The organism is Muriicola sp. Z0-33 (assembly GCF_026126425.1).
GTDB lineage: Bacteria > Bacteroidota > Bacteroidia > Flavobacteriales > Flavobacteriaceae > JAFMPW01.
On sequence record NZ_JAFMPW010000008.1, the window covers coordinates 1 to 57,671 of the forward strand.

Below are 57,671 nucleotides of genomic sequence, written 5' to 3' on the forward strand. Positions count from 1 at the left end.
AGGCATTTGTCTTGCTTTTAAAGGTTATTAAAAATATTAAATCTATATCTTAGATTTAACCCTTTAAAAGTTCACTTTTTGCTGACACTATACAATTTTTAGCCACTAATTCTCTAAGCCCTTTGAAGGAAGAACTTTTGCTAGCAACGTCAATAACCAATACTTCGTAAACGCTATTAACAAATCCTTCTGTCAACAAATGTCTTATGGTCTTTTCTCCCTTTTCTATTGTCCTACATCCAAGAATAATTTTATGGTATCCTAACTCGCTTAGTTTTTTTACCGTTTCTAAACCTATTCCAGAATTGGCCCCTGTAACCAATACAGTTTGTTCATTTTTATTCATTTATTAAATTTAGTTTAGTTTCTTATCTCCAATTTTTGCAATTGACGAATTCGGATACAGTTCGTTGATGTCAAAATCATCAAATTTGAAATCTTGTACGGTTAGTTTATGAATATGTTTTTTATCTTTCCTACTGGGTTTATTAAGAAATATGAACTGTTCATGGGGTATTAGAATTCCATCTATATTCTTATAATCATCAAATTTCACTGAACCATAAAACGCTTTATACCCAGGTATTTTTAGATAATTATCTCTTAAAGAGTAAACAGCATACTCCAATAATTGTGTTTCCTTATTGATCCACAAAACATATTGATCATGTTCCATATGCGGTTCTACTTCTTTCCAAGTGACAAAAACTAAATCATAATGCGTACTGTTAAACTCTTTTACACCGGCATAAGAAATAATTGGTGCTCCTTTTAAGCGATCAAGCATTTCAAAAAAGTATTGATAAGCCGAAAGACCAAATGCAATTCGTTCATTATATTTGACAAACTCAATCTCTCCTAGTATTTCCTTCTCATAATATTGCCAACTTTGCAAACCTGCAAGGGTATTTTTCCTTTTTCCATCCAAAAATTCTACCTGACTATCAAATGTATTTATAGCATATTTCAATTTTAATTTTGATTTCGCTTCAGGCCAAGGCTTGCCCATCTTTCCCATTAGACCTTTCCATGTGTCATCAGCGGTAAGCGAATAGGCTTTGTGGTTTGCCAGTTTTGAAAATCCATGCTTTTTCCAGGTGTTTTCTAATATGCTTTTTCCCTTGCTTTCATTCAATTGTGTAATTCCATTCTGCTTAATCATCAGAGTCCTCATGTCCGCCATACAACTTTGTAATATTATTGGTGCCAGAACTAAGAGTGTTATTTTTTTTAAGGTGTTCATTTTTTATTTTTTAACATATTTGACATTTTTTTAGGTGGCAATACTTAAGGTATAAACATTTTCATTTTATGACATTTATAGCATCAGCATACCTTTCAACAATTTCATCTTTTGTCTGTGGAGTTATGATTTCGTCAGTTTCTGCGAGATGTTTTATTGCTGCCAATTGGGTTTTAAAAAGTGTTGTGAACTTTCCTTTTGCAACCCAATCCATAAAGAATATTTTCATTTTAAAAGCCGCCTTTTGTTCAAGTATTGTGCCTCCAGAACTGTGGGCGCGAAGTGTATATGATGAGTTTCCTGCTTTTAAAGGGGCGACATTCATATTATAAATTTCCCATTTTACATGGTTCTTTTTAGGGTCATATTCAATTACTTCAACATCTATAACCTTATCCTTATGATTGACCGTTCTTCTTTGAGAACCTACCATGCCATCCACCTTTTTTAAATAATACGTCTTTTTTGCTTCCAAACTAAACTTAGAATTCTCATCAAAGTTCTTGCCAACAATTGCCCAAACTTTGTTGATTGGAGCATCAATGTATACCTCTGCTTTAACTCGTTTCATTGACATTTCTTTTTTTTTAAAATTACTTTCACGTACCATTTCTATAGTTTTTATTTGGGTAAATCCTGTGAAAAATAATACTGTCACAGACATTACAACTAAAATTTGTTTTTTCGTTATTTTCATATTAATTAATTCTTATTGTGTGTACTAGTCTATTCAGTTAATAATCAAATTTTTTTTACCTTCTAATATAGTCTATAGTAAGATTCATATTTTCTTTCATTACATCGGAACTATTATTCAATCTAGAAACAATAAATCCACCGTACAACTGTGACTGTATTAAATTTGCAACTGTATTAGCTTCAATGTCATCTCTAATTTCTTTCTTAAGTTGTCCTTCTATTATACAGGCCTCGTAAACAGCAAGAATTTGAACTAGTTGACTTAAAGCCGCATTTCGTATATTTTCATTGGTACCAGCGCACTCAACAGACAATTTTTGTATCAGACACTCAGATTTAAATTCTTTATTTTCAGCTATAGTACACATAATATCAAAGAACAACGTAAATCTTTCGATAGGACTTATGATATTTTTATCCTTAAGAACACTACTGTACATCTTAACCGAATTTTTGCCATAATACTCCAATACCTCCTCTGCAAACTTTTCTTTACTTTTGAAATGGTAGTAAAATGAACTTCTAGGATAATCAGATTCCATCAATATATCTTCAGTACTTGTATTGTAATAGCCATTATTTTTAAAAAGATATTCACCGGCTTTTATGACATCTTCCTTCATGTGTTTTTTCATACTACTGTACTAATCAGTACAAATATATATATATTATTTAAAACCACAAAGCATTCTTTTTGTAAGAACGTAGTATTCCTACCAAATACCCCTTTTGGATGATTGCATTCTAATACATACGAGTTAGTGGTTTCGATATTGAACCATTGATTTTATTGTTTGTCTTTAAACTCAATATAAAACACATTGAAGTATTTCAGCCATTCAAATTTGTTTTAGATATCTTTTTGGATCATCAGAAAATATTTGTACTCTTAACAATATGAAAGGATATTTTACCATCAAGAATCATAAATTTTTACATCTAATATTGGAAACACAAAATACATGAATTTCAAAAATTTAAATGGATTAGTACCGCTAGATTTGATTTCTGAAATTTTCGCTCTAATGGAAAAATTTAATTTTCCCAAAAATCATATACTACATCATCAAGGAACCATATGTAATCATATTTATCTTATTGAAAAGGGGTTAGCCCGAACCTTTTTCCATAAAGAGGATAAGGAAATTACAGTACATTTCGCATCAGAGGGTGAGCTTATAACTGCTATTGATAGTGTTATAAGTCTAAAAAAGAGTAAATACAATGTACAGCTCTTAGAGGACAGTGAAATATATGTTATTTCATATTCACAACTTCAATCGCTGCTGGTCGAACATCCTAAATATGAAAAATATATGAGGTTGATTTTAGAACAACTTTATGCTGAGGGCGCTAATCGAATTGAAGAATTTTTATTTTATTCTGCTAAGGAACGATATAATAACTTTTTGAACAGAAAACCATCTATTGTAAACAGAATAAATTTAGGGCATTTAGCATCTTATCTAGCAATGACACAGGAAACGATGAGTAGAATTCGAAGGCAAATTTAATTAATTTCATTTTTTGACATATGTCAAAGAATAATGAGTTTCACACAATTATTTTTGTATGGAACATATTATCTATGCTTTATGAATTCAAAAATAATTAAATTATTTCTTAGAATTTCGGTTGCATCTGCCTTTTTATCCGCTGTTGCTGACCGATTCGGGTATTGGCCAACAGAGCTTTCGGGATGGGGAAATTGGCAAAGCTTTTTGGTCTCAACAAAAGACATGAATCCATGGTTCCCAGAAACCATAATACCTTTTATTGCAACTATTGCGACTGGAGCTGAAATTGTTTTTGCCATATGCATTCTTATAGGGCTAAAAACAGAACTCTTTGCAAAGTTAAGTGGAATTCTTCTCCTCTTATTTGCCATATCCATTACCTTATCATCAAATATTAAAGGTGCTTTCGATTATTCGGTGTTTACAGCTTCTGCCGCTGCCTTTGCATTAAGTATGTTGGGAGAGAAGTATTTGGAATTAGATTTAGTTCTTTTTAAGGGGAAATAAAAGCATTATTCAAAACCAGGGTAGTCAATTCGAAAAAGTATTATATGAATAGCACTAAGATTCTAATAATAAATGGTCATCCTGACGAGAAGAGTTATAATTATGGAATATCTGAGGCATATAAAAAAGGGGCCCAGAAATCAGGTGCAGAGGTTCAGGAAATTCGAATAAGAGAATTGGAGTTTAATCTGAATTTACAATTTGGTTATCGAAAAAAGACGCCACTTGAGCCTGATTTAATTGAAGCACAACATTTAATAAAATGGGCTAACCACTTAGTTTGGGTTTATCCTGTATGGTGGGCATCGATTCCTGCTCTAATGAAGGGATTTATAGATAGGGTCTTTCAACCTGGATTTGCTTTTAAAAAGAGAGAAAACTCGGTATGGTGGGATAAATATTTAACCGGAAAAACAGCGCATTTAATATGCACATTAGATCAACCTTCATGGTATTATAAGTGGATTAATCGAAGTCCAAGTCATACTGCTATGAAAAGACTGACATTGCAATTTGTTGGTATAAAAAAAGTGAAGATTACCGCGATTGGACCTTTAAGGTTGTCCAAAGAAAATTATAGAAAAAAATGGATTGAAAAAATTGAGCAACTTGGCTTCAAAAACAAATAATCTGACTACTGTATTTTATACTTCAATGTTAAGCTACATAGGGGTTGTTCAAGCTAGTATAAATTGGGAGCTTAAGTTATTTTTTTAATTAATTAAATTTAGTAGCAACCCTATGTTAGAGGCATCAAATTAAAATCTGAAATAATGATTTTACCAATACTATTAAGCTTAATTCTACTAGGGCTTGGCATAATTCATTTCTATTGGGCAATCGGTGGCAAAATTGCTTTTTCGAATTCTTTGCCTACAAAAGAAAATGGAAAAAAAGTATTGAATCCAAAAAAGATTGATATTGCTATCGTAGGATTTGGGTTAACAATATTTGGAATTTTTTACATTATTAAATCTGGTTTAATTGATTGCAATTTACCTGAACTTCTAATAAAGTATGCTGGTTGGATAATTCCATCGATATTTCTTTTACGCACGATTGGGGAATTTAAATATGTAGGGGTTTTTAAAAGGATAAAAAAAACAGAATTTGGAATGAAAGATACAAAACTCTATACGCCTTTATGTTTGCTCATTGGAGTATTGGGTATTATAATCCAATTAATGAAATAGTGAACCGGAATCAACGTGGAAATATCAATACTGACCAGTGAATCTATTTTGCAAAATTTGTACATACTTTTTTTAAAATATAATTAATGAAGTATTTAATACTTCAAGGAATTTGAAGAATATTAAATGTATTTAATGAGATATAAAAGTCCTTATCATAACAGTAACAATTCTAAAAACATAAAACAATGATTCAAGACATTTCAAAAAAAGTTATAGCTACTTGGGTAACAGGTTTTCATAAAGAAGATGCTAATCAGCTCACCAACTTATTTTCTGAAGATGCTACTTTTGTGGACCCGCGTTTTCCTCAATTAAAAGGTAAAGGAACTATAAATGATTATTACCATCACTTATTGTCTGAGACCACAAATTGGGGAGCAACTATATTTGAAGGCCCATATTTGTATGGCAAAGACTGTTTTGCTATACGTTCTCTTTTGAAATTTACATGGCGGGAGAATAATGTCACCATAGATTGGCCTTTTGTTGCTTTTTTTAAAGTTCGTTTAACTGATGGTAAAGTGATTCGATACGATGAATATTGGGATACGGAAGATACATTAAGAAGATTAGGTATTAAGACATGGGGACCATTACCCGCCTATGTTAAGACAAAATAACTCTAAATTTAAACAATAAGCGATTGGAATTCAAATTATAGCGCTGTTATAAAAGCTCTAAAATCTAATAATAGAAAAACCATTTCAAAGTATTTGAAAAACATAAAAGAAAAAAGCACTAAAAAAAAGGAGGCTACTACTTCGAGAATTCAATTAGGATGATTCCTATTTTATTCTAAAATTGGTGAACTCTCTCAAAAGGTAAGAATTTATTGGAAACAAAGAAGTTAACACCTTTATAGATGCCAAAGATTACTTAAAAAGTGGTCCTATAAAAGTTATATAGAAAATTGTTTTTGGTCTTTGGATAGCTGAGTTAAAAACTTCACATACTCGAATAGGTATGTGAGGATCAGTAAATAGAGAAACAATAGAAAAGTTAGTAAAGGGAATTCTTACAAACTTTAAAGAGATCGAAATATCCCTTAAAACAGAAATTTTCCAAGAAATCGCTCAGATATCAAGTTTTTTGAATAATAAGGAATGTTAAATGGTGGATATTTCAAAAGCAGAGAAGTGAAGAAATTTCAATTTGTTAAAGTAAAATAAATAAAGGTCCAAAAAATATAAATTGCGATAATACACTGCTTTTCATAGTTAAGAAATTTACCTATAAAAGCTTAAGTCAGAAAACATATGAATGATAAGGAATACTTCTTTAATCTCTACGAATTAGCCAGACAATTAAACAAGGAATTTTCTAAGCCATCAGCCTTATACAAAGCTCTTGAGAAAATAGTAGAAATACTTAATCTTGAAACTGGTTGGATATGGTTAGCTGAGAAAGATTTGAAATCTGTTTATCTCGCAGCTTCTTTCAATTTACCACCTGCACTTAGAGATCATCCTGAAAGATTATCAGGATGGTGTTATTGTATTGGCAGATACTTTTCGGACAACATTGACGAAGCAACAAATATAAGTGAAATTACCTGTTCACGTTTAAAGGATGTTTCATCTGGCACACGAGACTTGAAGTTTCATGCAACCATTCCCATTACCATAAATGATCAGAAAATTGGCTTAATAAATCTTCTTAGCAAGAAGAAGCAACAACTAGATGATAAACAGCTATCTGTTTTGAATGTAATCAGTGAACTTATCGGAACAGTCATTCAACGAACACACCTTCAAGATGCTTATGCAAAAATCAAAAGGAATCCTGACAATGATCTAAATGATATCATAAAGCGTGTGGTTGTTCCTCGGATTGAAGAATTAATCAACTTACTTGATGAATCTGAAACCAATACCGATGAGAACAATTACATAAAGTCGGCAAACACTACTAAGGATGCACTTAGAAAGACAAAAGAATTAAAAAAACAGATTGCACTTATCATAGACGAAACGTCCAAGGAGGCTAACATTAACGTTGATGAAAAAGAATTTCGATATCCCTCCTCCCCTCTAACTCATAGAGAGATGGAAATTTTAGCTATTATTAAGAAAGGGCATACCAACAAACAGATTGGAGAACAACTTTTTATTTCCCAAAGCACCGTTAAATTTCATATCACTTCAATAATGTCAAAACTCTATGCTAAAACGAGAACCCAAGCAGTCGATATAGCTTTAAAAAAAGGCCTTCTCAACTCTTGAAAGTCATATAAATAATAACTAAATCTTGTTTGTCATAAGTGTTGAACATGAAAAGTCCAATAAGGTAAGATTAAATTGAACTTTTTATGAGTCTTAAGAAAAGTATAAGCTAAATATGAAAATACAAGGCTTTTTATTTTTTGATAATTGTCAAAATATATTGATTTCAAAATAGTTAGTTTCACATTAACAAAATTAAAATCATCAATTGGCATAAGCGATACTCTATGAAAAAATCCAACATAAATTTTACAATTTTAATATTTACGATATTTCATTTTACTGTCCATGCCCAAAAAAAATTCACCGAAGTTAAAATGCCTTCGGTAAATATTATTTCAGCAGTTGATGTAGAAGAAAAAATAGATGGCCAACCAGCGCGTGTTTCTACGGTAGAATTGATTCTTCAACCTAAAGAAGAGTCACAACCACATCGTCACCCTGGACCGGTTTATGGCTATGTTTTAGAAGGAATATATAAATTCAAGATAGAAGGCCATCCTGAAAGAACACTTAGACCGGGTGATACTTTTTATGAACCTTTGATGGCATTACATGAAGTAGGCACTAACCCAAGTAATAATTCTATCACTAGGGTATTGGCCGTTGTTGTACATCCAAGAAATGCAAAAAGACTTGTAATTCCCGAAAGCCCCGTTGAATAAAATCCTATTTATCACATTTTAATAAAAAGAAATTAATGAATCAGTGATTTTTATAAGACTTCTAGATTTTTAATAACTGTTAATTTCAAAATTTTATAAATAATTGAAAGAATAACTTAAATAAAATGAAAAAACTGTTATACATTTTAATGATTACTTTGATGACTTATATGCAGGTTTCTAGTCAAGAAACACCACTAAACCCATTAAATAATTCAGCGGACAACAGTCTTATCAAGTCGGAGAACTCTAAAATGACCTGGTTTATGATTAAAGACTCTATTAAAATGCCAATAGGGAACATAGAAACCATAATTAACAAAGACAAAGCCAAGATTTATATTGTAACCATAGTAAACATGGAACAGTCGTCTATAAAATGGATTGACAGCACTGTTGTACAAACCAAAAACTTTAAACCCATCTATCATTCTTCAAACAATCAACAAAGAGATATGGTATTAAAGTTTGGAGAAAAAATATCAGGCTATTACCTTGACAAACAAACTGGTGTTAAAACCCAGATCTCAGAAGAGGTTCATAAGCCTTTTTTTGACAGTAATTTCTACCCACAACTGATAAGATTACTGCCTTTAAAGAATGGCTATTCAAACACAATTTCGATTTTTGACTATAACCCCAAAACCAAAACCGGAGTAATAACCGCAACGGTCAAAAACACGGAAGAGACAACCATCAATTTCAATGGTAAGAAAACGGAAGTTTTTAAAGTTCACGCGTCAGATGATATTTCAAACAATTCAACACAAAGCACATATTACATAGATGTATCAACAAGAAAAATACTCAAACAAGAAATTGACTTTGGCGGTAGAAAAATGCTAATGGAATTAGTGAACTAATTCAAAAAGATTCTCTTTAATTGAGTATATGATGAATTATAATCACAAATCTGCTTTAGAATGGTCTAAACCTGATTGTTTTCAATTAGTTTCAAAGATTTCCTGATTTGTAAATTTCAATTCTAGAATAAAAAACATAATGAAAGGAATCCTTTTTGCATTAGGAAGTCGAGGAGATATTGAGCCTCTTTTTTCTTTGGGCGAATCTTTAAAAAAGAAGAATTGGGAAATCATCTATGCTTTTCCTGAACAATTTAGGCAGATGATTGAGATGGAAGATTCAAAATTTTATGGATTTACAAAAGAATTCATTGAAGTATTGTTAGCTAGCGAACATTCAAAAATTATCACCAGCAGAAAAGGCACAGGAATAGCAAGAATTAAAACTTTAATTTCTTTAGCCTCTAAATCAATAAAGATTAATAAAGAAGTTACTATTCAGCAAAAAGAAATAATCGAAAAGGAAAGACCTGATTATGTCTTCTTCAATCAAAAATGTGTCTATCCGATTGCTTGGGGACTACAAAATCAAAATAGAAGTATTTTTGTCCATCCCTTTCCTTGCTTTCTTCACCCCGTGGATAATCATTCAGTTATTGGATTTTCAGGAGGTGGCAACTACGGTAAATTTGTGAATCGAATAAGTTATCTAATTCAAAATTCGATTTTGTCATTAGCAGTTTATTTTACTGTCAGGAAGACTATAAACAAAGATAGCAGCATCAAAATCAATCCATTTAAGATCAGGAACTTTTTGCTAAATGAAGTTATTTCAATTTACACTGTTTCACCTACGCTATTCAAACAGCCAAAATACTGGGGAAGCAATGCCAATGTAATTGGATTTGTGGAAAGGGATAAATCTAAGAATTGGAAGCCAACCAAAAGACTATTGCAATTCTTAATCTCCAATGAACAGAATAGAATATTTTTCACAACATTTGGAAGTATTTCAAATTCTGATCCTGAAACAAAAACAAAAGCTATCCTTAAAGTTTTAAAAAAGCATAGGGTACCCACCATAATAAATACTTCATGGGGAGGGTTGATAAAAATAGAAGACTGCCCTGAACATATATTATTTGTTAATGATATTCCTTACGAATGGATTCTACCCAAAATTTATGGAGTAATACATCACGGTGGCGCAGGTACAACACATTCTGCTATTAAATATGGTTGTGCAAGTTTGATAATCCCGCATTTTATCGATCAATTTTTTTGGAGCAGAACTATAGTCAACAACGAACTGGGCCCAAAAGGAATTTCAATTAAACAACTTAATGAACAAAATTTTGAAAAGTCTCTTTTAGATCTTTTGAACAATGCTGTTTACAAAACGAATGCTGAAAAATATTCATCAAATATTCAAAATGAATTTAGTGTCAGCAAATTAATAGATAAAATAAAGAATACTAACGAAAATAAAGGCTGAAATTTTAATATGGGTCAAACACCCACTCTGATTTTAACCAAAACGCTGTAATCAATTCTAGAAATGGAAAGAATATTCGAAAGACAAAAACAAAAATATTCTAATCTTTAAAAGGAAGGATGGAAGCGTCACGAGCATAAATATTGGGCCCAATCTTCCGAATCACGATATAGCTCATTTTATGTTGTTGAAAAAGCCTTCAATTTGAAAAATGGGTTCTATCGAAAGAATAAATCTGGAATGACCACAGAAGAATTATCTAATAAGGAAATAATCAAAAAATTGAATTCAGAAACTTAGCTATTAGAAATTTTGATAAGAAATCTGCAATCCCTTGGTTCTGAGGCTGAAAAACTGAGTAATACATTGAATTAATCAATTGGGAAACATAACATATTGACGGAATCCAAGTTCCGATTATGGACTTATCAGATTTTGAAAAAATAAAAGCCGATTTTGACTAACTGTATGCAAAATAGAATTTGACACCTGAAAACGATAAGTTAAAACTAATATTTTATTAAAAACTGCATACAATAGAGATAAACCATTGTAATTCAGTGTCACAACAAAATAAAAAGTATCATAAACGACTAACTTCTTAACAGAAAGTCTGCCTTTGATTCCATAAACAAGATAATTGCCGAAACGTTGAAGGCAATTTTCGAATTCAACGACATATTAAATATGAATAACATTATAATTGATTTAAAATCTGAAAACAACTTTGCCTATGAAAAACTGTACCAAAACAACTTTCATACTATCTCAAAATTTGTTCAAAACAATAGTGGAAATCAAGCCGATGCCGAAGACTTGTTTCAAGATGCTATGATAGTGCTTGTCAAAAAAATACAGCAAAAAAATTTTCAACTCACAGCCTCGATAGACACATATATTTATGCTATTTGCAAAAATATATGGTTGAAAAAATGCCGGGATAAAAACTATGAATTATCAATTGATGAAATACAAACTTTTGATTTTTTTAACTCAGTTAATAATTCCATTGAATATGAAAAGACTTATTTGGAAAGGCTAAAAGGATATCTCCTAAAAATTACTGAACATTGCAATAGGCTTATCCAAGATTTTTTTTTAAAAGGAAAAACGATTGAACAGATCCAAAAAGAATTCGGTTACACAACACGACATAATGCACAAAATCAAAAATATAAATGCATGGAACAAATCAAGAAAATGAAAGAAAAAGAAGAAAAAGAAGAAAAAGAAAAAAATAGTTGAATTGGGTGATTTTTTGAAAATATTGGTATTAAAGTAAAGATAGTTCGTTTTGGCTATCATAACTTTTAAATTTCAAATGAATGGTTCCAACATTTAAAAAAATATTTTTCGCTGTAGTTATTTTTGCACTAAGTTCGGTTTCAGTAAATGCACAGGATGCAAGAAAATGGAAAATTGACAAATCCCACACCTCGGTCAATTTTTCAATCAATCACTTCTTTTCATCTATTACAGGAAAGTTTACAGACTTTGAAGGAATGATAAATTTTGACCCGAACAACTTAGCAGGCAGTAAAGCAGATTTATCGATATCGATTAGCAGTGTTAATACCGATAATGGTGAAAGAGACAAAAAATTACAATCAAGTGACTTCTTTGACGTAAAAACATTTCCAAAAATGATATTCAAATCGACCAAATTCGATAAAAAATCTGAAAAGGAATATTTGGTACATGGCAACCTTACCATAAGGGATATCACAAAAGACGTAGTTCTTCAAATGAAAATCACAGGAGAAATGGAACATCCAATGATGAAAGGTATAATAATTTTAGGAATAGCTATTGAAACAACAATTGATAGAACTGACTATAAAGTTGGTACAGGCGACTGGGCAGCTACAAAGGTTGTTGGTGATGAAGTAAAAATCCATATCCCGATAGAGTTAATTCGAAAAAAGTAAACTTACAACTTAGCAATAAAATAATTCAAAGTATCGTTCAAATAAGTCATAAAATATTTGATATTACCGTTGTATATAAATGCCGTTAAATAAGATTAGTTTGCTGTGGCTCTTATAATACGAAAGAGCACAAAAGCAAAGAACAACTGCTACCTATAATATCGAATAAACACATTAGCCTATGTGCTATCTTTATAAATATAATCATAGCATAAATCTTTATAATGGTCATTAGACTTAAATTTCTTTAACATGGGTTTCTTGCTGCAGAGCCAATACAACAGAACAATACTGGCAGAGCGGTCATAAATAGAATAAAAAAACAGATAAAATGAAAGTTTAAAGAAGCATAGAAAAAATGACTGATTTATTAATTTGTAAAACAAAAGAATCGGATATTGACCTCATAGTAACTATAGAGAATCATCATGAAAATTTGCCTTTTATTATTCCAAATTCAAAAGAAGAGCATCATGGATTATTAACTGATGATAACATCGAACATCTATTGCTAAAGAACGGAAAAAATAAAATTATTGGTTTTGTGATACTTGCTGGACTGAAAGACAAAAAGAAAAATATTGAATTTCGCAGAATAATAATAAATGATAAAGGCAAAGGTTATGGTAGAACTGCAATCAGAAAATTAAAGAAGCACTGTTTTGAGAAGTTAAAGTGTCGTCGATTATGGTTAGATGTATTAGAAAACAATGAAAGGGCAAAACATCTATATAGTTCTGAGGGGTTTAAAGAAGATAAGAAATTAAGAGAACCTATATTGATGATAGGTGGTAAATCTAATAACCTTCTAATAATGTCATTACTCGAAAATGAATGTAATAACACTATCACCAAGAATTAAGAAATAAGGTGGTGATACCGCAAAATGACAATCAACATTAGATCTTAAAAAGTACTTTTCTTTTTTGGACCTCTAATCATCCCTCAGTTTTTGGTTTGCCTTTAGGGCAGTAAGACAGGTTCCGTGCTTACTCTTTTATATTAAAATCTGGAACGTCGTATTTCCATTTGTTATTGGACTTATTTCAACATAGCAGCTAAAATTCTTCTTAAATGACAATAGTGCAGAAATGGTAGATATCCGTTCAAAGAAACTATTTCTTGGTTTTAGCCCTTACTCTACCTTCTAATAACCTATACTATTGTATAGGTTATTTTCAGTACTTAAGTCCGTTAAATAACTCATGCCCTTTTAGGATATTTGTTGTTCTTAAAAACAAACATTATGAAAGCACAGCACATATATTTGGAACACGCAAACATTACGGTTAGTGACTTGCAAGAATCGATAAGATTCTTCCAAACTGCTTTTCCTCATTTTAAGATTAGAGGACGTGGCAATGATATGAGAGAGTGGATTCATATTGGTGATAATGTTACTTACATAGCTATTAACCAAGCCAAACAAATTGATTTGAAAGCTAATCAGAACTATGATAAAATAGGCGTAAATCATCTGGGTTTTGTAGTACAAGATGTGGAGGAAATAGCCAAAAACCTGCTAAGTAATGGGTATAAACGAGATTTTCCAAAACAAATTGAACAGTTTAGGGTTAGAGATTATTTTGCTGACCAGGACGGCAACCAATATGAATTCGTACAGTACCTTAGTGAACTAGTACAAGAAAAAAACAATTACGCCAATTAAACCTTATATCAAGCCTTATGGCAAGACATTAAAACATCGTCCAAAAACACATAGCTCATTAGTAATAAATGAAACAAATACTAGCAATTATTCTTCTTACAACACTTTTTGCTTGTGGTCAGAACGAAAGGAAAATGAAAAGTAGCAATATCAAAAAACAAATAGGCATGGAAAAGGATAAGGAATATGTTAGAATGGCAATTGAAGTGGCAAAAGATTCAAGGAAAAAAGGCAATTTGCCATTTGGATGTGTTTTGGTAAATAAAGACGGTGAAGTTATTTTGAAAGGTGAGAATACTATTAATACCGATGTTGATTGTCTTGCACATGCTGAAATTAATCTAATCCGTGATGCTTGTAAAAAATACGATTATTCTTATCTAAATGATTGTTCTATCTACACTAGTGATGAACCCTGCCCTATGTGTACTTCAGCCATTTATTGGAGTGGTATAGGGAAACTTGTTTATGGATTGAGTAAAGCAGAATATTACAGAATTGTTGGGAGGGACAACGAAAATTGGGTGTTTGAAATGCCGACTAGGGAATTGTTCAATAAAGGAGGTAGAAAAGTTGAGGTAATTGGTCCTCTATTAGAAGCAGAGGCAAAAATTCTTCATTTAGAATAAAGCTGGTCTAATCCTATTTGGTGGCCGCAAATACCTTATAGTTAATTTTAATTCGGTCTAAAAAAATTAATTTAATTAGCCGTACCCAATTGTTATCATAAAATTCTACAGTAGCAGTTAGATATTGAAGTTAAAACATAGTCAGACCAGAGACAAAAATAAATCAACATATTTGAAAAAGTTTAAGAATTTCCATTCTGGGTAAAAAATTAAAACTTTGATAAAAATCGAAATACATGCAACTACTCACAAAAAATACAACACTATATTTTGCTACAATGGGGACGTTACTTTTTTTCACATTTCCAATTTTTGATTCGAACAAAACTGTCAACAGCAGTTCAGAAAATAAAAGGAAAAAGAGTAACCAGACAACGTTTGACACTTTGGTATGGTCAGATGAATTTGAAGGCAAAGGAGCTATAAATTCAGAGAAATGGTTTCACCAAACGAAGCTACCACCAGGAGGAAGTTGGTGGGGAGGTTTGATTCAACATTATACAAATCGAGAGGACAATACTTTTCTAAAAGATGGGCATTTATATCTTGTTGCCAAAAAAGAAAAACTTAGCGATCAAGGTGAAGTTAAGGAATATACCTCTGCAAGGTTAAACTCAAAATTTACTTTTACCTATGGCAGAGTTGAAATTAGGGCAAAACTACCAAAAGGTAAGGGCACTTGGCCTGCCATTTGGATGCTCAACAAGAATATTAATGAGGATGGTGCTTACTGGGAAAATAAAGGATTTGGAACTACGGTTTGGCCATATTGTGGAGAAATCGATATTCTGGAACATTGGGGCAAAAATCAAAATTTCATTCAAAGTGGTCTACATAACGCATCAAGTTATGGCGACAAGGTTATAAATATTGGGGGACATTATGTTGAAAATGTATCTGATCAATTTCACATTTACAGCCTAGAATGGTCAAAAGAAAAAATAGTGTTTAGTGTTGACGGAATTGAACACTATACATATAAACCCTATAAAAAAGATACTGATACTTGGCCTTACGACACCCCCTATTATCTCATATTGAATGTCGCAATTGAAGCTGATATTGATCCCCAATTCGTTGAAAGTGCAATGGAGGTTGACTATATAAGAGTCTTTCAATAAATCTCAATTAATAAAGGTCCATTAATTTTATGAGCAAATAATGAAATAGCTTTATGCTAACTATTGTGGGAAAGTTTAGTCATCCTAATCCATAATTATAAATACAATGATAAAAAATAAAGGAAAATTCCGATTCACCTATTTTACAAGTAAATATGAAGAAACGTTTGATTTCTATAAAACTAAGTTAGATTTTGGTCTTGGCCATTTTTGGGACAGAAATGAAAATGATAAAGGTGCGTTATTTGAGGCGGGTGAAGGACTAGTCGAAATACTTCACCGACCAAGCGATAAAAAATATGAAAATCAAGGTTTAGATTATCGAACACCACAAGGGGTTTATATGGCTATTCAGGTTTGGCATATTGATGAGATTTATGAAAAATATAGACTTAAAAGTATTTCTTTCAAGCAAGAGATAGTTAATCAACCATGGGGTCATAGAAGTTTCTCCATTATTGAACCGAATGGAATAATTCTATTCTTCTATCAAGAGAAATTTTAAATTAAATTGTAATTAAGAAATACTTATAAAAATTAATAAAACGATAAAAATTAAGCATTTAAGAATATATCATCATCTATACAATTGACAGATATAAAAATCTGATTAATAAGCTTTCCTCTGGAATCACAATAATTATTGTTGTTCCTTTCAAGACAAAAAATTTACGTATGAAATAAATATCTTATAGCAACCTTATAAAAAGAAGAAACATAAACCCCAAAGATTAAAGTGTCTTAGTAATTGTCAAGAAAGAAAAAAAATAAAATATGATATCAAGAAACATAGTGATGAGGGTTGGCAGACCAACTAACCATCTAGAAGAAATAACCAAAATGTATGTTGAAGGTCTTGGCTTTGAAGTAATAGGAGGGTTTGATGGCCATGGCGATTTTAGTGGAAGAATGGTAGGGCATCCAAAAAATCATTATCACCTAGAATTTACTACTCATACAAAAGAAAAAGCAGGACGTGCGCCTTCATTAGAAAATTTACTCGTCTTTTATATAAAAGATGAAGTTGAATACGAATGTGCAATAAAACGAATTAGCAATTCTGGCTTTAAAAAAGTGAGCTCCTTTAATCCTTATTGGGAAGGAGGAGCACAAACTTTTGAAGATTTAGATGGTTATAGGGTCGTAATAAATAATGGGGAAAGCCCATTCTAAGACCTAGAAAGTTTAATGAACAAAAATAAAATATGCTGAATTTAACAGTGTTTTACAATCACGGAGAGTCTGAATCCAATGATATAAAAAGGAGAATAGTAAATTCTGATTCTTTAAATATTAAATCATCTTGTTCCTAGTTGGGTTTAGAGAATCAAAAATTTTATGATATAGAAGGTTATTGCGTCATTGAAGCAAATTAAACATTATACAAAAAAAATAGTGTAAAGAAACAATTTGAATATTATGAACTTCTGGGTTAAAGTACCTTTAATCAACTTAATAAAAAAGATTTATTTGAGTCTTATAATGAAGAAAATAATTCGATTGCCATAATTGTCAATCATATTCAAGGAAAGATGAAATCTCGATGGATGGATTTTCTGAGCTCTGATGTTGAAAAGAAATAGAGAAATCGAGATTTAGAATTCGAAGATATCTTAAATACAAGGAAAGAAATAATTACAAAATGGAATCAAGGGTGTGAATGCTTGTTCAATACGCTAATCGAGTAAATGATTCAAATTTCACAACTGCAATCAATATGCGAAATCAAAGACCTACTATTGTATAAGCAGTTAACCGCCAAATTATTCATTATGTATATCACAATTGACAAATTATATATGGGAACCTTTATTAAAGGGGATAAGTCTTTGGTTTCCAAAAGGAAAATCTGAAGGATTTAACTATCAAAAGTTATTAAAGGGAAAACACGAAGGACATTTTACATATGATTTTAAATAAAAAATTGCTAAATCTATAGCTAGAATTAACTATTTTTTAAAGTAAAAGTGAACGCTACTAGTGATATAAAATTAGCACTCACTCAGTTTTAATCGAAATATGTCAATAATGATTACAAATAATCTGCAATCAAAACTTTAACAATAAAACAATATGAAATGGAATGGAAGAATTAAATTCCATGGATTGTTGAAGAGTTAAGAACAGAAATATGGAAAATATACTTGCTTATATTGCCAACTTCATTTCTATCTCGGACGAGCTTAAATCTCGTCTTTACAAGATTTATGTAAAGGAAAATCTTCCCAAGGATTATTTTCTGTATAAACCAAATAAGATTTGGCGAAATACTTACTTTATTAATAAAGGGATTGTAAGATCGTTCCATTTAAAAAATGAAAAAGAGATTACCGATAATTTTTGGGCGGAAAATGAGTGGATTACCTCGACATCAAGTTTTCTTGAAAATATTCCAAATCTTTTGTATATAAAGACTGTTGAACAGACAGAATTGATTAGATTTTCGCTCTCTGACCTTGAAGAGTGCTTGTTGGATTTTCCAGAAATGGAGCGGTTTGGTCGTATAATTGTTTCAAAAAACTTGTCGGTGCAATATGAACAATTAATTATACTAAGGTCTTGTTCAGCTCAAGAACGCTATCATTTTTTCGAGAAAACCGCTAGAAATAAGCTTCCGAGAATACCCTTGGGAATGTTGGCATCTTTCTTGGGTATGGCCAATGAAACGCTAAGCAGGGTAAGGTCACCAAAATACAAGCAATAACCAATAAACTCAGTCAAGTTCAAAATCTAAAAAAACCTTGAAGATATATTTTAGGGATTTTGAAAAGATGAACAAATTAATTTATTCGACTCTTTTCTTCGTCTGCTCCGGTTTGCCTTTCGCGCTGCTTTTTAAGTTCTTTATTTCCAAATGTTGCAGTATAGGTTAGTTTTATAGTACGGTGACTAAAATCAAATTTGCGCTCGATAAATAAGTTTTCTTCAGAGATGTTAGTGATTCCTTTAAGTTCTAAAGAATTAAATAAGTCATTAAAATTCAGCGTCAATCGGCTTCCCTTTTTTAACTTTTTCTGTATACCTAAATTTAAAATACCCGTTGGTTGAGCTTTAACATTACCCGCAAGAGAAGAAGTTCGGTAAAAGCCTGAAAATTCTAAAGACCAATCTTGGCCTGGCTTAATTGTTTGGGTACTGTTAATACTAAAGTTACGCTGATTAAATGTGAACCTGCCTAATTCCTCTATTGTAGTGGATTCTTGCCATAGAAAAGTCGAAAAAATACGCATCTTCCACCAACTTGATACTTTTATTGGGAAGGACATGTTGAGTGATGCTATTTTCTGGCTTTCCAGGTTGTCGGGCACAATCATTTGAGTATTTGTTTCAGGATTAAATCGATTTTGAAATTTTACAATTGTGTAGTCTTCGTCACTATATTGTGCTGTAAGATTCACCCGTTTTTGTGACCAGGACAATTCAAAAACATTTGCCAAAGCTGGACGTAAAGAAGCATTGCCCCCGAACGATGTTCTAGGATCCAAAAAAATAATAAATGGTGCCATATCACTAAAAGATGGACGATTGATTCTTCTACTATAAGACAAATTAAAACTATTGAATTCGTTAACTTTTTGATTCCAAAATATGCTCGGAAAAAAGTTATTTAGACTACGATTGACCTTTTCTCCCACAACTGTAGAATTTAATTCGGTACCTGTCTTTTCAAATCGTAGTCCACCCTTGAGTGTTGTTTTCTGGGATAACTCATAGTCTATTTGCGAAAAAAGAGCGAAGATATTCTCAGTCAAATTACTGGCTGATGTAAAATTGGGCAGTACTGCACCATCGTCGGTCAGTAAAACGTCATTTTCAAAATCTGAGGTGGTATATTTTGCCCCTAAACTTAATTTGATATTTTCATTTAATGCGACAGAATAATCTGCTTTACTTACCAAAATATCAAAAGGAGTGTTCTTTTTACTCTGAAGTTTCGACTGGTCAAAAAGTGTTCCGTCAGTACCTTCAGATTGAAGTTGATAACTTATAGGGTTTCGGTGGTTATAAACCAAATAATCAAAATCTAAATTAAGTAATGCTCCATTTCTAAAAATATGCGTTAGATTAATGTTGCTTTGTAGGTGTCTCCAATCATTAACCTCGATATTTTTGGAAGTTACTAAAGTATCCACTGCCAACGATGACTGTATCTCGGTGGTGTTGAGCGCTTCCATATCCCAATTACTTGAATACCCCATGAAAAGTACTCCAATATTGGTGTTTTTGTCAAGTTCTAAATCAAGACCTAATCTGAAGTTATGATTGTTTTGTGTTGGATTTCGATCACTTCTGAAAAGAGTTTCGATTAAATCCTCCCCTATTAAATCGACATCAACAAATAAATTCTTAGTTCTCCGAAGTTGTCTTGTTAGTTGCGTCTGACCATTTCTAAAATAACTATAACTTGCAAAGAGATTAACCCTTTTCTCTTGATAGTTAAGATTTATGCTGGAATTGCCCGTTTCACCGCTACCATAACCAGCTGAAAGGGAATAACTTCCATTTAAGCCCTCATGAAGTTGTTTTTTTAGTACAAGATTGATAAAACCTGCATTTCCCTGAGCATCTAAGTTTGCTGGTGGGTTGGTAATCAGTTCTATAGATTTAATATTGTTCGCATCCAGTCCTTGCAAATAATTAAAAAGCACATCAGCCGTCATATATTGTAGCTTACCATTAATCATGATATTAACACCATCTTTCCCTAACATACCTATTGAAGTACTTTGCCGATTGACAAAAACTCCGGGAGACTTTTCAAGGATTTCAAGGACACTACTTCCCGCCGTATTGATACGATTGGAAATATTCACAACCATGCGGTCAATTTTTCGCTCAAAAAGCGGAATCGATCCCGTTATGGTAACCCCGCTTAATTGTTCTACGGTTTCGTTCAACATTATAAGCCCAAATTCTTTCATTGAGTCTTGTTCATTGATTACAAAAACATTGGATTGATATTCTTTAAAACCCAATACCGAAATGTCCACCAGAAACGCTCCTTCTTGGTTGATTTCCAAGAAAAAAAATCCTTCTTCATCAGAAATACCTCCTACGACGAAATCAAGGTTTTTTGATTTTTTTATAACGATATTAGCAAAGGGAATAGGTAATCCGTTTGTATCTTGAAGAAAACCTTTGACACCGTATTGAGTCCAAGCAGGGCTAATACCCAAAACAAAAAGTAACATTGTTATGCCTATTTTTCTATTCATTTTATTTGTTTTAAACTAATCAAAGGTCAGAAACCGAAAAACACTTTAAAACGATATATGGTCTAGTATTGAACCCGTACTTTAGAACAGCACAATTTAGGGTACATTGCTTCCTAATTTAGCATTCCACAATAAACATTAAGTCGAATAAGAAAGTATCCCCATTTTTTTATTTTTTGACAATTGTCAAAGGGAAATGAATTTTTACCGACTAATTTCACCTAGAGTAAATTCATTATATCAAATAAACAACTCGCTATGAAACATTCTACCTTGCAGTTTTTCATTCTATTATTTATTACATTTCACATAATCGTTCAAGCCCAAAATAAATCTTCTGAGACTCATATGTCTAGCGTAAAAATTATCTCGGCGGTAAATATTGAAGAAGCAGAGGATGGCAAGCCAGCTCATGTTTCAACTGTAGAATTAATTCTTCGGCCTAATTAAGAATCTCAACCACATGGTCATCCAAGACCTGTATATGGCTATATTTTGGAAGGCATTTACGAATTCAAGGTGGAAAACCATGCTCTTAGAACGTTAAAACAAGGAGACACATTTTATGAATCCTTGATGGCATTACATGAAGTTGGAAGTAACCCAAGAGATACCTCTATTACAAGAGTATTAGCCATTATAACACATCCGAAAAGTGTAAAAAACCTTGTAATATTTGAGAAGCCAATATAACTATCTGAATAATTTAAATCATAAAACTTATAAGAATGAATTTCGAAATCATCAAAATATTTTTAAGATTCCCAGTTGTAATTGGTTTTTTGTCTGCTGTTGCCGATATACTAGGGTTATTGCCTGCGCCAATATCTGTTGGGCGCAATTGGGACAATCTTTTGGATATACCAAAATGATAAGAATTAACAATAAATTGATACGACACTAGAAGCTGTACAAACTCATATTTACAAATAAATAAACATGCGAAAATTTCTTTACTTATTCATTGCCTTATTAGGTTTTCAACTATCCATCGCTCAAAAATTCACCAAAAAAATTGGTATGAACAGTTCTAATTGGAACGAAACTGATAATAGCGTATTTGAAAGATTTGACAACAGGGAAACTTTGGTTCTAAGTAGCGGAAGGATTACGGTCAAAGGTCAGAAATTCACAAACGGAACTATTGAAGTAGATGTGTTCGCCAATTCAATAAGAAGTTTTGCTGGCATCACTTTCAGGAGGCAAAATGACAATATGGAAGAGGTATATATGAGAATGCATAAATCCAGCCAGGTGGATGCGCTTCAGTATACTCCCATATTCAATAATGAGTCTAATTGGCAGTTATTTAGAGAATACCAGGCACGGGTTTCATTTAAAAAAATAGGCTGGAATACTTTACGTGTTGAAGTCAATAATGAATGTGCCGAGGTTTATTTGAATGATGAAAAAGTAATGTCTATTGATAATCTGAGAACAAATCAAAACACTGGAGAAGTTGGATTATTTGCATTATTCTCGAATAGATTTTCTAACTTTAAGATTACCCAAAAAGATACGGTTGAAGTTCATAAAGCATGTAGCAACAATCCTACTAAAGCTAATGTTATAACACAATGGGAAATTACGAAAGCAAAACCCTATAAAGAAAAAGAAGATCTCAATTTTGATGATTTTTTAAAAGAGAAATACACAACTGTTGCCACTGAAAGATCAGGGCTACTGCCTATATCTAAGTACATAAGAAAGACTTTTTCGGGTAACTTTGAAGAAAATGAGGAGGACTATACCATTGTATACACCACAATTGATACAGATCAGAAGGAAACCAGGACTTTTTCATTTGATTATAGTGACAAAATTATTGTCTATCTGAATGGTGAAGTTATTTTTAAAGGTAATAATGCATTTAGAGCCAAAGGAATACAATACATGGGTCATATCAATATTAATACCAATAAATTATACCTACCTCTTGAAAAAGGATTAAACAAAATTCATTGTGTAGTTATAGACAAGGCAAACGGTTGGGGTATAATTGGTAAATTAGAATAGAACCCTTTACAATAATGCACATGAAATCATACCTCCCATGTATTCGCTGCGCTTCCTAAACAAAACCATCGCCCTAATAAATGAGAAAATAAAAAGCTGAATTCAATAAACATCAAAATGTAATCATAATAGAATCAATGATGACATGGGGCAATGAATGGAATACCGCTTTTGATTTAGTGGTATTCATCCGACTTGAAAATGAAATGAGTTTGGCCCGCCATAGAAAACTTAATATTGAACGCTATAGAGATGGTTTGCTGAACAATGAAAAAATAAAAGAAAACTCTAGATTGTTTCTAGAATGGCTGATCAATATGAAAATCCAATTTATACGGGCATTAACTTAAATTTTCATAAAAGGTGATTAAAATCTTGTCCCTGTGGTATCATAAGACTAGACAACAAAGACCCCTTGAAAAACCATATTATCAAGATTTTAGAGAAAATCAACGAGCTTAAAAAAACGGTAGAATTTGTCTACCTAATAAAGGTTTAAAAGAGATGGCATTTTTTCAACTTAAACAGAATCTATATTTTGTAAGACCATGGGAGCGATTGAATGATATTTTAAGATATTTCTTTTCCAGAAAAAGAATTAATTAAAAGATGGCAATCGAAACAAAGTTTCGGGCTGCAAGTCCCAAATCTTACCAAACTTCATCCTATCTTTTTGCGAGGAACATCAGGGCTTTTGACTTAGTTCTTTTCTTAAACTTTCCAGTTCACTTTCATTTATTTCAAGTTTAAAATACGGTTTTCCAAACCGTGACTTTTCTAGCCTTCCTTTGTCCAACAGTTTTAATACTCTTGCGCGTTCCTTTCTCCAATTTTCCTTGAGTATATAATTATCATATTGAGTAATCATTTTCTTTTTCATGGATTGTTCAAACATTCTTTTTTCAAACTCTAAACTCTCCTTTCTGTCCTTTTCTTCATGCTCAGCGTATTCAAATAACTTCTTTAGCTTATTATGGGTCGGTCTTAATTGTTCCCGCTCCATTCTTCGTAGCAGTTCCTCGATATAATCAAATCGTTTGTTCAATCGATGCTCAAATCCCATATGGTTCATCAGGTATTTATTCTTTGGGGAAATCTTCGCCCCTTCAAAAAAGTCCATCATCAATTCCAAGGTAATCGTATGCGACTTCGATATCTTCTTTGAAAACTCCCGATATCTTCCTGCGGTAATCCGATTGATGCTCATAGCAGAGAAATCACTTTTTTTCTTCTTTTCCTGTTCCATTACAGTAATTTTTTTGAGGTTTAATAGGGTCTGACAGCTCCTTTTTTTGTTTTTGCGACATAAACAATTTTGATGCTATTTTCAATTCATTGAAAATCAATGGTTTGAATAACGCAACATCGCTTTAGCGTGTTACCCTCTTGCTTTACAAACCTTATCCGCTTCGCTACAAAAATTTGTAAACTTTGATCAGTGCCTTTCATTGAAAAAGTAGGTCGCACCCTATCCGATTTTTTCTTCACGCTTTTCTTTCCGAACACTAAAAAAGTCGGACAGGAACCATGCGCTTTTAGTTTTGGTAAGATTTGGGGGCTGCGCTTCTTTTACCTTTATTCTTGTTCTTTAATTTCTCCATCAACTCTTGCATATCCTCCCCTACTTTCTTCTGTACCACTCTCGCATAGATTTGGGTCGTGGATAGCTTTGTATGCCCTAAAAGCTTGGAGACTGTCTCTATAGGCACGCCATTGGACAACGTTACCGTTGTGGCGAATGTATGACGTGCGACATGAAAAGTTATGTTCTTATGGATAGCACAGGCTTTGGCGATTTCCTTTAGGTTTTTGTTCGTCTTTTGGTTGCTCAGTACTGGTAGCAATTCACCTGTAAGTTGCATTTCTTTCTTGTACTTCTCGAGGATTTCCTTGGCCTTGGGCAATAACGGAATTCTAACCGTTTCATTTGTTTTTGCTCTTTTGGTATATATCCATTGATGGTTATCTATTCCTATCAAAATTTGGTCGGGTCGTAATTCTTTGACGTCAATGTATGATAATCCAGTATAACAGCTGAACAGGAAGACATCTTTTACAGTTTCTAAACCTCTGGTCATAAAAGAAGTGTCTTCCAATAGCTGTAGTTCTCTTTCTGTTAGGTAGTCTCTCTCGTTTCTAATAAATCGGAGTTTGTAATTTCTAAATGGGTCTTTTTCCAACCATTCCATTCTTAAGGAAAGATTGATAATCTTTCGCAATCGTTCCATATGTTTCATTACCCCATTGTTGGTACAGGTCCTTCTCGTGGTCTTGGGCTTATAGGTCCTGATAAAGTTTTCAAAGTTCACGATGAAGCTATAGTTCAGCTGTACCAAATAAATATCATTGGTCTTGAGTCGTTCTTGCAGAAACTCTTTTAAATACTTCTCTGTGGAAAAGTAGTTTTTAAGTGTTCCTGGCTTCAGTTCATTGTTGATGTTCTTGTTGTGATATGTTACTGCTTGCATCAGACCCATTCGTTCCTCGTCCTCCCCGAAGTACCTTAACTTGATTCCTTTGGCCGTAATGAGCTTTCTTTCCGAGTGCAATTGCTTGGGGGCATTGAGGACCTCGGCATATACGTCATCCAGATAACTGTTGAACAAAATCAGGTTTTCACTGGTTTCCTTGGCCCTGCACCTAAAAATGTCCCAATTGCACACCGCAATGTCCCGTTTGATACTGAATTCTGCCCGTTCCTTGTTGACCGTAATCCGGACATAGATGTCCAATATTTCGGGGTTGCTTCTTTTTTTTCGAGTGAAGAAAATCACTCCTAATGTGCTGTCCGTACGCATATTCGTGAGTCTTTTGGTTAAACATTATTGTTCAAAGACTACATCTAAATTACTCTAAATGATACTTAAAATTAGCACATATTGTATACAATTTTGTACACCGAATTGCACACCTAAAAGGTGATTTCAAACGATATCAAATGATTGCAGAAAAAATAAAAAACCCTGCTAATCAATAAATTAGCAGGGTAATGATGATCGCCAAAAGGCGGTTCGTCGGGATGACAGGATTTGAACCTGCGACCACACGGCCCCCAGCCGTGTACGCTAACCGGACTGCGCCACATCCCGGACTATACTTTACACTTTAACACCAAACTAAAAATTTGGAAATGCAAATATAAAACAATACTTATAAATATTGGAAAGGCCCTGCCCTAAATAAATGCGATTCTTTGAATAAAACGCTAATTCCCTGATCCCGAATTTTACCTTCTTTTTTTTAAGCTCAAAAATGTATCTTTAGCTTAGATCAACGCTATTATGATTATTCATCATTTTGAAACCCAAAGCTCTGTCCTGAATCAATTTATGGCAGAAGTCAGAGATGTAACTATCCAGAAAGATCGTATGCGCTTTCGCCGAAACATAGAACGCATCGGTGAAATATTAGCATATGAACTAAGCAAAACATTAAATTATAATACCCATGTCGTTACCACTCCATTTGGTACAAAAAAAATGAAATTACCGGAAAACGAATTGGTACTTTGTTCTGTTCTGCGCGCAGGACTGCCGCTTCATGAGGGACTGCTGAGTTATTTTGATAAGGCCGAAAATGCATTTATTTCTGCTTACCGGCACCACCCGGATGGAGGAGATGATTTTGAAGTGATTGTTAAGTATTTTGCAGCTCCTGATCTCAACGGCAAGACTTTAGTTCTTACAGATCCCATGCTCGCTACCGGGAAAACCCTGGAAAATGTTTTAGGAGCGCTTAGCGCCCACGGGAAACCCAGACAGATCCATATTGTTTCTATAATGGGCTCCGAAGAGGGTATTGCACATGTAAAATCGGTCTTTCCGGAAAATACCCATCTGTGGATTGCCGCAATTGATGAGGAATTAACCAGTAAGGGATATATTATTCCGGGCCTTGGGGATGCCGGAGATTTGGCTTTCGGGCCTAAACTTTGAACAAGTCTGTTTTTATGAGGCGAAAATTTAGCTTGGGATTACTGCTTGTCTTCTCGCTGCAGCTGCTTCTGGCACAACAGCAGGTAGATGTATTTATCATCGGCGGAGGTGCCGGAGGTACGTCGGCTGCAATCCAAGCAGCTAGAATGGGATCATCAGTGATTATACTGGAAAAATCGCCCTGGTTGGGGGGAATGCTAACTTCCGCCGGGGTATCTGCCATTGATGGCAATCACGAGTTACCTTCTGGCATATGGGGAGAATTCAGAGATGCCCTTTATACGCATTACGGTGGGCCCAAGGCAGTGGCAACCGGGTGGGTGAGTCATACCCTTTTTGAACCCTCCGTAGCCGATAGATTGTTGAAAAAAATGGCCAATTTGAGGAACTTGAAAATTGCATACAATTCTAAATACTATACCATTACTGAACTGGATGATGGCTGGATTCTGGTTTGGGACAACAATGGAGAAAGACAGGTGACCCAAACAAAGATATTGATAGACGCTACTGAGACCGGAGAGTTATTACCTGTACTTGGTGCAAAGTTTAGACTGGGTATGGACAGTAAAGAGGAAACTGGAGAACAAGAGGCCCCTGAAGTGGCCAACCCCATTGTCCAGGACCTTACCTATGTTGCTATCCTTACCGATGTTGGGGATACAAAGAGCAAAGAAGGATTGGTTAAGAAACCAAAAGGGTATGACCCCGCCCAATTTAAATGCAGCTGCAAGCGGCCAGAGGGCGAAATGTTTGGCGGGGTCTCCAGCTGCGAACAAATGCTGAATTACGGGAAATTACCTAATAATAAATACATGATTAACTGGCCCAATTGCGGGAACGACTATTATGTAGACTGGGGCCGCCTTTCTGATGAAGAACGGGAAAAAGAAATTAAAAAGGCCAAGGCCCACACCCTGAAGTTTGTGTATTATATTCAGAACGATCTGGGATATAAAAACCTTCGTCTGGCACCAGAATTTCCGACAGAGGACAATTTGCCTTTTATACCTTATGACAGGGAAGGCAGAAGGGTAGAGGGGAAGGTCTTTTTAACTGTAGATCATTTAGAAAGGCCCTATGATTTCAACCTGTACAAGACTGGTGTGGCAGTAGGTGACTACCCCATAGATCATCATCACGACAAAAACCCTGACACACCTAAAATTGAATTCATAAATATAAAAGTGCCCAGTTATAACATCCCGATGGGCGTATTGATTCCTGATAATGTCAATAATTTTATTGTAGCCGAAAAGAATATTAGTGTTTCTAATATAGTAAACGGCACTACCAGGCTGCAACCTGTAGTACTGGGTATTGGACAGGCAGCAGGAGCATTGGCAGCCATGGCCGCACGTGAGGCAAAAACACCATCCGATGTTGAGGTGCGCAAGGTGCAGCGAGCGCTGCTGGAGGCCAAAGCATATATAATGCCCTTTATAGATGTTGACAAAGACGACCGGGCATTTACCGCCATTCAGAAAATTGGGGCGACAGGGGTATTTAATGGCTATGGCATTCCCTATAAGTGGGCCAACCAAACCTGGTTTTACCCCGCACAAATAGTCTCAGAATATGAATGGATACAGGGGCTTACCCCCTTTGTGCCTAAACTGTCCCAAATTCCTGCTTCCGGCAAGCCTATAACCCTTAAGTTTGTGAAAGAAGTAATACGGCAGACCCAACCTCAATTCCAGGTTATGGAAATTAATCAAAACTGGAATACGTGGGGAATAGATCAGGAATTGAATGAAGATGCAGCCCTAAACCGGAGGACAATGAGCCTTTTAACCAACCAAATATTTGATCCTTTTAATATTCCCGTTGACCTCAAGGGAAATACCATTTCAAACTAAGAAATATGAGAGCTACCATTTTTAGTACAATTTGCCTTTTAGTTATTTTATTGCAATCCTGTAAAACTACCGGGAAAGAAGAAGCGGAAGTTGAGCAGGAAAACAACAGGCCCAATATTATCTACATCCTTGCTGATGATCTTGGATATGGTGAATTGGGGGTTTATGGGCAGCAGAAGATTGAAACTCCAAATATAGATGCCCTTGCCAAAGAAGGTATGCTTTTTACCCAGCACTATACCAGTGCTCCGGTTTGTGCCCCCGCACGTTATATGCTAATGACAGGGCAACATTCTGGCCGGGCCCATATACGTGGTAATGAAGAATGGGCAGACAGGGGTGATGTGTGGAACTATATTGCCATGGCCAAAGATTCTGTTTTAGAAGGCCAGCGACCCATGCCCACCAATACCGTAACCCTGCCTATAAAATTAAAGGAAGTGGGGTATACTACGGGGATGATCGGGAAGTGGGGCTTGGGAGCACCTCACACACATTCTATACCGACCATAATGGGGTTCGATTTTTTCTATGGGTATAATTGCCAAAGGCAGGCGCACACTTATTACCCCTTGCACCTCTACAAGAATGAAAAAAGGGTACACCTTGCCAACGATACTATTGCCCCGCATACAGCTTTTCCCGAAAGTGCAGATCCAACGGATCCTGAGAGCTATGCCGATTTTAATTTAAAGGACTACGCCCCTGAATTAATGTTCAAAGAATTAACGGCCTTTGTAGATCGCAGCAAGGACCAACCCTTCTTTTTATATTGGGCTACACCCATACCTCATGTGGCAATACAGGCCCCTCAGGACTGGGTAGACTACTACATCAAGAAATTTGGAGAAGAAACCCCTTTCCTTGGAGGGAATGCTAAAGGCGGAGGCTATTTTCCCCATAAGAACCCCCGGGCAGGTTATGCTGCAATGATATCCTATCTTGATGAGAATGTAGGCAAGTTAGTGACTCAGCTAAAAGCACTTGGAGTTTACGATAATACCTTAATCATATTTACTTCAGACAACGGACCATCTTTTGCAGGAGGCGCGGACCCACAGTGGTTTAACAGCGCCCAGCCTTTTGAGGGTACATACGGCAGAGGTAAAGGGTTTGTTTACGAAGGGGGCATTAGGGTGCCTATGATCGCGAGCTGGCCAGATAAGATAGCCCCCGGGACCACCACAGATCATATCTCTGTTCATTATGATGTAATGGAAACTTTGGCTGAGCTTACCGGTTTTGAGGCCCCAGACAATGACGGCACCAGTTTTTTACCCACCTTGTTGTCCGCAGAAGATCAGGCCGAACACGAATTTCTAATATGGGAGTTTCCTGAATATGGCGGGCAATTGGCCTTAAGAATGGGAGATTGGAAGGTAGTAAGACAGCAACTTAAGTCTGATAATGAAGATGCAACCCTGGAACTTTATAATCTTTCGACAGATCCAACTGAGCAGCATAATATAGCATCGGCCCATCCGGAAATTATTCAGCAAGCCGCGGAAATCTTTAGAAGGGAACACACCAATGCCAGTATTGAGAAGTTCAGGATAAAGGCTTTAGATAATGGCTTGATCCCGACAGAAGAATAAGGTCATAAACCAAATATTAGGGCGTGGCACTGAACTTATAAATGCAAACAGATTTGTAAGTATCTCCTGGTGCTAACAATGTACTTGGAAAATTATCCTGGTTCGGTGAGTTCGGGTAATGCTGTGTTTCCAAACATAGTGCCCCTCGGAATTCGTATACCTTGTTTTGCTTTCCGCTTAGATTATCCATAAAATTACCGCCATAAAATTGTACCCCGGGTTCATTGGTAAAGACTTCCATTACCCTTCCGCTGGCCGGCTCTGTAACGCGGGCTGCCAGAGAGATGCCCTCGGCATCTGCTGAGGAGGTATTGATCACAAAATTATGGTCGTAACCGCCGCCAAGTTTTATTTGTTCATGCTCACTATCCACATCTTGTCCTATGGTTTTAGGCGTTTTGAAATCGAACGGACTACCAGCTACCTCTTCAATGTGCCCCAATGGGATAAGACCTTCATCTACCGGGGTATAACCATCTGCGTTGATGTATAGCAGGTGGTCTTGTACATTGCCATTCCCAGCGCCTTTTAAATTAAAATAGGAGTGGTGGGTAAGATTTACATGTGTTTTCTTGTCTGTAGTTGCAGTGTAATCTATTCTTAGGGCATTATCATCATCTAAAGTATAATCTACTTTTACTTTTAGATTTCCCGGGTATCCTTCTTCCATATCCGGGGAGGTCCTCTGAAAGCTGATATGATTATCGCTGGCCGATACCACTTCCCAAACCACAGATTCGAAGCCAACATTACCTCCATGTAAATGATTCTCTCCATTATTCTTTACTAGTTCATATCTGGTGCCATCTATTGTAAAAGCGGCACCACCTATTCTATTTCCGTATCGCCCTACCATTGCCCCAAAAAATCGGCCCTTCCCCGAGGTGTACTCCTCAAGTGTCGGGAATCCCAGCACAACATCGGTCAGTGCTCCGTTTTTATCGGGGACCATAAGAGAAACCAAACGCTGTCCGTAATTGGTAAAAGCGGCTTCAACCCCATTCTTGTTTTTCAGAACATAGAGCTTTACTGGTATGTTATTTAGGGTATCTACAAAGGCATTATAAGACAATCCGGAAACAGTCGTCTCTTTATTATTGGCTACTTCCATTGAATTATCTGCTTTGTTTTGAGTTTTTTCCTTGCATGCTCCTATAGTTAAAAATACCAAGGCGCCATAGAAAATAAAGGAATAGAGGTTTTTCATTGATTTATTATTGGTTATATGAAGATATGAAATAACTTTACAATTCGCATTTTTAGCAATATTATATGAGACTATCAAGACCTCTAATGGCTGGCTCCCTGCTAATTTGTTCATTAATCTTAATGGGCTGCAAGGAAAAAACAAATCAAATAAAAAAGGCGCAATCTGAACCGGTAAAAAAGCAAATTACGCTGCTAAAAGAAGTGCCTGCGGGTATAGAACGTCCGGCCGGAATGGCATGGATTCCCGGGGGAGAATTTACCCAGGGGGCCGTAGCCACAGACCAGCATGCCATGTCTCATGAAAAACCCGCGCATAAAGTTGCAGTAGACGGTTTCTTTATGGATATCCATGAAGTTACCAATGCAGAATTTTCAGATTTTGTGGCAGCAACAGGCTATTTAACCATTGCAGAACGAGAAATAGATTGGGAGGAAATGAAAAAGCAACTGCCAGAGGGCACTCCAAAACCACACGATTCCATAATGCAACCCGGGTCGCTCGTTTTTAAAAAGACCAAAGAAAGTGTCCCAAACCTTTACGATTTTTCACAATGGTGGAAATGGACTATTGGTGCCAACTGGAAAATGCCAAATGGCCCGGGAAGTTCTATAAAGGGGAAAGACCAGGACCCGGTGGTGCATATTGCCTATCATGATGCCGTTGCTTATTGTGAATGGGCGGGCAGGCGTTTACCAACAGAAGCTGAATGGGAGTATGCTGCGAGGGCAGGACAAGAAGACGGCCTCTATTTTTGGGGTTCGGATGAAAGTGTTTTGTCACAAATGGCAAATACATGGAATGGAGAGTTCCCAGTGACCAACAACAGTTCGGACGGTTTTGAAAGAAGGGCGCCTGTAAAGTCCTACCCCCCAAATAAATTTGGGTTGTACGATATGGCTGGCAATGTATGGGAGTGGACGTCCGATTGGTACAATACAAGTTATTATGATCAAGTGAGTAAAACAGAAATTACAGTGAATCCCCTGGGTGCAACCACAGCTTATAACGCCACTAATCCTTATGCAAAAGAGAAGGTCATGAAGGGAGGGTCATTTCTGTGTAACGCCTCCTATTGCGCCAGTTACAGAATTTCATCGCGTATGGCCAGCAGCCTGGATTCTTCCCTTGAGCACCTGGGATTCAGAACCGTAGCTACAATAGAAATGCTGAATACTCAGCAATAGTTATTCTATAATTTTTAATGTAAAAAAAACAAATACAACGATAATAACTTTTGATAACTTTAAAAGTAAGGTTTTATACGAAAAACCTACTTTTATACCGATTAAAAACTAAACCATGTCAGAAAAAAGAGAACGGATTAAAACTTTGATTTTAGGATCGGGCCCTGCCGGATATACGGCTGCAATTTATGCTGCACGGGCAGACTTAAAACCAGTTGTGTATACCGGAATGGAGCCGGGCGGACAGTTGACAACTACCACTGAAGTGGATAATTTTCCAGGATATCCCGAAGGTGTGGATGGCCCGTCAATGATGGTGCAATTGCAACAACAGGCCGAACGTTTTGGAACCGAAGTACGCATAGGAATGGCTACTGCGGTTGATTTTAGCGACGAAATTGGAGGCATACATAAAGTAACCATAGACAACGATAAGATTATAGAAGCGGAGACCGTAATTATTTCAACCGGGGCTACAGCGAAGTACCTTAATATTCCAAGTGAACAACGATTACGTGGTGGAGGGGTTTCTGCCTGTGCCGTCTGTGACGGATTTTTCTATAAGGGCCAGGATGTGGCAATTGTAGGTGGGGGAGATACTGCTGCAGAAGAAGCTTCTTATTTGGCTAATATCTGTAATAAGGTGACTATGTTAGTCAGAAAAGATCATATGAGGGCCTCAAAGGCCATGCAACACCGGGTAGAGAGCCTGCCTAATATAGACCTTCGTTACAACACTGAAGTAGATGAGTTGATAGGGGAACAGGTGGTAGAAGGTTTGCGCATGGTTAATAATAAAACCGGAGAAAAAGAGGAAATAGCTATAACTGGCTTTTTTGTAGCCATTGGGCATAAACCCAATACCGATATTTTTAAAGGGCAGTTAGAAATGGATGATACCGGTTATTTAATTACTAAGGGTAAATCTACCAAAACCAGTAAACCTGGGGTTTTTGCAAGCGGTGACGTACAGGATAAAGAATACAGACAGGCAGTTACTGCAGCAGGAACAGGTTGTATGGCGGCATTAGACGCAGAACGTTATCTGGCCACTATAGAAATACCGCAAAAAGTTTCATAAAGATTGACAGAATAAAATAAAAAAGCCGCGACAACTGTAGCGGCTTTTTTATATCTCGAAATGATTAATCAATTCGCAAATAATTTTCGGAAAAAGTTCTGTTGCCTTCCTCATCAAATGAGATCTGACTATAAGTGGAATCCGTTAATACAAGTTCAAAAGTAAAAAGCCGTAAAGCCTCCAAATCTCTCATCATGCCTTTATCGCCATATTCTATTGTTTCTATTAATTCGTTCTCTGTAATCCGATAGGAGCCATAACCAAACCTCCCTATAACGTCATTGCCATCAGCGTCTTTGGTATCACTGGAAGTGGTCCTAGACCACATGACTTTCCCGTTGTAATACATTTTAACCTGTCTGTAACCTTCAGCAAGAGGTACGGTGTCAATAATATTTTCTCCATCGTAATTATAGAAACTTTGAAGTTCCCAGGTACCTTCCATAGTATGCATGGCATCTGGTTTTGAAGTTGTGAATACTGTGCCCGATACGAAAAGCATCATTATAAGAAATAATCCGAGTAATTTTTTCATGGTCCCGCGTTTTAAGTTATTCTAAAAATAATGTTAATAAGTTACGAATTATTTTATAAAACAATGGCATATTTTCGAATATTGTAGGCCCGGAAAAGAGGATAAAAAAAACGAGTTATTAACGAGTATATCGGCAGAGTAGATCTACGAGATATTGAATATCGTCATTTTTGTGCGCAGCACTCAGGACAATTCTGCTGCTGAGGTCGGCGGCTTCATTTGGGTAGGCAAAATGAGTGACTATTACCCTATTATCAAATAAATACTCAGTTAGAAGGTTATCCGAATAACTAAAGGCAGGATAATTCGGGATACTTATCAGATTTTTAAGGTTTTCAACCCCTGCAGAGAAGGTGGAGATATTATGATGTAATTGTTCCCTTTTTTGTTGTATCAAATCCCAACCATCGAGCAGGGTGGGCAGATATGCGGGTGCTACCGGACTTGCACCGGCATAAAAATCTGTATCGGTGAGTTTTTTATGTCTCTCTTTTGAACAAAATATGGCACCTCCCTGTACTCCCATAGCTTTACCCAGTGAACAACAAACAAGCAATTCTTTAGCATTTAGTTTTGAAAGTAATGGAAAAACTCCGGCACCTTCAGGACCTACAACGCCTATGCCGTGAGAATCATCAATTACGAGTACAATATCTTCCAATGGGAGCGATTTTATTCCGTCAAAATTAGGGTAGTTAGTAGTCGAAAAGTCGATAGCATCTAAGAATACCACAGGTGTTTCCGCATTCTTAAATTCCAGATGCTGACGCAAAGCAATCCCCAGAGAAGTATAGGTAGCATAGGGTTTATTATATTTTCCTTTTTCCGTAGTAGAAAACAAGGCAGTATGGCAATTTGGGGCGTAAAATGGTTGGTAATCCGGGTGATTAAATAGGTTGGCTACTAATTGCCCGGCCAGGTAACCTGATGATAGTGTCGCGCATGCACCGCTTCCGGTCCAGTTGGCCAAAAAACACTCTGCTTTATCGTAAATGTCAAGACGAATATTAGATTTTCTGGAAGCACCATAGGCAGTTCCGTAGTTTTTTACATTCGCAATAAAAATCTCCTGAAATTTAGGATCTGTTTGTAACCCCAAATAGGCCGTTCCCCCAAAGTAGCGGTAATCCTTGTTTTTAATTTTTAGGTGAATTCCCGGGAAGTGATCAATATAATGCTCCATCAATTTAAGGTTATTCCGCTACCTCCAAGTTTTGGGAAAACTACTTTGCCACCTTCAAGAATCTGAACGCCACTGGCAATATCTTGTGATAATAACATTGCCCCGTCCATATCCACATAATCTAATTGCGGTAGTAGCTGTGCTATAGCTGAAATTCCTACGGTAGACTCTGTCATACAGCCTACCATAATTTTAAGCCCCAGTTCCTTACCTCTTTTAATCATTCTCAGGGCCGGAGTTAGTCCCCCGCATTTTGTCAGTTTAATGTTGATTCCATTAAAATGTAGGGCGCATTTCTCCACATCTTCCTCTAAGATACAGCTTTCATCAGCTATTATTGGGAGCACGCTGTGATGAGCCACCTTTTCCATTCCTTCCCAATCATCTGCCTTAAGGGGTTGCTCTATGAATTCTACCCCCAGGTCTTTGAGCAGAGGGGCATTAGAAATAGTTTCTTCGGCAGTCCAGGCGCAATTGGCATCTATCCGGAAAACGGCCTCGGAATGTTTTCTTAGTGCCTGTACGATAGCGATATCGTTTGGCGTACCCAATTTTATTTTATAAATAGGCCATGGTTTTTCTGCCATCTTGGCCAACATTATATCTATATCATCTATACCTATGGTGTAATTGGTAATGGGGTAGTGCCTGGTGTTGGTATTCCAGATTTTATATAAGGGTTGCCCCAGAATTTTACCGTAGAGATCGTGGGCAGCCAAATCCAGGGCGCAGAGCACAAAATTACTGAGTCCCTTGTCAGAAAGAAATGCATAAAACGTTGCAGCATCCTTAAAGTTATACCCTTCAATGTCCGAACGTATGGCCTCTATTTCTGCCTCCATACTTTCAAGGGTGAAATTGTAATAGGTATTGGAAGTGGTTTCTCCATATCCTGTTATACCACCTTCACTTAAACAAACAATCATCGTATCCTGAGCATTGTGAGATTCTCTTGAGATACTAAATGTATGTTTAAGGGGGAGAACGAACTTTTTAATTAGTAGTTTCACAAATACAATGTTTATACTAATATAGCGAAAGACCCTTCAGGTATCCAAACCTGAAGGGTCTAATTTAATTGAGCTAGATTGGGTTTTGCTTTTTAGTATTTATGAACGCTACCCGAAACAGATTTTCTTTTTTGTACGGTTGCATCACCACTATAAGATATGTCTGCCCCGCTACTTGCATTGGCGGTGAGCGATTCAGAAACATTCACAGAAATATCTGCTCCGCTACTGGCTTCAGCAGTACATTTTTTTACCAGAAACGATCTGGCCTTGATATCCGAGCCGCTGCTTGCATCAGCAACAAAATAGTTGGCTTCACCCGAAACTTTAATGTCTGCACCACTACTGGTACTTGCATCTACTTCGTCAGCGAATAATTCTACCTCTAAATCTGAGCCACTGCTGGCATCAAGGGATATCTTATTTGCCTCTATTGCATTTTTGGCAACCAGATCTGCCCCGCTAGAACTGTAAAGGCCTGTGATCTCAGGCAGAGAAACGTAAACCTTTTTTGTAGCCCTTCCAATATTTTCTATGGCATGAACTCTTAATCTTCCGTCTTTAATATCTGTCCCGATAAGATCTATAATATTCTCATCAGCTTCTATTGTGATCTCAAATTCATCTGCCTGGGTTACATATACGTCTATACCTTCAGATGCTTTTACAACGGTAAATTCTTCCGTTACTTCTCTTCTGTCTTCGGCAATTACTCCGTTTCCTTTTTTCCCGTCTCCAAAATTGATATCGAAAGCACAGGAGGAAAGGATAATGGCCATAATTAATGCGATGGTTATTCTTGCTAGTGTTGTCATGATTGTTGTTTTATTAGATTGATACAAATTTCTTGTTAATTGCTACTATTGTTAATTTTTTTTAACCCAACTGTTGAATTGGGCTGCTGAATTGTTACTAATTGTCTTCTTTGGCTTTGATATTAACCCCGTCTTCATCTATCTTCATCTTAAAGGAATCTCCGTTATCATTTATATCTACATCCAGGCCGTCCTTGTTGATTATAATTCTCCCTTGGTCATCATCAGAGTCATCTTCATCCATATCATCGGGGCAATTAAGGCATTGCAGTTCTCCATTGTCTGCCATAGACCAGCGATAATCTATTAATTCACTCCTGTAAATATCCTTGTCATATCTTGTTGACCTACCGATATGCCTTTTAACCGTTTCATCGAATTGAAGTTCGGTTCCTACCGGAACATAAACGGTTATCATCACCTCCTGGTCCCTGACTTTGTTTTTAATATCGGTAGACATATAGTCATTAAGAACCAAAGAATTGCCTTCAACGGCATAGCTGTAATCTATTTTTTCTGCTCTGGCCCTTGCATTTGCAAAAGAACTGCCGTCGGCATCTTTTCTAATGTGAATATGTGCCAAAGAATCTTTAGATTTTTTAACATCAAATCGCACATCGTCAGAAAACAATATCCTGTCGCCATTATCATTGTATGAAATGGTCATGCCATTTATACCAATATTCTCCTGATTTTGATATAAATCGTCAGATACCATACTTATGCGTAATGTATCCAAACCCTGAGGAACATATAACTGCTCTTTTTCAGTATAACTGCCGGTAAAGGCATGTGCCGAAGCTTGCTGTACACCTAGTACGGTTATTCCTATTATAGAGAGTAACCATAAACCAAGGAGGGAGAATTTGGCAATATTTCCTATAGATCTTAGATTAGTAACCAATATTTTTAATCCCAGATACAGCAGGAAGAAAAATGGTATTCCAACTGTGAAAAACGTCAGTAAGGATACTAACCAAACCGGCGCATCAGTAGAGTTCACAATTTCATAGAAATCTACTCCTGGCAGATGTACAATATCTAGTATTCCTACCGTGAAAAGGCCAATAAAAAGACCAATCAGGGTGGCTGCTCCTATAATGATCAACAAGATTCCAATGAATTTGCCAAAGACCTTGAACAGGAACATGATGACATCTCCTACGGTATCAAAAAAAGTCTTACCGCTGCTTTTTACCTTGCTGTAATCTGCATTTTTAATGGTATCTGCAACGTCTTCAATGCCTTCTTTTACCTTGCGCTCTATGTTACTTATATTCACCTTCTCTCCCTTCATATCTAACTTTTGCGAGGTAGAGGCAGCTTCAGGAACTAATATCCATAATAGGATATATGCGATAAATCCAAATCCGGTGAATACCGCTAATAGTATAAATATCAGACGGATCCAAAGGGCATCAAAGCCCAGGTAGTGCTCCAGACCGGCACATACTCCACCTATATATTTGTGATCAACATCTCTGTAGAGCTTTTTTACTTTTGAACTGCTGGTCTTGGTAGCTTTTTCCTTTGGACCATCTTCAAAAATATCTTCATCTACCATATAGTCTTCGGGTTGCCCCATTACGGTAATAACTTCGTCTACTTCTTTCAGGGTTATCACCTGACGCTCGTTCTCCATTTTTTCCTGGAAAAGCTCGGCAATCCTGGCTTCTATATCCGAGATAATTTCATCACTCCCGCTAGTACCGGAAAACGAACGCTTTATCGCTTCCAGATAACGTTGTAATTTGTTAAATGCTTTATCATCTATGTGAAAAAGTATATTTGCTAGATTTATATTTACTGTCTTATTCATTGTTAGTTATTTTTAGCATTGGTGACCAAATTCACTGCTCCTCTGAGTTCATCCCAGGTAATATTTAATTCTTTAAGAAATAGTACGCCCGTTTCCGTGAGTGCATAGTATTTTCGTGGGGGTCCTGATGTGGATTCTTCCCAACGATAGTTGAGCAATCCGGCATTTTTAAGTCTTGTGAGCAGGGGATATATAGTGCCCTCAACCACAAGCATCTTAGCGTCTTTTAGCGACTGAAGTATCTCAGAGGCATACTTATCTTCTCCATTTAATATGGAGAGTATGCAGTACTCCAGTACTCCTTTACGCATTTGTGCTTTTGTGTTTTCTATATTCATAATTTCTTAATTCTTAAATTATGCTTCTGCGGTGTAAAGCCGCTTACGCATTTGGTTAACTGTTCGTTTTTTGTCGGTCCATATTGATTTTAATTGATGAATAAACTCCGTTTTTTGATTAATAAATAAACTACTGCTTAAGGGTGTGATTAGTACCCTGTTTAATTATATTTCTATTATTTATGAAGACTAATTACTCTTGATATGAGCCATCTGTCTTCCTGATGTTTCCATATTGTTATAAACTTACTTGGTAAAGAAATGGCATCCGGTTCCTGATTATTGTGAAACTTATGCATCCCAATTTCTACTGCACCAAAACCATTAATTGGGTATACTTCTATGCTGCCTTTTACCAACTCCCGGGTAACTTTACCACAGATATTGGCTTCAATACTTTTTAAAATATCCTGTTTGGATGTAGATAACCCGCCCTTGTCATGATAAAACTCAAGATCCTCTGCGTACAATTCGGCTTGTGTTGCCATATCGCAATTGTTGTATGCAGTAAAATAGATGCTGTCCATTTCTACTATTGTGCTATACAAGTCGTCAGCTGGTGCCAACCTGCTTAGAACATGCCCGTCTACTGTTCTGAATGAACTAAAGACCATAACAGCCATGCCAAGTATCAGTACTAAGAATATGTTAGAATTGGTCTTCATTACTTTATAAATTTTATGGTAAGGGGATATTTAAAAGTTTCTCCTTCGTTAGTTCTTAAAGTTGCCAGGATGGTATAAACAATGTTGATTACAAATAAAGCTGCCTGGAGCAATCCTGTGACGCCTAAAGGCCAGAACCTGCCAATGCTAAAGTTGTCGCTATTTATATGAAAATCAAAAATGTTGAATTCATTAAAGTGGCGCACATTGAGAATACCTCCTTCGAATATATTGGGGAGAAAGCCCAAAAAGAAGGGTACAGAAACTATTCCCAAAATAATAGAATACAGAAGAAGGCTCATCTGAAAATTCAAAGCCTGCTTCCCATTGTAATCTACAAATTCGTGCTCTTTCCGGTTAGACATCCACAGTACTAATGGCAATAGGAAATTACCAAAAGGAATAAAATATTTGGTCAGTGTTGAGGCATGTATTATTGCCGATAAATTTCTTTGATGTTTACTTAAAGTCTCTGTCATGATGATAAAATTTATTCAATCCTGTGAATAACATAATAACTTACAATGCAAATATATGGCTAAAAAAAGGTATTATGCAAAACATAGTACTGTTATTTAACATATATTTAACAGTTAAGCATTCAACTATTTTGAATACTTTTATGCTCCTGAGCCATCTTAATTTAATTATGGTCTCTGGATAAATCTACTGCAATGTCAACAAATACAGCTAAGTACAACTTATTCACATTTATTAAATTGCCTTCAGCCTGGTGGTGTGGAGTGAGACTAAAATATATCGATGATAATAAAGCTGTGGTAAGAGTACGGCATAGGTGGTTTAATCAAAACCCTTTTAAATCTATGTTCTGGGCAGTACAGGGGATGGCTGCTGAGTTCACTACGGGGGTGCTGGTCAGTAATAAAATACGGGAAAGCGGGAAAGAAATCTCTATGTTGGTAGCCAGGAACAACGCGAGTTTTACAAAGAAGGCTCGTGGAAAAATCACCTTTAGTTGCGAGGAGGGCCAGAAGATAGACCAGGCACTTAAAAGCACCATAGCTTCCGGAGAAGGACAAACGATATGGATGAAATCTGTTGGCTTAAATGAGGATGGGGTGGAAGTTTCAGAATTTAATTTCGAATGGACGATAAAGTTGAAACGCAAATAATGGGATATATCATTTATCATTGGCATTTATATTTTTTTTCGCCATCTGTAACAAATAGCCCCCTTCTTTCAACTAATCAATAATCAATAATCAATAAACAATAAACAATAAGCAATAAACAATACATGAACGCACACGAAATAGACTTTGAAATTCACGGAGAGGAAATGCAGTATGTAGAAATAGAGCTAGACCCTCAGGAGGCTGTTGTGGCCGAGGCAGGAAGTTTTATGATGATGGATACTGATATAAAAATGGATACCATCTTTGGTGATGGTTCTAATCAGGATACCGGTGTACTGGGTAAGATATTTTCAGCAGGTAAAAGAATTCTAACCGGGGAAAGTCTTTTTATGACGGCATTTCTAAATGTAGGACAAGGTAAAAAACAAGTGAGTTTTGCTTCGCCTTATCCCGGGAAGATAGTGCCAATAGATCTTTCAGAGAAACACGGCAAGTTTGTTTGCCAGAAAGATGCCTTTCTCTGTGCGGCCAAAGGAGTTTCGGTAGGGATAGAGTTTTCCAAACGTCTGGGCAGAGGATTATTTGGCGGGGAAGGTTTTATTATGCAGAAGTTAGAAGGCGATGGAATGGCCTTTGTGCATGCCGGGGGTACTCTGGCTAAGAAAGAACTGGCACCTGGCCAGGTACTAAAGGTAGATACCGGTTGTATTGTAGGCTTTACAAAAGACGTAGATTATGATATCGAATTTGTGGGAGGTATCAAGAATACTGTCTTTGGAGGGGAAGGTTTGTTTTTTGCGACTTTACGTGGCCCAGGAACTGTTTATATACAATCATTACCGTTTAGCCGATTGGCAGGAAGAATATTGGCTTCTGTACCCAGAGGTGGCAAGAACAAGGGGGAAGGAAGTATATTGGGCGGCATTGGAGATTTGCTCGATGGGGATAACAGGTTCTAATTACCTTATATATTAAATGGATTTCACGGCGCTCACCACCTTCTTAAAAGAACTTCAGGAAAACAACAATAAGGATTGGATGGATAAAAATCGCAATCGCTATAAAAAGCTGCGAGCAGAATTTATCCTTTGGTTAGACCAATTAAACCATATGCTGGCCGAAATTGATGATGAATATTATTCTACTCCCGGGAAAAAAGGGATAAACAGAATTAATAACAATCTGATGTTTCATCCCAACAAGCCTGTGTATAAGGATCATTTTGCTGCGGGTCTGGATAAGGCCCCTAATTCCGGGGATTTCTATCTGGAAATCGGTATTCATGAATCTCTTTTTGCGGGGGGCATCTGGAGGCCGGAACCTATAGTATTGCGTAGTATACGCGATGCACTAGACTATAATGGAGACGAATTTAAAATGATTATTGACAAACCTTCCTTCAGGAAGACCTTTGGCGGGTTGTATGAAGATCAGAAGTTAAAAACAAGCCCCAAGGGCTTTTCAGCAGACCATCCGCATATAGATTTAATAAGGAATAAGACCTTTGGCGTTGTTCATACTTTTCCCAATGATGTCATTTTTAAGAAGTCGTTTACCAAGAAAATTATTGAGGTTTACCAGGAAATGCTACCCTTTAGACGCTACCTCAATAAAGCAATAAGTGTTTAAAAGGTTTTTTACGATTTTAAAGCACTGCAATGTAGCTTTACAAATGATGTAATTGGGCCAAATTCTTTTTGTATTTTTAGACAAACCAAGAGCAATGTCTACAACCAACCGATGTAAAAATTGTGATGCAACCCATGATGCATCATATAAATATTGTCCTAATTGCGGACAGGAAACGGCAGATAATCTGACATTCGGCGTTCTTTTCAGCAATACAATAAGTAACTATTTCTCTATAGATGCAAGATTCTTCCGAAGTTTTATACCGCTGATGACCAAACCAGGGGTTTTGGCCAGAAGATTTGTAGATGGTAAACGCCTTTCTTATTTGCACCCTGCCCAGTTCTATCTTTTTATTTCGGTAATCTTCTTTTTTATTTTCTCGTTCAGCATAAGAAAGGCCGACAATGAACTTTCCAAGGTTCTTGACGAAGGTTTTGATAAAGAAATAAGAATAGATTCTTTGCAGACTCAGAAAGACTCCCTTGCGCTTCTGAAGGCCAAAGATGCCCTTTTAAAAAGCGAGGTCATGGATCAGGTGCCCGATGAAGATTTACAGGCCCTGGATTCTGTCCTTTCCAATGTACAAAGGGCCCCTGACGTTTCTTTCAGCTTTAAAAGGGAAGCTCTTGATTCTCTGATTGCCAATGGTGCCCCGGAATCTGAATTGTTAAATGCAATGGGTATGGATGATGATGCTGGTGCTTTTACCAAAAGATTTTATCAACAGATGCTGAAATTCTATAAGCAAAGGGGAGGAGGTATACTACAAGCCCTCTATGATACCATTCCAATTGCCATGTTCTTTATGCTACCGTTGTTTGCCATACTTTTGAAAATATTCTATTGGAAAAGGGCCACCTTTGCGCATCATATGGTTTTTAGTTTTTACTTTTTCACCTTTCTTTTCACCTCCTTTTGTGTCCTGATTTTGGCGAATAATCTGATAGAAATTCCCGGTTGGTTAGAATTCCTGGTTATTATGTCGTTTGTAATTTATTTAATCCTGGCCCTTCGAAACTTTTATAGAAGCAGCTGGCTGGGTGCCATTATCAAAGCCAATATAATTTCTTTTGTCTATATGATAATTGTTGTACCCATAGCCGTTTTTGGTATCATTATGGTTTCATTTATGTTGTATTGATAATGACATTTATTGCAATAAATCCCTGCGTTTGAAAAACGGAAAAATTAAGAATGTAAAAAAAGAGGTGTTATCAGACAATTGGTATACCCTTAATAAGTATACCTACAATTATCAAAAAGAGGATGGTAGTTGGGAAATCCATGAAAGGGAGGCTTACGACAGGGGTAACGGCGCCGCAATACTGCTTTATAATAAATTGAAGGGGACAGTAATACTTACCAGACAATTTAGAATGCCCACCTATGTAAATGGCAATGAAACCGGAATGATGATAGAGGTTTGTGCTGGCTTGCTAGATGGGGACCACCCTGAGGAATGCATCAGAAAAGAGGTAGAGGAAGAAACAGGTTATAAAGTTCATGATGTTAAAAAGGTTTTTGAATGTTATATGTCTCCTGGATCGGTTACGGAGATCCTTTATTTTTTTATCGGGGCCTACGAGGAGAAAATGAAGATAAGTGAAGGGGGTGGGGCAGAGGATGAAACCGAAAATATAGAAGTACTGGAACTCAGCTTCCAAAAAGCATTGGATATGATGAATTCCGGGGAGATCAGAGACGCTAAAACCATTATGCTATTACAGTACGCTGCCCTGCATGGTACAATTAGCAGTAAACAGTAATCAATAAACAATAAACAATAAACAGTGAACACGAGATCTTTTTTGATTATCCTGTGGATGATTGAAAAAGGCTGCGAGATGATGCGGCTGGATAAAGTAAGCAGTAATCAGTGAGCAGTAATCAGTGATCAGTGATCAGTGAACAGTGATCAGTGAACAGTAATCAGTGCGCAGTTAGCTGTAATCAGTAATTGTCTCGTACCCACTCAAAAACCAGCTGCATTCTTTCTTTAATTTCTGAAGAAGGTTTACGGAAATGATTATTCATAAAACTAAAGATGAGTGTCTTTCCCGATGCTGTAATTAAATAACCACTGACAGAGTGATTATTACCTAAAGAACCAGTTTTGGCATAAATATATGGAGCATCACCTCCGGGATACCAGTCTTCCAGGGTACCCGAAACACCACCTGCTGGAAAAAAGCTAAAAAGACGATCTCTGGGAATATCTGAATACAATTTATCCAGAACATGTACCAGAGACTCCGGACTAAACAAATTATACCTCGAAAGCCCCGACCCGTCTACCCATCTAGGCGGTTGCTGTAAATCTGATAGCAGCGAATCCTGTACATATTGGCGCGTCTTTCTACTGCTAAGCGTATCGGAAATTGCTGTAGAAGCCTGAATCAGTAGCTGTTCTGCAAGGAAATTATCGCTCACCTGCATCATTCTTTGATATACACTATCAGCAGGCATCCCATAAAGTACTTGCTGTTGACCTTCGGGCATTTGTTCTACAAGGTTAACAGCTTTGTTAACAACGTCTTCAAGCATCCTTTTGGTCAGGATTTTGTTCGTTAGGAATGGGATTTCCGTACTGTCTTTTCTCTCGGGATCAAAAAAGAATATATTCTTATTAGGGTTTCTGTTCTTTGAATTTGAAACATTAACAATGCTATCTGCAAAGAGCGATGGCGAAACTGATAATTCCGGAGTATTGGTAACAAACACAACGTTGCCGTAAAGAGGTAAGGCAGTTCTTTCGGCCGAGTAATACCAGTGGTAATCATCCCATGACCAGCCAGGACCAAATTTTTCATCCTCAATCGCATAAGGTGAGTACGATAGATTATCATATTTTTTCAGGAAGTTTATACTTGTACTATCCTTGAAAAATGGGTGTAGTTGTGTGCCATCTGCAGTTCCCCGGAAATAGAGCGTATCATTTTTAAATACATACTTCAGCACCGGTAATTTTTCAGGCAATAAGTTTAGCGCTGCAAATAGGGTATAAATTTTTGTATTGCTGGCAGGGGTAAAATATTTGGAACTGTTTTTTTTAAAAAGGGTATCTCTGGTAGCAGGGTCGTAAATAAAAACACCCTGAAAGTGGTTTTCAAAAGCCCTATGGTCTATAACCGTCTTGATTCCCTTTTTGATCTTGGCCCTCTTTTGGCTAGCACAGGCTCCTAAAAATATGATTATCAGTAAATTAATTAAAATAACCTGGTAGCGTCTCAAAAGTGAAATTTTAGATGAATAGACCCCTTTTATCGATTTTAAGATGAATTTATCTAATTTTTAACGGAAATTGAGCAATATTGAATACCTTTTTTTAGTTAAATTCGTAACAACAGTCTAACTAAATTAACAGAGAATATGGCTAGAGCTATGCTGGAGTATACGAAAACTGTACTCCAAAAAGTAAGTTTTGATGCTAAATTGTTCAGCAAAGAACTCAAAAAGGCAATTTCCAGATTACTCCCCTACGAAATTGAAGAATTGAAACTCTGGTTAAGGCGGTTCATAACGGATAAGCCAGAACTGCAGCCAAGTTTAATTTATTTAAAACAATAAAAAAAAGCCGCCAATTAGGTGGCTTTTTTTATCCTTCTGTCCCGATTATGGGAATAGGGACTATTTATTATTCACCGGGCTAATAATATCAACATCCTGAAAGGCAATTGCACCTCTGACTATACCGGAAATCACATCTCTTATAGCCTCCGTGATCTGGATTTTAAGCTCCTTTTTATGGTATATAAGGCTCACCTCACGAGCGGGTGAAGGATTTCGGAAATATTTTAAATTTTTCTTTTTAGCAGCATCCAGCTCAATGGTATTTAGGTAAGGTAAGAGCGTCATCCCCATATCCTCATCTGCTAAATTTATCAGTGTTTCAAAACTACCACTATGCAACTGAAATTTTTCTTCGCCGTAATCTTTGGGAGACTTACACAGATTTATTACCCCGTCTCTAAAACAATGACCATCTTGTAATAACAAAACATCACTGAGTTCAAGATCATCTGGCCTGAGCTGTTCCTTTTTACTCAACCTGTGATTATTGGGTACATAACCTACAAAGGGTTCATAATACAGTGGTCTTTCTTTTATAAAATCGATGCCAAGAGGGGTAGCCGCAATGCCTGCATCCAAATGCCCGTCCTGAATATTCCGGATTAAATTTTCCGTACTCTGTTCTTTAATGATCAGGTTTACCTTGGGATATTTTCTGATAAATGTTTTTAGAAACATTGGTAATAAAGTAGGCATAATGGTAGGGATGATGCCCAGCACATATTCCCCTCCGATAAATCCCTTTTCCTGGTCAACAATATCCTTTATCCTTTCCGCTTCGTTGACAATGTTCTTCGCCTGTGCCACTATCTTTTTGCCAGCCTCAGTTATGGAAATTGGTTTTTTACTTCTGTCGAATATCAATACGTCCAACTCATCCTCTAGTTTTTGCACCTGCATACTCAAAGTGGGTTGGGTTACAAAGCTCTTTTCAGCAGCGAGCGTAAAGTTCTGGTACTCGGCTACTGCCAGTACGTACTGCAATTGGGTTATAGTCATCAATAATAAGTTTCTACTATAAAAATATAAAAACTATCAATAAAATTTATCAATTTTCACATTTATATATGATAATTTTATACTAAACAACAAAATCATGAAAGTAAACAGTATAGGTCTGGATGCAGAAAAATCTGCCGGACTAAGCCGGGATTTAAATGTATTACTGGCCAATTTCCAGAGGTATTATCAAAATTTACGGGGTATTCACTGGAACATTAAGGGTAAGCGCTTCTTTGATCTTCATATTAAATTCGAGGAATTGTATACCGATGCCAATATCAAAGTAGATGAAATTGCTGAGCGAATTCTCACTTTGGGAGGGGTGCCTTTGCACACCTTTGAAGATTATGCCGAACATTCAAAGGTACCAATAGGTAAAAACATAAGTGGAGACGAAGATGCAATAAGGCTTATAGTGGCTTCATTGACGCAACTATTGGTATTAGAAAGAGAAATATTAAACACTTCTGGCGAAGCCAATGATGAAGGTACCAACAGTATGATGAGCGATTTTATCACCGAGCAGGAAAAAACGGTGTGGATGATGAAGGCCTGGTTGGCCGAGCAGATATAAAATAATCAGATTAATAGCATAAACCTGTGAGTTTGCAGAAAACTCACAGGTTTTTCTTTTCCCTGAATTCTGCTGTAGTTGACCTCCGCAATAAGATTTGCCAATTATAAGTTTTGCGGTGGTAAGTCATAAATATTTATATTTAGTATCAGCAACCATCTAATGCGCATATGTCCGAACCTGTTGAAAACTTATCTGAAATACTCGCAGCGGTAACTTTTTTTTCTGAAGTATCTGATGATTCCCTGAATAATCTTTGTAGTAATGTTGAAGTAGTGCTCTATGAAAAAAGAGATGAGATCGTCAGGAAAGGAGAACCGGGAGAAGCGATGTACGCCGTTTTAAAAGGAAAGGTAAGTGTTCACGAGAAAGAACATCATTTTGAAGAATTAGGAGTTGGGGATTGCTTTGGAGAATACGCTCTAATCGACAACAAGGAACGTTCTGCCTCGGTGACCGCTATTGAACCAACCCAGTTAGCGAAAATAGATCGGGAGCATTTTCTGGAATTAATGAAAAATGATGCAGGATTTGCACAAGGGATTCTGTCTGTAATGATTCGCCGTCACCGGGAATTGGATGAAATTCAGGAACGCCTGGCCAGTTCTAAGAAGCAGTTAGAGTTCACCAATTATAAAATGAGCGGCCTGATCAATGGCGCAATGGATGCCATAATTATGTTCGATGATAATTTCAGGATAATACTTACCAACCCATCTGCTGATGCCTTGTTAGAGAATAAAGATGTATTGCAGCGCAATGTGCTGTTCTTTTTTGACGATGCAAGCGCTAATCTGGTTGAATCACTAGTTAAATCTGGCCTTGAAGGTGATAAAAATGCAATTAATAATTATCTGCCGGAAATCGTCAAGGTTATTGGATCTGAAGAAACTATAACCCTTAATGAAGGTACTATAAGCAGATACGGTGATGATGAGGTTAGTTATTATACCTTAATCCTCCGGAACATCCAGGAACGTTTAGTGGCGGAAGATACCATAAACCAGCTGACCAATCAGACGGCTTATCTGGAGGAGGAAATAAAGGAATTGACAAGCAGCTATGGTATAATAGCAAAGAACAAGGCCATGTCTGCAGTTTTAAGTTTAGTAGAACAGGTAGCACAGACCGATGCTACTGTGCTCATTCAGGGTGAGACAGGAACCGGGAAAGAATTGGTTGCCAGGGCCATCCATAAGGCAAGTTTACGCAACTCAAAACCACTTATTAGAATCAACTGTGGCGCTATCCCTGCCAACCTTATTGAAAGCGAGCTTTTTGGTCATGAAAAAGGAGCTTTTACCGGTGCAACAAGTAGCAGGAAGGGCCGTTTTCTCCTGGCAGACAAGGGCACAATTTTCTTAGATGAGATTGGAGAATTACCCATGGAATTGCAACCTAAGTTGTTGCGTATAATTCAGGAAGGAGAATTCGACCCTGTCGGGAGTTCAGATACCATCAAAGTTGATGTGCGAATAATTGCTGCTACCCATAGAGATCTTATACGTTTTTCCAGAGAGGGGAAATTTCGAGAGGACCTCTACTATCGTCTCAACGTGTTCCCTATAGTGGTTCCCCCACTTCGAGAAAGAGGAGAGGATATTCATTTGATTGCTCAGGAAATGATTAATCAATTTGCCGCTAAACTGAATAAGAAAGTGGCCCCGCTTTCTGAAGAAGACAAAATGGCTTTTTCTGCCTACCCCTGGCCTGGAAATGTCAGGGAACTCCAGAACATCGTTGAAAGAGCAGTGATCGTCTCACAAAACAATAAGTTGAGCTGGGAGGCCTTGATTCCGAAATCCGGGGTCGAAGATGTAATTGTAAATTCAGAGGAGTCAAGTAAAATTTATACTTCCACAGAGATGATCGCTCTCGAAAAGGAAAATATTTTAAGAGCATTGCGGAAAACCGCCTGGAAAATATCGGGTCAGGGTGGTGCTGCCGCTTTACTTAAACTACCGCCTACCACGCTTACTTCTAAAATTAAAGCATTGAATATCAAACGCCCTATTTAGCCTCACAAAATTCCGTTAGCTACTTACGTAAATTCATTAAAACATGAATTGTCGGTGGCTTCTTATTTCTGGATGTATGATTTAAACATTGACAACTAATTATATAATGAAGCGAAATCTTCAATTAGACCATAAATAGCAAGAGTTTGTCAAACAATTCCGGATGAAGCATTCAGGAGAATAACAACAATACCATTTACCTGCCTATGAAATATCCGGACCTGGCATGCAACAAAATTTGTTCTTCACACCTTCCTCACGTTTTACAATTATATCCCTGAATGTTCTTCGAGATCTCGTGAATTCAGTAATGAAAAATCGTTAATACACGAAATATCGTTATTCTAATTTATACCTGGCATCTGTATAAAAGCCTGAAATACAAGGAATTGTATCTTTTGGCACGGCGAATGCATTTAACTAACCAAACAAAATCTTTAACAATTAAATTTTAGAAAAATGATTACAACAGAAAACAAAAGAAACGGAGTAAATGTAGAACAATTGATGGCTACAGTAGAAGCAGTTCAAGGGAATCCTGAATTAGCAAAATTCCAATTCAGAGCTAAGAACAACTGGATCGAAGGTGGGCATTGTGTCACCAGTGTAAAGAGTTTTTATGGTGTTGGCGAAGAAGACACCACACGTAAAAAGACTTTTACCATGGAAGCTGACCACCCAGAGGTATTGTTAGGTGAAGATCTTGCACCAAGTGCGGCGGAGATTGTACTGCACGCCTTAGGTTCTTGCTTAACAGCAGCGATGACATATCACGCTGCTGCTCAGGGAATAGACATTGAAGGCATGGAGTCTACCTTAGAAGGAGGTGTTGATCTTCAGGGATTCTTAGGTCTGGATCCGGAAATTAGAAAGGGATACGACGGAATCCAGGTGAAGTATAAAGTAAAGTCAGATGCGTCAGAGGAACAACTTAGAGCACTTGCTCAGTTTTCACCAGTATTTGATATGATCTCTAATCCAACTCCTGTTTCTATCGAATTCGAAAAACAGTAGATTTATTTAAAAAAAAAGGCCACTCAAGACATACAAGAGTGGCCTTTTTTTCACTCTAAACCGCAATCAGCAGGATAATAATTAAAATGAAAGACAGTAAATACATATTGAGTACAGGAAATGAGGCCGCTGCGCATATCGCATATAAAACCAACGAGATTTGTGCTATCTATCCAATTACGCCTGCATCGGAAATGTCCGAAGCGGTTGCCACTTGGGCAATAGACAACAAAAAAAATATTTTTGGCAGCGTACCATCCGTATTTGAAATGCAAAGTGAAGCAGGCGTCGCTGGTGCATTACACGGTGCTTTACAAACCGGAGCATTAGCCACAACTTTTACCGCATCTCAGGGGCTTTTACTGATGTTGCCAAATATGTATAAAATTGCTGCTGAACTTACTCCAAATGTCATCCATGTTGCAACCCGAACTTTGGCTACTCATGCACTTTCGGTTTTTGGGGATCACAGCGATATAATGGCCGCCAGAAATACAGGATATGCATTTCTGGGAGCTGCTAACGTCCAGGAAACGATGGACTTTGCATTGCTATCTCAGGCAGCCAGTCTTAAATCGAGAATACCTTTTGTGCATTTTTTTGACGGTTTTAGAACTTCTCATGAAACTTCCAAAATTGAGTTGGTACCCGACGAGGTGATTAAAACCATGTTAGATGAGGACGCGGTTATGGCACACAAGACCATGGCGCTTGACCCAAATAGACCGGTATTGCGTGGAACATCACAGGGGCCAGATGTGTTTTTTCAGGCTCGTGAAGCCATAAATCGATACTATGATGCCTGCCCGGATTTGGTTCAGGAACAGATGGATAAATTCGCAAATTTAACCGGCAGGAGATACAAATTATATGAGTATACAGGACACCCACAAGCCAGCCAGGTAATAGTGGCAATGGGTGCCGCTACAGAAACTATTGCTGCAACTATAAAAGAGCTAAATGCAAAGGGGAGTAAAATAGGGCTGATCAAGGTAAAACTCTTCAGACCATTTAGCGCTAAGCATTTGCTTAAAGTCTTACCCAAAAGTTGTGAAACCATCGCTGTATTAGACAAAACCAAAGAACCAGGTGCGGCTGGCGAGCCTTTGTATTTAGACATACTACAGGCAATTATGCAGTCCGAAAATATTGCCGCTGGCGGAGCTTTACCTAAAGTAGTAGGGGGCAGATACGGTCTGTCCTCTAAAGAATTTACTCCAGGGATGGTGACCGCAATAGTAGATAACTTAAAAAAAGAACAACCCAAAAACGGCTTTACTATTGGTATTAATGATGATGTAACCAAATTGAGCTTGCCGTATACTTCAATGGAGCCTTTTGAGAAAAGTATGACTCAGGCCATTTTTTATGAAACGAAATCCGAAAATACCCGAAGTAGTTTTAAAACAACTATGGAGTTGCTAACGCAAGACAATTTTGTTCAGGGCTATACGGAAATAGACTACAGGAAGTCGAATGCCAGGAATGTCAGACATTTGAGAGTTGGTCCGGTAGCAGTGCGTCTGCCTTATCTAATTAACCAGGCGGACTTTATTTATTGCGAATCCTTAAAGTTCATTGTAGATGACGATGCCTTGAAGCGAATAAAGCGCAACGGAGTCATTTTGCTTCGTACCTCCTTAAGTACAGCTGATTTGAAGTTGAAGATCCCAACAACAAGAATTAAGGAAATGGCAGCTAAAAATGTAGTCTTGTGTACCATTGATGAAAATGCGAAGTTGGATGATTCTGCTGAAGGAGAATCGACTTTGGCCGCTGCCCATAGTGCATTTCTTGAAATCTACCCTTCTTTGAAAAACAGTTCCAAGTTTAAGTCTATTCCGGCTTTGGTAACTGCGTTAGATTACAGCGATTGGGAGTCGGTAGCTGGCACTGCCTTGATAGAAGACCCTTATTTTGGTCAAAGTCTGTTGGGGATGCTTTTGAGCAATAATGCAAATGATATCCCTGTAAGCTTGCTTCCCGCTGATGGAACCTATCCAACGGATACCGCCAAATATAATTCCTCTGGCCAGGGCAATCAAATGCCCTGGTGGGATATGGATGCCTGCACCCAATGCGGCGCTTGTAGTATGGCCTGTCCGCAAGGGGCTATCAGAATTAAGGCGTTAGAGGATGAGCAACTAGAAAGGGCGCCTGCATCTTTTAAAACCATACCATCCAAGGAATTCATCAATGGAGTTGCGCCCTTAAATTACCGGCTGCAAATAAACCCGGATCAGTGCAATTCTTGTCATAACTGCGTAGAGGCCTGCTTGCCTAATGCGTTAGAGCTAAAAGAAAGGGCAGTAACACAAGAAGCGGAATTCGAAAACTGGGAATTCTTTAAGAAGATCCCGGAATTTGACAGAACTAAAATAGATCGATCACTTGTAAGTCAACAACAATTACAGGAACCGCTTTTTAAATATTCCACGGGGGTCGATGGCTGTGGGGAAGCACCATATCTAAAATTAATCTCCCAGTTGTTTGGTGAGAGAATGCTTGTAGCCAATGCGACAGGAGCAAGCTCTATTTTTGGCGGTGCTCTACCCACTACGCCCTGGTCAAAAAACGCGGACGGAAAAGGTCCGGCCTGGTCAAACTCCCTTTTTGAGGATAATGCTGAGTTTGGTTTGGGTTTCAGGTTGTCTTTGGATCAAAAAGAAAATCACGCAAAGCAATTGCTAATTACTTTAAAGGATAAAGTAGGTAGGCAGCTAGTGGATGAGATCCTTTCTCAAGACCAGGACAACGAAAATCAAATTGCCAAACAACGCAATAATATTCACAAATTAAAGACCCGGCTGGCAGCTCTGGCTATCCCAGAGGCGAAGCAGTTGATTAGTATAGCGGATAGTCTTGTGAAGAAGAGTATATGGATTGTTGGTGGGGACGGCTGGGCCTATGATATCGGTTTTGGTGGCCTGGATCATGTTTTGTCTTCAGGGAAGAATGTTAATATCCTGGTATTGGATAACGAAGTATACTCAAACACTGGCGGGCAGATGTCCAAAGCAACTCCTTACGGGGCGGCGGCCAAATTTGCAGATAAGGGTAAACTACGTCAAAAGAAAGACCTTGGTCTTATGGCTATGAATTACGAAGGAGTTTACATAGCTTCGGTCGCAATAGGCGCGGATCAACAACATACTCTTAATGCTTTTTTGGAAGCAGAAAGCTTTGACGGACCTTCTCTTATTATAGCATATTGTCATAGTCCGGCACATGGAATAGATCTGAAAGCACCGGCTCAATATCATAAAGCTGCGGTCGACAGTGGTCAGTGGTTGTTGTACAGAAATGATCCCATGCGAGGATTGAGCAACCTAAACACTTTACAGCTAGATTCTGAAGCCCCCAGCCTTCCTATTGAGGAATATTTAAGACTTGAAAAAAGATTTAGAGGATTATTCCAAAACGATAAAGAGAGTTTTAATAGTTTAAAGCATAAATTGCAACTGGGAATCGATAGCAGATATGACAGGTATTTACAACTTGCGTCGAATTCAATTCCAAACAGAACCCAATTATTACGGCAGCAACAAATCAACAGCTTACATGCTACAATGCCCATATCCAGGCCTACAACTTATTAAGAAACGGAAGCTTTGTTTCAGTTTATCTAGAAATAGGTCAATGTTTACAACATCAATTGCCATAACCCGATTATTTTTCTTTCATGGTATTTATTACTTCCCAATCTTTGGGCGAACCTGCGATAGTGTATTCTGCAGACTTGGTTACGAAATATTTCGCGACTAGATCATTCGGGTTTTTCCCAAGCACTTTGTCAAATGACGCTGAGGCTCTTGGAAATTCATGAGCAAAAAAGAACTCCAGTCCCTTTTTAAATTCGGGCAAGGTTTTCTTTTTTAGCTTGACCATTTCGACAGAATCTCCGTCAAAGCACTCGTAAATACCTACTGCATTATCTTTTCCTATGGCCTTCACTCTTCCTAAAAATCGAAGTCCAAAGACAGTTTTATTTTTAATGGTCTTAAGACTGTCTTCACTGATGATAATATTGGCACCATAATGCTTGGTGACACCTTCCATACGCGAAGCAGTATTAACAGTATCAGCAATAATCGCCGTATCATTACGATGGATATCGCCAATTATTCCCATCACCAAAGAGCCGGTGTGCAAACCAATTCCTACCGATATTTCCTCTTTACCCTCTGACTTTCTTTTGATATTGTATTGCGCTATGGCCTTTTGCATGTCTATGGCGGCCTGTAGAGCATGTTCTGCTTTATGAGGAAAAAGCGCCATTATCCCATCACCCAGATATTGGTTTACAAAGCCCATATTGGCCTGTATTAAGGGACCCATTTTGCCCACATATGAGTTCACAAATTTAAAAGTCTGCTGTGGGGTCATATTCTCTGCCAGATGGGTGTAATGACGTATGTCGCTAAAAAGTACAGTTACATCTTTTTGGACGTGATCCCCCAATGAAATTTCGGTAATTGATTCCCTTCCAACGGATTTAATAAACTCTGTAGGTACAAATTTGCTAGTAGCCTTGTGAATACCACTGAGGTTCAAATGAGTTTTCATTCTGCTTAACAGCTCGTTTTTGGAGAAAGGTTTGGTCAGGTAATCATTGGCACCAACATTGAATCCAATCACCAGGTCGCTTACTCTGTTTTTTGCTGTTAATAACACAACCGGGAGCTCACTGGGAAGATTATCTTTTCTAATCTTTTCACAAACTTCGTATCCAGACATTACCGGCATCATTACATCTAGTAGTACCAGGTTAAAGTCGTGTTCCTGGGCTATCTTTTGCAGGGCTTCATTTCCACTGCTGGCCTCAACCACTGTATACCCGGCAAGAGTGAGATGATTTTCCAGAACTCTTCGGTTTACCGGTTCGTCATCTACAACCAGAATCTTGGCAGTACTCAATTCCTGTTCCTTGATTGTGGTACTTTGCTGGTCTACTGCATTATGTTCTTCTAATTTTTGAGTAATCGAACTATAATGATCTGTTGGGTCTGATGTAGCCGATTTTGCAACTTTGCTCGCTGGTAGTGAAAAGGTGAAAACTGATCCTTGCCCTACTTCGGAACTTACTTCAATATTACCGCCATGTAGTTCTACTAGCTGTTTTGTTACGGAAAGGCCCAGGCCTGTTCCCCCAAATTCTCGGGCTGTTGAACCATTGCCTTGCTCGAAAGACTCAAAAATGGCCTCCATTCTCTCTTCCGGAATTCCTATCCCGGTATCTGAAATAGCAATATAAACCCTGTCTTTTTTATATTCGGCACTTATTTTAACCGTTCCTGAATTTGTAAATTTTATGGCGTTACCAAGCAGGTTATGAAGAATTTGCTGCAACCTGTTCTCATCGGCTTCCACCATAGGAATTTTCGGACCAATTTCGGATTCTAATTGTAATTCTTTATCATCGATAAGCGGGGCTGAAAGTTTAAGGACAACTCTTGTAATTGCCTGTAAATCGACAGGTCTTAAAGACAACTCTAAATCGCTATTTTTTAATTTTGAAAAATCCAGAATATCGTTCACCAGATGCGCAAGTCGCTTTCCACTATTGGTGATCATATCCAGATTTTCTATGGTCCTTGCGTTGAGTTTCCCAGCTGCCCCATCTTTTAAGGATTCTGACAGGCCTATGATACCATTTAAAGGTGTCCTTAATTCATGCGAAGTATTGGCGAGGAATTCGTCTTTTAATTTGTCTATCTTTTTAAGCTCTTCTACTCTATTACGCTCAATTTCGGTTTTTTCCTTTTCCACTTCTATCATCCGCCTTTTTTCCTCGTCCTCTAGTTTAATGCGTTGCCTGTATTTGTATCTGTTGAACAAAGCATAAGCCAGCAATACAAGTACAAGAGATAAACCTATCAAAATGTTTCTGATTGTTGTTTGCCGCTTAAGCCTTAGGTCTTTTATTTCGGCATCTTTCTCCAAAGTGGCAATTGCGCTCTGTTTTTTTTCCGTATCGAAGCGCACCTGCAATTCTTCAATCTGTCTGGATTTAGCAATATTATACAAGCTGTCTTTTAAGATGGTAGATTTATTCTTGAAATTTAGTGCTTGTTGCAAATTACCAGTTTGTTCGTGTAGGGTAGCTATGGCATCATAATTGGTCTGTAACTCTGGTTTGGCCCCGATTTCCTCTGTGATACGGATGGCTTCTGTTAGATGTTCCTGAGCCTTAGGATAATTACCAAGAGCGATGTAATTTTTACCCAATTGGGTATGGCTCATAGACAGTTCTTTCTTTTGCTGTAGTGCTTCTCTGAGTTTAAGTGCCCTTTGATTATAACTAATAGCATCTGCATAGTTGCCTTTTAAGCCATATACCTTGGCAATTGCTTCAACATCATAGGCGATACCCCATTGACTATTAACGGCTTCATCTAAAGCAAGTGCCTTGTTAAAATAAAAGAGTGCCTTATCCAGTTCTTGTTGTTGAAGATAAGTATCGCCAATATTGAAATTACAATTGGCCATTTCCAGCTTATTCTCCAATCCGGTATAAATATCCAGAGCCCGGGTATAACTTTCCATGGCCTTTTCCATTTTTCCGGTTTTCTTAAAGATCTCACCCAGGGCGTTTAAAGTGGTAGCTAT

General features: G+C 36.9%; 53 protein-coding genes, 1 tRNA gene and 3 pseudogenes (1 of these 57 running past the window's edge). 37 read left to right on the forward strand and 20 right to left on the reverse strand.

Annotation, left to right across the window (positions count from 1 at the left end):
• Positions 1-55: 55 nt before the first annotated feature.
• From J1G40_RS11815 to J1G40_RS11830, 4 genes are all read right to left on the reverse strand, one after another.
• The gene (locus J1G40_RS11815) at positions 56-346 is read right to left on the reverse strand and encodes an SDR family NAD(P)-dependent oxidoreductase (protein WP_265242850.1); all 291 of its coding nucleotides are present in this window, start codon (positions 344-346) and stop codon (positions 56-58) included.
• Between the two features lie 9 nt (positions 347-355).
• Positions 356-1,243, reverse strand: a complete 888-nt coding sequence (locus J1G40_RS11820) for a hypothetical protein (protein WP_265242851.1) — start codon at positions 1,241-1,243, stop codon at positions 356-358.
• A gap of 61 nt (positions 1,244-1,304) precedes the next feature.
• The gene (locus tag J1G40_RS11825; RefSeq protein WP_265242852.1) at positions 1,305-1,940 is read right to left on the reverse strand and encodes an SRPBCC family protein; all 636 of its coding nucleotides are present in this window, start codon (positions 1,938-1,940) and stop codon (positions 1,305-1,307) included.
• A gap of 55 nt (positions 1,941-1,995) precedes the next feature.
• The gene (locus J1G40_RS11830) at positions 1,996-2,577 is read right to left on the reverse strand and encodes a TetR/AcrR family transcriptional regulator (RefSeq protein ID WP_265242853.1); all 582 of its coding nucleotides are present in this window, start codon (positions 2,575-2,577) and stop codon (positions 1,996-1,998) included.
• Between the two features lie 327 nt (positions 2,578-2,904).
• Between J1G40_RS11830 and J1G40_RS11835 the strand changes: the two genes are divergently transcribed.
• The 19 genes and pseudogenes from J1G40_RS11835 (at position 2,905) to J1G40_RS11930 (ending at position 18,398) form a co-directional block, all read left to right on the forward strand.
• Positions 2,905-3,456, forward strand: coding sequence for a Crp/Fnr family transcriptional regulator (locus tag J1G40_RS11835; protein WP_265242854.1), 552 nt, complete (start codon positions 2,905-2,907; stop codon positions 3,454-3,456).
• Positions 3,457-3,537: 81 nt separating this feature from the next.
• The gene (locus J1G40_RS11840; RefSeq protein ID WP_265242855.1) at positions 3,538-3,966 is read left to right on the forward strand and encodes a DoxX family protein; all 429 of its coding nucleotides are present in this window, start codon (positions 3,538-3,540) and stop codon (positions 3,964-3,966) included.
• A gap of 44 nt (positions 3,967-4,010) precedes the next feature.
• Entirely contained in the window at positions 4,011-4,595 is a 585-nt protein-coding gene (locus J1G40_RS11845) for an NAD(P)H-dependent oxidoreductase (RefSeq protein WP_265242856.1), read from the forward strand.
• Between the two features lie 144 nt (positions 4,596-4,739).
• Entirely contained in the window at positions 4,740-5,159 is a 420-nt protein-coding gene (locus J1G40_RS11850; RefSeq protein WP_265242857.1) for a DUF3995 domain-containing protein, read from the forward strand.
• Positions 5,160-5,347: 188 nt separating this feature from the next.
• Positions 5,348-5,782: a nuclear transport factor 2 family protein gene (locus tag J1G40_RS11855; RefSeq protein WP_265242858.1), complete on the forward strand. Its 435-nt coding sequence runs from the start codon at positions 5,348-5,350 to the stop codon at positions 5,780-5,782.
• 636 nt (positions 5,783-6,418) lie between these two features.
• The gene (locus J1G40_RS18320; protein ID WP_321160198.1) at positions 6,419-7,384 is read left to right on the forward strand and encodes a LuxR C-terminal-related transcriptional regulator; all 966 of its coding nucleotides are present in this window, start codon (positions 6,419-6,421) and stop codon (positions 7,382-7,384) included.
• Between the two features lie 227 nt (positions 7,385-7,611).
• The gene (locus J1G40_RS11870) at positions 7,612-8,049 is read left to right on the forward strand and encodes a cupin domain-containing protein (protein WP_265242859.1); all 438 of its coding nucleotides are present in this window, start codon (positions 7,612-7,614) and stop codon (positions 8,047-8,049) included.
• 125 nt (positions 8,050-8,174) lie between these two features.
• Positions 8,175-8,912, forward strand: a complete 738-nt coding sequence (locus tag J1G40_RS11875; protein ID WP_265242860.1) for a hypothetical protein — start codon at positions 8,175-8,177, stop codon at positions 8,910-8,912.
• A gap of 139 nt (positions 8,913-9,051) precedes the next feature.
• Complete coding sequence (locus J1G40_RS11880) at positions 9,052-10,347, forward strand: glycosyltransferase (protein ID WP_265242861.1); 1,296 nt, start codon at positions 9,052-9,054, stop codon at positions 10,345-10,347.
• A 687-nt stretch (positions 10,348-11,034) separates the two neighbouring features.
• Positions 11,035-11,592: an RNA polymerase sigma factor gene (locus tag J1G40_RS11885; RefSeq protein WP_265242862.1), complete on the forward strand. Its 558-nt coding sequence runs from the start codon at positions 11,035-11,037 to the stop codon at positions 11,590-11,592.
• 80 nt (positions 11,593-11,672) lie between these two features.
• Positions 11,673-12,275, forward strand: coding sequence for a YceI family protein (locus J1G40_RS11890; protein WP_265242863.1), 603 nt, complete (start codon positions 11,673-11,675; stop codon positions 12,273-12,275).
• A 358-nt stretch (positions 12,276-12,633) separates the two neighbouring features.
• On the forward strand, positions 12,634-13,137 hold the full coding sequence (locus J1G40_RS11895) for a GNAT family N-acetyltransferase (RefSeq protein ID WP_265242864.1): 504 nt from the start codon (positions 12,634-12,636) through the stop codon (positions 13,135-13,137).
• A 384-nt stretch (positions 13,138-13,521) separates the two neighbouring features.
• Positions 13,522-13,944 (forward strand): VOC family protein, encoded by a 423-nt coding sequence (locus J1G40_RS11900; RefSeq protein WP_265242865.1) that lies wholly within the window; start codon positions 13,522-13,524, stop codon positions 13,942-13,944.
• 68 nt (positions 13,945-14,012) lie between these two features.
• Positions 14,013-14,573: a nucleoside deaminase gene (locus J1G40_RS11905; protein WP_265242866.1), complete on the forward strand. Its 561-nt coding sequence runs from the start codon at positions 14,013-14,015 to the stop codon at positions 14,571-14,573.
• Positions 14,574-14,809: 236 nt separating this feature from the next.
• The gene (locus J1G40_RS11910) at positions 14,810-15,694 is read left to right on the forward strand and encodes a glycoside hydrolase family 16 protein (RefSeq protein WP_265242867.1); all 885 of its coding nucleotides are present in this window, start codon (positions 14,810-14,812) and stop codon (positions 15,692-15,694) included.
• 106 nt (positions 15,695-15,800) lie between these two features.
• The gene (locus tag J1G40_RS11915) at positions 15,801-16,199 is read left to right on the forward strand and encodes a VOC family protein (RefSeq protein WP_265242868.1); all 399 of its coding nucleotides are present in this window, start codon (positions 15,801-15,803) and stop codon (positions 16,197-16,199) included.
• Positions 16,200-16,468: 269 nt separating this feature from the next.
• The gene (locus tag J1G40_RS11920; RefSeq protein WP_265242869.1) at positions 16,469-16,867 is read left to right on the forward strand and encodes a VOC family protein; all 399 of its coding nucleotides are present in this window, start codon (positions 16,469-16,471) and stop codon (positions 16,865-16,867) included.
• 326 nt (positions 16,868-17,193) lie between these two features.
• Positions 17,194-17,382, forward strand: a pseudogene (locus J1G40_RS11925) (DUF1572 family protein).
• A 443-nt stretch (positions 17,383-17,825) separates the two neighbouring features.
• A complete protein-coding gene (locus J1G40_RS11930) occupies positions 17,826-18,398 on the forward strand; it encodes a Crp/Fnr family transcriptional regulator (protein ID WP_265242870.1) in 573 nt (190 codons plus the stop codon).
• 76 nt (positions 18,399-18,474) lie between these two features.
• Here J1G40_RS11930 and J1G40_RS11935 read toward each other — a convergent pair whose 3' ends face one another.
• Positions 18,475-20,910 (reverse strand): outer membrane beta-barrel protein, encoded by a 2,436-nt coding sequence (locus tag J1G40_RS11935; protein ID WP_265242871.1) that lies wholly within the window; start codon positions 20,908-20,910, stop codon positions 18,475-18,477.
• Positions 20,911-21,375: 465 nt separating this feature from the next.
• Between J1G40_RS11935 and J1G40_RS18355 the strand changes: the two are divergent.
• From J1G40_RS18355 to J1G40_RS11945, 3 genes and pseudogenes are all read left to right on the forward strand, one after another.
• Positions 21,376-21,603 (forward strand): annotated as a pseudogene (locus tag J1G40_RS18355) (hypothetical protein); the annotation flags it as partial.
• Positions 21,604-21,930: 327 nt separating this feature from the next.
• Positions 21,931-22,926, forward strand: a complete 996-nt coding sequence (locus tag J1G40_RS11940; RefSeq protein WP_265242872.1) for a DUF1080 domain-containing protein — start codon at positions 21,931-21,933, stop codon at positions 22,924-22,926.
• 137 nt (positions 22,927-23,063) lie between these two features.
• Positions 23,064-23,276 (forward strand): hypothetical protein, encoded by a 213-nt coding sequence (locus J1G40_RS11945; RefSeq protein WP_265242873.1) that lies wholly within the window; start codon positions 23,064-23,066, stop codon positions 23,274-23,276.
• Positions 23,277-23,611: 335 nt separating this feature from the next.
• Here the strand turns inward: J1G40_RS11945 and J1G40_RS11950 are convergent, their stop codons facing one another.
• From J1G40_RS11950 to J1G40_RS11960, 3 genes are all read right to left on the reverse strand, one after another.
• Positions 23,612-24,172, reverse strand: coding sequence for a BfmA/BtgA family mobilization protein (locus J1G40_RS11950; RefSeq protein ID WP_265242874.1), 561 nt, complete (start codon positions 24,170-24,172; stop codon positions 23,612-23,614).
• 289 nt (positions 24,173-24,461) lie between these two features.
• The gene (locus tag J1G40_RS11955; protein WP_265242875.1) at positions 24,462-25,724 is read right to left on the reverse strand and encodes a site-specific integrase; all 1,263 of its coding nucleotides are present in this window, start codon (positions 25,722-25,724) and stop codon (positions 24,462-24,464) included.
• A 216-nt stretch (positions 25,725-25,940) separates the two neighbouring features.
• Positions 25,941-26,015 (reverse strand) — tRNA-Pro (locus J1G40_RS11960).
• Between the two features lie 192 nt (positions 26,016-26,207).
• Here J1G40_RS11960 and upp point away from each other — a divergent pair.
• From upp to J1G40_RS11975, 3 genes are read left to right on the forward strand one after another with little or no spacing between them, the layout of a single operon-like run.
• Entirely contained in the window at positions 26,208-26,861 is a 654-nt protein-coding gene (gene upp, locus J1G40_RS11965; RefSeq protein WP_265242876.1) for a uracil phosphoribosyltransferase, read from the forward strand.
• A gap of 14 nt (positions 26,862-26,875) precedes the next feature.
• Positions 26,876-28,720: an FAD-dependent oxidoreductase gene (locus tag J1G40_RS11970; protein ID WP_265242877.1), complete on the forward strand. Its 1,845-nt coding sequence runs from the start codon at positions 26,876-26,878 to the stop codon at positions 28,718-28,720.
• Positions 28,721-28,725: 5 nt separating this feature from the next.
• Positions 28,726-30,315, forward strand: a complete 1,590-nt coding sequence (locus J1G40_RS11975) for an arylsulfatase (protein WP_265242878.1) — start codon at positions 28,726-28,728, stop codon at positions 30,313-30,315.
• A gap of 16 nt (positions 30,316-30,331) precedes the next feature.
• On the opposite strand, the gene J1G40_RS11980 is transcribed toward J1G40_RS11975, so the two are convergent.
• A complete protein-coding gene (locus J1G40_RS11980; RefSeq protein WP_265242879.1) occupies positions 30,332-31,522 on the reverse strand; it encodes an aldose epimerase family protein in 1,191 nt (396 codons plus the stop codon).
• 65 nt (positions 31,523-31,587) lie between these two features.
• On the opposite strand from J1G40_RS11980, the gene J1G40_RS11985 reads away from it, so the two are divergent.
• Together J1G40_RS11985 and trxB are read left to right on the forward strand one after the other, a co-directional pair.
• Positions 31,588-32,709, forward strand: coding sequence for a formylglycine-generating enzyme family protein (locus J1G40_RS11985; protein ID WP_265242880.1), 1,122 nt, complete (start codon positions 31,588-31,590; stop codon positions 32,707-32,709).
• A gap of 115 nt (positions 32,710-32,824) precedes the next feature.
• Positions 32,825-33,790: a thioredoxin-disulfide reductase gene (trxB, locus tag J1G40_RS11990; protein WP_265242881.1), complete on the forward strand. Its 966-nt coding sequence runs from the start codon at positions 32,825-32,827 to the stop codon at positions 33,788-33,790.
• Positions 33,791-33,854: 64 nt separating this feature from the next.
• On the opposite strand, the gene J1G40_RS11995 is transcribed toward trxB, so the two are convergent.
• The 8 genes from J1G40_RS11995 to J1G40_RS12030 all read right to left on the reverse strand — a co-directional run bounded on the left by J1G40_RS11995 (position 33,855) and on the right by J1G40_RS12030 (position 40,634).
• Complete coding sequence (locus tag J1G40_RS11995) at positions 33,855-34,325, reverse strand: hypothetical protein (RefSeq protein ID WP_265242882.1); 471 nt, start codon at positions 34,323-34,325, stop codon at positions 33,855-33,857.
• 118 nt (positions 34,326-34,443) lie between these two features.
• Positions 34,444-35,508 (reverse strand): aminotransferase class I/II-fold pyridoxal phosphate-dependent enzyme, encoded by a 1,065-nt coding sequence (locus J1G40_RS12000; protein ID WP_265242883.1) that lies wholly within the window; start codon positions 35,506-35,508, stop codon positions 34,444-34,446.
• Positions 35,508-36,518, reverse strand: coding sequence for a dipeptide epimerase (locus J1G40_RS12005; RefSeq protein WP_265242884.1), 1,011 nt, complete (start codon positions 36,516-36,518; stop codon positions 35,508-35,510). The genes J1G40_RS12000 and J1G40_RS12005 overlap by 1 nt, the downstream gene beginning before the upstream one ends.
• Before the next feature lie 92 nt (positions 36,519-36,610).
• Positions 36,611-37,333, reverse strand: a complete 723-nt coding sequence (locus tag J1G40_RS12010) for a head GIN domain-containing protein (RefSeq protein WP_265242885.1) — start codon at positions 37,331-37,333, stop codon at positions 36,611-36,613.
• A 97-nt stretch (positions 37,334-37,430) separates the two neighbouring features.
• Positions 37,431-39,152: a PspC domain-containing protein gene (locus J1G40_RS12015; RefSeq protein WP_265242886.1), complete on the reverse strand. Its 1,722-nt coding sequence runs from the start codon at positions 39,150-39,152 to the stop codon at positions 37,431-37,433.
• Positions 39,153-39,154: 2 nt separating this feature from the next.
• Positions 39,155-39,490, reverse strand: a complete 336-nt coding sequence (locus J1G40_RS12020) for a PadR family transcriptional regulator (RefSeq protein ID WP_265242887.1) — start codon at positions 39,488-39,490, stop codon at positions 39,155-39,157.
• A gap of 176 nt (positions 39,491-39,666) precedes the next feature.
• Positions 39,667-40,155, reverse strand: coding sequence for a nuclear transport factor 2 family protein (locus tag J1G40_RS12025; RefSeq protein ID WP_265242888.1), 489 nt, complete (start codon positions 40,153-40,155; stop codon positions 39,667-39,669).
• Positions 40,155-40,634, reverse strand: a complete 480-nt coding sequence (locus J1G40_RS12030; RefSeq protein ID WP_265242889.1) for a DUF4870 domain-containing protein — start codon at positions 40,632-40,634, stop codon at positions 40,155-40,157. Before J1G40_RS12030 ends, J1G40_RS12025 begins: the two co-directional genes overlap by 1 nt.
• Positions 40,635-40,829: 195 nt before the next feature.
• Between J1G40_RS12030 and J1G40_RS12035 the strand changes: the two genes are divergently transcribed.
• The 5 genes from J1G40_RS12035 (at position 40,830) to nudK (ending at position 44,650) form a co-directional block, all read left to right on the forward strand.
• The gene (locus J1G40_RS12035) at positions 40,830-41,288 is read left to right on the forward strand and encodes a DUF4442 domain-containing protein (protein ID WP_265242890.1); all 459 of its coding nucleotides are present in this window, start codon (positions 40,830-40,832) and stop codon (positions 41,286-41,288) included.
• Positions 41,289-41,413: 125 nt separating this feature from the next.
• Positions 41,414-42,211, forward strand: coding sequence for a TIGR00266 family protein (locus J1G40_RS12040; protein ID WP_265242891.1), 798 nt, complete (start codon positions 41,414-41,416; stop codon positions 42,209-42,211).
• A gap of 16 nt (positions 42,212-42,227) precedes the next feature.
• Positions 42,228-42,881: a DUF2461 domain-containing protein gene (locus J1G40_RS12045; RefSeq protein ID WP_265242892.1), complete on the forward strand. Its 654-nt coding sequence runs from the start codon at positions 42,228-42,230 to the stop codon at positions 42,879-42,881.
• A 94-nt stretch (positions 42,882-42,975) separates the two neighbouring features.
• Positions 42,976-44,025, forward strand: a complete 1,050-nt coding sequence (locus J1G40_RS12050; protein WP_265242893.1) for a DUF3667 domain-containing protein — start codon at positions 42,976-42,978, stop codon at positions 44,023-44,025.
• A gap of 31 nt (positions 44,026-44,056) precedes the next feature.
• Complete coding sequence (gene nudK / locus J1G40_RS12055; protein WP_265242894.1) at positions 44,057-44,650, forward strand: GDP-mannose pyrophosphatase NudK; 594 nt, start codon at positions 44,057-44,059, stop codon at positions 44,648-44,650.
• 184 nt (positions 44,651-44,834) lie between these two features.
• Here the strand turns inward: nudK and J1G40_RS12060 are convergent, their stop codons facing one another.
• The gene (locus J1G40_RS12060) at positions 44,835-46,115 is read right to left on the reverse strand and encodes a D-alanyl-D-alanine carboxypeptidase (protein WP_265242895.1); all 1,281 of its coding nucleotides are present in this window, start codon (positions 46,113-46,115) and stop codon (positions 44,835-44,837) included.
• Between the two features lie 138 nt (positions 46,116-46,253).
• Between J1G40_RS12060 and J1G40_RS12065 the strand changes: the two genes are divergently transcribed.
• The gene (locus J1G40_RS12065) at positions 46,254-46,451 is read left to right on the forward strand and encodes a hypothetical protein (protein ID WP_265242896.1); all 198 of its coding nucleotides are present in this window, start codon (positions 46,254-46,256) and stop codon (positions 46,449-46,451) included.
• Between the two features lie 60 nt (positions 46,452-46,511).
• On the opposite strand, the gene J1G40_RS12070 is transcribed toward J1G40_RS12065, so the two are convergent.
• Positions 46,512-47,453, reverse strand: coding sequence for a LysR substrate-binding domain-containing protein (locus J1G40_RS12070; RefSeq protein ID WP_265242897.1), 942 nt, complete (start codon positions 47,451-47,453; stop codon positions 46,512-46,514).
• Between the two features lie 97 nt (positions 47,454-47,550).
• Here J1G40_RS12070 and J1G40_RS12075 point away from each other — a divergent pair, with 97 nt between their 5' ends.
• The 4 genes and pseudogenes from J1G40_RS12075 to J1G40_RS12090 all read left to right on the forward strand — a co-directional run bounded on the left by J1G40_RS12075 (position 47,551) and on the right by J1G40_RS12090 (position 54,661).
• Positions 47,551-48,030, forward strand: a complete 480-nt coding sequence (locus tag J1G40_RS12075; RefSeq protein WP_265242898.1) for a Dps family protein — start codon at positions 47,551-47,553, stop codon at positions 48,028-48,030.
• A gap of 170 nt (positions 48,031-48,200) precedes the next feature.
• Positions 48,201-49,644 (forward strand): annotated as a pseudogene (locus J1G40_RS12080) (sigma 54-interacting transcriptional regulator); the annotation flags it as partial.
• Between the two features lie 863 nt (positions 49,645-50,507).
• Positions 50,508-51,062 (forward strand): OsmC family protein, encoded by a 555-nt coding sequence (locus J1G40_RS12085; protein WP_265242900.1) that lies wholly within the window; start codon positions 50,508-50,510, stop codon positions 51,060-51,062.
• A gap of 86 nt (positions 51,063-51,148) precedes the next feature.
• A complete protein-coding gene (locus tag J1G40_RS12090; RefSeq protein ID WP_265242901.1) occupies positions 51,149-54,661 on the forward strand; it encodes a 4Fe-4S binding protein in 3,513 nt (1,170 codons plus the stop codon).
• A gap of 70 nt (positions 54,662-54,731) precedes the next feature.
• On the opposite strand, the gene J1G40_RS12095 is transcribed toward J1G40_RS12090, so the two are convergent.
• A protein-coding gene (locus tag J1G40_RS12095; RefSeq protein WP_265242902.1) for an ATP-binding protein crosses the window boundary here: on the reverse strand, positions 54,732-57,671 show its 3' portion. 483 nt of this gene lie beyond the right edge of the window; only the last 2,940 of its 3,423 coding nucleotides appear in the window; its start codon lies off the right edge, out of view — the gene reads right to left on this strand; it ends in the stop codon at positions 54,732-54,734.

Bases quoted from the DNA above. Each gene is read 5' to 3' on its own strand.
- J1G40_RS11815 (WP_265242850.1), bottom strand. From the start codon at position 346: ATGAATAAAAATGAACAAACTGTATTGGTTACAGGGGCCAATTCTGGA.
- J1G40_RS11820 (WP_265242851.1), bottom strand. From the start codon at position 1,243: ATGAACACCTTAAAAAAAATAACACTCTTAGTTCTGGCACCAATAATA.
- J1G40_RS11825 (WP_265242852.1), bottom strand. From the start codon at position 1,940: ATGAAAATAACGAAAAAACAAATTTTAGTTGTAATGTCTGTGACAGTA.
- J1G40_RS11830 (WP_265242853.1), bottom strand. From the start codon at position 2,577: ATGAAAAAACACATGAAGGAAGATGTCATAAAAGCCGGTGAATATCTT.
- J1G40_RS11835 (WP_265242854.1), top strand. From the start codon at position 2,905: ATGAATTTCAAAAATTTAAATGGATTAGTACCGCTAGATTTGATTTCT.
- J1G40_RS11840 (WP_265242855.1), top strand. From the start codon at position 3,538: ATGAATTCAAAAATAATTAAATTATTTCTTAGAATTTCGGTTGCATCT.
- J1G40_RS11845 (WP_265242856.1), top strand. From the start codon at position 4,011: ATGAATAGCACTAAGATTCTAATAATAAATGGTCATCCTGACGAGAAG.
- J1G40_RS11850 (WP_265242857.1), top strand. From the start codon at position 4,740: ATGATTTTACCAATACTATTAAGCTTAATTCTACTAGGGCTTGGCATA.
- J1G40_RS11855 (WP_265242858.1), top strand. From the start codon at position 5,348: ATGATTCAAGACATTTCAAAAAAAGTTATAGCTACTTGGGTAACAGGT.
- J1G40_RS18320 (WP_321160198.1), top strand. From the start codon at position 6,419: ATGAATGATAAGGAATACTTCTTTAATCTCTACGAATTAGCCAGACAA.
- J1G40_RS11870 (WP_265242859.1), top strand. From the start codon at position 7,612: ATGAAAAAATCCAACATAAATTTTACAATTTTAATATTTACGATATTT.
- J1G40_RS11875 (WP_265242860.1), top strand. From the start codon at position 8,175: ATGAAAAAACTGTTATACATTTTAATGATTACTTTGATGACTTATATG.
- J1G40_RS11880 (WP_265242861.1), top strand. From the start codon at position 9,052: ATGAAAGGAATCCTTTTTGCATTAGGAAGTCGAGGAGATATTGAGCCT.
- J1G40_RS11885 (WP_265242862.1), top strand. From the start codon at position 11,035: ATGAATAACATTATAATTGATTTAAAATCTGAAAACAACTTTGCCTAT.
- J1G40_RS11890 (WP_265242863.1), top strand. From the start codon at position 11,673: ATGGTTCCAACATTTAAAAAAATATTTTTCGCTGTAGTTATTTTTGCA.
- J1G40_RS11895 (WP_265242864.1), top strand. From the start codon at position 12,634: ATGACTGATTTATTAATTTGTAAAACAAAAGAATCGGATATTGACCTC.
- J1G40_RS11900 (WP_265242865.1), top strand. From the start codon at position 13,522: ATGAAAGCACAGCACATATATTTGGAACACGCAAACATTACGGTTAGT.
- J1G40_RS11905 (WP_265242866.1), top strand. From the start codon at position 14,013: ATGAAACAAATACTAGCAATTATTCTTCTTACAACACTTTTTGCTTGT.
- J1G40_RS11910 (WP_265242867.1), top strand. From the start codon at position 14,810: ATGCAACTACTCACAAAAAATACAACACTATATTTTGCTACAATGGGG.
- J1G40_RS11915 (WP_265242868.1), top strand. From the start codon at position 15,801: ATGATAAAAAATAAAGGAAAATTCCGATTCACCTATTTTACAAGTAAA.
- J1G40_RS11920 (WP_265242869.1), top strand. From the start codon at position 16,469: ATGATATCAAGAAACATAGTGATGAGGGTTGGCAGACCAACTAACCAT.
- J1G40_RS11930 (WP_265242870.1), top strand. From the start codon at position 17,826: ATGGAAAATATACTTGCTTATATTGCCAACTTCATTTCTATCTCGGAC.
- J1G40_RS11935 (WP_265242871.1), bottom strand. From the start codon at position 20,910: ATGAATAGAAAAATAGGCATAACAATGTTACTTTTTGTTTTGGGTATT.
- J1G40_RS11940 (WP_265242872.1), top strand. From the start codon at position 21,931: ATGAACAGTTCTAATTGGAACGAAACTGATAATAGCGTATTTGAAAGA.
- J1G40_RS11945 (WP_265242873.1), top strand. From the start codon at position 23,064: ATGATGACATGGGGCAATGAATGGAATACCGCTTTTGATTTAGTGGTA.
- J1G40_RS11950 (WP_265242874.1), bottom strand. From the start codon at position 24,172: ATGGAACAGGAAAAGAAGAAAAAAAGTGATTTCTCTGCTATGAGCATC.
- J1G40_RS11955 (WP_265242875.1), bottom strand. From the start codon at position 25,724: ATGCGTACGGACAGCACATTAGGAGTGATTTTCTTCACTCGAAAAAAA.
- upp (WP_265242876.1), top strand. From the start codon at position 26,208: ATGATTATTCATCATTTTGAAACCCAAAGCTCTGTCCTGAATCAATTT.
- J1G40_RS11970 (WP_265242877.1), top strand. From the start codon at position 26,876: ATGAGGCGAAAATTTAGCTTGGGATTACTGCTTGTCTTCTCGCTGCAG.
- J1G40_RS11975 (WP_265242878.1), top strand. From the start codon at position 28,726: ATGAGAGCTACCATTTTTAGTACAATTTGCCTTTTAGTTATTTTATTG.
- J1G40_RS11980 (WP_265242879.1), bottom strand. From the start codon at position 31,522: ATGAAAAACCTCTATTCCTTTATTTTCTATGGCGCCTTGGTATTTTTA.
- J1G40_RS11985 (WP_265242880.1), top strand. From the start codon at position 31,588: ATGAGACTATCAAGACCTCTAATGGCTGGCTCCCTGCTAATTTGTTCA.
- trxB (WP_265242881.1), top strand. From the start codon at position 32,825: ATGTCAGAAAAAAGAGAACGGATTAAAACTTTGATTTTAGGATCGGGC.
- J1G40_RS11995 (WP_265242882.1), bottom strand. From the start codon at position 34,325: ATGAAAAAATTACTCGGATTATTTCTTATAATGATGCTTTTCGTATCG.
- J1G40_RS12000 (WP_265242883.1), bottom strand. From the start codon at position 35,508: ATGGAGCATTATATTGATCACTTCCCGGGAATTCACCTAAAAATTAAA.
- J1G40_RS12010 (WP_265242885.1), bottom strand. From the start codon at position 37,333: ATGACAACACTAGCAAGAATAACCATCGCATTAATTATGGCCATTATC.
- J1G40_RS12015 (WP_265242886.1), bottom strand. From the start codon at position 39,152: ATGAATAAGACAGTAAATATAAATCTAGCAAATATACTTTTTCACATA.
- J1G40_RS12020 (WP_265242887.1), bottom strand. From the start codon at position 39,490: ATGAATATAGAAAACACAAAAGCACAAATGCGTAAAGGAGTACTGGAG.
- J1G40_RS12025 (WP_265242888.1), bottom strand. From the start codon at position 40,155: ATGAAGACCAATTCTAACATATTCTTAGTACTGATACTTGGCATGGCT.
- J1G40_RS12030 (WP_265242889.1), bottom strand. From the start codon at position 40,634: ATGACAGAGACTTTAAGTAAACATCAAAGAAATTTATCGGCAATAATA.
- J1G40_RS12035 (WP_265242890.1), top strand. From the start codon at position 40,830: ATGTCAACAAATACAGCTAAGTACAACTTATTCACATTTATTAAATTG.
- J1G40_RS12040 (WP_265242891.1), top strand. From the start codon at position 41,414: ATGAACGCACACGAAATAGACTTTGAAATTCACGGAGAGGAAATGCAG.
- J1G40_RS12045 (WP_265242892.1), top strand. From the start codon at position 42,228: ATGGATTTCACGGCGCTCACCACCTTCTTAAAAGAACTTCAGGAAAAC.
- J1G40_RS12050 (WP_265242893.1), top strand. From the start codon at position 42,976: ATGTCTACAACCAACCGATGTAAAAATTGTGATGCAACCCATGATGCA.
- J1G40_RS12065 (WP_265242896.1), top strand. From the start codon at position 46,254: ATGGCTAGAGCTATGCTGGAGTATACGAAAACTGTACTCCAAAAAGTA.
- J1G40_RS12070 (WP_265242897.1), bottom strand. From the start codon at position 47,453: ATGACTATAACCCAATTGCAGTACGTACTGGCAGTAGCCGAGTACCAG.
- J1G40_RS12075 (WP_265242898.1), top strand. From the start codon at position 47,551: ATGAAAGTAAACAGTATAGGTCTGGATGCAGAAAAATCTGCCGGACTA.
- J1G40_RS12085 (WP_265242900.1), top strand. From the start codon at position 50,508: ATGATTACAACAGAAAACAAAAGAAACGGAGTAAATGTAGAACAATTG.
- J1G40_RS12090 (WP_265242901.1), top strand. From the start codon at position 51,149: ATGAAAGACAGTAAATACATATTGAGTACAGGAAATGAGGCCGCTGCG.